This is a genomic window from Paracoccus aurantiacus, from assembly GCF_007993065.1.
In the GTDB taxonomy this organism is placed as follows: Bacteria; Pseudomonadota; Alphaproteobacteria; order Rhodobacterales; family Rhodobacteraceae; genus Paracoccus; species Paracoccus aurantiacus.
Genome location: NZ_VOPL01000001.1, coordinates 284263 through 341933, shown reverse-complemented (window position 1 = coordinate 341933; position 57671 = coordinate 284263). Strand labels below are relative to the sequence as shown.

The 57671-nt window shown below is 62.9% G+C and carries 49 protein-coding genes (2 of these 49 only partly in view); 16 read left to right on the top strand and 33 right to left on the bottom strand.

The features are described from left to right. Positions 1–591, top strand: partial view of a porphobilinogen synthase gene (gene hemB, locus FQV27_RS01645; protein ID WP_147096110.1) — the 3' portion only. 408 nt of this gene lie to the left of the window's left edge; only the last 591 of its 999 coding nucleotides appear in the window; the start codon falls outside the window, past its left edge; it ends in the stop codon at positions 589–591. A gap of 46 nt (positions 592–637) precedes the next feature. Further along, positions 638–1219: a lipid-binding SYLF domain-containing protein gene (locus FQV27_RS01640; protein WP_147096820.1), complete on the top strand. Its 582-nt coding sequence runs from the start codon at positions 638–640 to the stop codon at positions 1217–1219. A gap of 71 nt (positions 1220–1290) precedes the next feature. On the opposite strand, the gene FQV27_RS01635 is transcribed toward FQV27_RS01640, so the two are convergent. Beyond that, positions 1291–1947 (bottom strand): lytic transglycosylase domain-containing protein, encoded by a 657-nt coding sequence (locus FQV27_RS01635; RefSeq protein ID WP_147096109.1) that lies wholly within the window; start codon positions 1945–1947, stop codon positions 1291–1293. A 193-nt stretch (positions 1948–2140) separates the two neighbouring features. Here FQV27_RS01635 and ssb point away from each other — a divergent pair, with 193 nt between their 5' ends. Further along, positions 2141–2644 carry a single-stranded DNA-binding protein gene (ssb, locus tag FQV27_RS01630; RefSeq protein ID WP_147096108.1) on the top strand — a complete coding sequence of 168 codons (504 nt, stop codon included), beginning with the start codon at positions 2141–2143 and terminating at the stop codon, positions 2642–2644. An 87-nt stretch (positions 2645–2731) separates the two neighbouring features. Here ssb and aroB read toward each other — a convergent pair whose 3' ends face one another. Further along, the gene (aroB, locus tag FQV27_RS01625; RefSeq protein WP_147096107.1) at positions 2732–3832 is read right to left on the bottom strand and encodes a 3-dehydroquinate synthase; all 1101 of its coding nucleotides are present in this window, start codon (positions 3830–3832) and stop codon (positions 2732–2734) included. Continuing rightward, positions 3829–4365, bottom strand: a complete 537-nt coding sequence (locus FQV27_RS01620; RefSeq protein ID WP_147096106.1) for a shikimate kinase — start codon at positions 4363–4365, stop codon at positions 3829–3831. Before FQV27_RS01620 ends, aroB begins: the two co-directional genes overlap by 4 nt. A gap of 115 nt (positions 4366–4480) precedes the next feature. Between FQV27_RS01620 and FQV27_RS01615 the strand changes: the two genes are divergently transcribed. The 4 genes from FQV27_RS01615 (at position 4481) to FQV27_RS01600 (ending at position 8669) form a co-directional block, all read left to right on the top strand. Next, positions 4481–4750, top strand: coding sequence for a hypothetical protein (locus FQV27_RS01615; protein WP_186827228.1), 270 nt, complete (start codon positions 4481–4483; stop codon positions 4748–4750). Further along, positions 4737–6344 (top strand): hypothetical protein, encoded by a 1608-nt coding sequence (locus tag FQV27_RS01610; protein ID WP_147096104.1) that lies wholly within the window; start codon positions 4737–4739, stop codon positions 6342–6344. Before FQV27_RS01615 ends, FQV27_RS01610 begins: the two co-directional genes overlap by 14 nt. Continuing rightward, positions 6341–7276, top strand: coding sequence for a tyrosine recombinase (locus FQV27_RS01605; protein ID WP_147096103.1), 936 nt, complete (start codon positions 6341–6343; stop codon positions 7274–7276). Before FQV27_RS01610 ends, FQV27_RS01605 begins: the two co-directional genes overlap by 4 nt. A 97-nt stretch (positions 7277–7373) precedes the next feature. Beyond that, a complete protein-coding gene (locus FQV27_RS01600) occupies positions 7374–8669 on the top strand; it encodes an HlyC/CorC family transporter (RefSeq protein ID WP_147096819.1) in 1296 nt (431 codons plus the stop codon). Between the two features lie 5 nt (positions 8670–8674). On the opposite strand, the gene FQV27_RS01595 is transcribed toward FQV27_RS01600, so the two are convergent. Then, on the bottom strand, positions 8675–10468 hold the full coding sequence (locus FQV27_RS01595) for a methyltransferase domain-containing protein (protein ID WP_186827182.1): 1794 nt from the start codon (positions 10466–10468) through the stop codon (positions 8675–8677). Then, positions 10419–12242, bottom strand: a complete 1824-nt coding sequence (locus tag FQV27_RS01590; protein WP_147096101.1) for an ABC-F family ATP-binding cassette domain-containing protein — start codon at positions 12240–12242, stop codon at positions 10419–10421. The genes FQV27_RS01595 and FQV27_RS01590 overlap by 50 nt, the downstream gene beginning before the upstream one ends. Before the next feature lie 271 nt (positions 12243–12513). Between FQV27_RS01590 and FQV27_RS01585 the strand changes: the two genes are divergently transcribed. Further along, positions 12514–13449 carry a nucleoside hydrolase gene (locus tag FQV27_RS01585; protein WP_147096100.1) on the top strand — a complete coding sequence of 312 codons (936 nt, stop codon included), beginning with the start codon at positions 12514–12516 and terminating at the stop codon, positions 13447–13449. A 4-nt stretch (positions 13450–13453) separates the two neighbouring features. Here FQV27_RS01585 and FQV27_RS01580 read toward each other — a convergent pair whose 3' ends face one another. The 8 genes from FQV27_RS01580 to FQV27_RS01545 form a co-directional block, all read right to left on the bottom strand. Further along, the gene (locus FQV27_RS01580) at positions 13454–14260 is read right to left on the bottom strand and encodes an OmpH/Skp family outer membrane protein (protein ID WP_147096098.1); all 807 of its coding nucleotides are present in this window, start codon (positions 14258–14260) and stop codon (positions 13454–13456) included. Further along, positions 14260–16590 (bottom strand): outer membrane protein assembly factor BamA, encoded by a 2331-nt coding sequence (gene bamA, locus FQV27_RS01575; RefSeq protein WP_147096096.1) that lies wholly within the window; start codon positions 16588–16590, stop codon positions 14260–14262. Before bamA ends, FQV27_RS01580 begins: the two co-directional genes overlap by 1 nt. A 101-nt stretch (positions 16591–16691) precedes the next feature. After that, the gene (gene rseP, locus FQV27_RS01570) at positions 16692–18011 is read right to left on the bottom strand and encodes an RIP metalloprotease RseP (protein WP_147096094.1); all 1320 of its coding nucleotides are present in this window, start codon (positions 18009–18011) and stop codon (positions 16692–16694) included. Further along, a complete protein-coding gene (dxr, locus tag FQV27_RS01565; RefSeq protein ID WP_147096092.1) occupies positions 18012–19193 on the bottom strand; it encodes a 1-deoxy-D-xylulose-5-phosphate reductoisomerase in 1182 nt (393 codons plus the stop codon). Continuing rightward, the gene (locus FQV27_RS01560; RefSeq protein WP_147096090.1) at positions 19193–20011 is read right to left on the bottom strand and encodes a phosphatidate cytidylyltransferase; all 819 of its coding nucleotides are present in this window, start codon (positions 20009–20011) and stop codon (positions 19193–19195) included. The genes dxr and FQV27_RS01560 overlap by 1 nt, the downstream gene beginning before the upstream one ends. Positions 20012–20017: 6 nt before the next feature. Further along, the gene (gene uppS, locus FQV27_RS01555; RefSeq protein WP_147096088.1) at positions 20018–20743 is read right to left on the bottom strand and encodes a polyprenyl diphosphate synthase; all 726 of its coding nucleotides are present in this window, start codon (positions 20741–20743) and stop codon (positions 20018–20020) included. 1 nt (position 20744) lies between these two features. Then, positions 20745–21308 carry a ribosome recycling factor gene (frr, locus tag FQV27_RS01550; RefSeq protein ID WP_147096086.1) on the bottom strand — a complete coding sequence of 188 codons (564 nt, stop codon included), beginning with the start codon at positions 21306–21308 and terminating at the stop codon, positions 20745–20747. A gap of 91 nt (positions 21309–21399) precedes the next feature. After that, positions 21400–23316 carry a potassium transporter Kup gene (locus tag FQV27_RS01545; protein ID WP_147096085.1) on the bottom strand — a complete coding sequence of 639 codons (1917 nt, stop codon included), beginning with the start codon at positions 23314–23316 and terminating at the stop codon, positions 21400–21402. A gap of 191 nt (positions 23317–23507) precedes the next feature. Between FQV27_RS01545 and aptA the strand changes: the two genes are divergently transcribed. The 3 genes from aptA (at position 23508) to typA (ending at position 27680) form a co-directional block, all read left to right on the top strand. Beyond that, entirely contained in the window at positions 23508–24833 is a 1326-nt protein-coding gene (gene aptA / locus FQV27_RS01540) for an omega-aminotransferase AptA (protein WP_147096083.1), read from the top strand. 118 nt (positions 24834–24951) lie between these two features. Further along, positions 24952–25575 carry a YitT family protein gene (locus tag FQV27_RS01535; protein WP_147096081.1) on the top strand — a complete coding sequence of 208 codons (624 nt, stop codon included), beginning with the start codon at positions 24952–24954 and terminating at the stop codon, positions 25573–25575. 287 nt (positions 25576–25862) lie between these two features. Beyond that, the gene (gene typA, locus FQV27_RS01530; RefSeq protein WP_147096079.1) at positions 25863–27680 is read left to right on the top strand and encodes a translational GTPase TypA; all 1818 of its coding nucleotides are present in this window, start codon (positions 25863–25865) and stop codon (positions 27678–27680) included. Between the two features lie 81 nt (positions 27681–27761). On the opposite strand, the gene FQV27_RS01525 is transcribed toward typA, so the two are convergent. The 5 genes from FQV27_RS01525 to FQV27_RS01505 all read right to left on the bottom strand — a co-directional run bounded on the left by FQV27_RS01525 (position 27762) and on the right by FQV27_RS01505 (position 33121). Further along, a complete protein-coding gene (locus tag FQV27_RS01525; RefSeq protein WP_222611650.1) occupies positions 27762–28856 on the bottom strand; it encodes an alpha/beta hydrolase in 1095 nt (364 codons plus the stop codon). Further along, positions 28849–29592, bottom strand: a complete 744-nt coding sequence (locus FQV27_RS01520; RefSeq protein ID WP_147096077.1) for an alpha/beta fold hydrolase — start codon at positions 29590–29592, stop codon at positions 28849–28851. Before FQV27_RS01520 ends, FQV27_RS01525 begins: the two co-directional genes overlap by 8 nt. After that, positions 29592–31049: a peptidoglycan -binding protein gene (locus FQV27_RS01515; RefSeq protein ID WP_147096075.1), complete on the bottom strand. Its 1458-nt coding sequence runs from the start codon at positions 31047–31049 to the stop codon at positions 29592–29594. Before FQV27_RS01515 ends, FQV27_RS01520 begins: the two co-directional genes overlap by 1 nt. Further along, the gene (locus FQV27_RS01510; protein ID WP_246132958.1) at positions 31049–32509 is read right to left on the bottom strand and encodes a hypothetical protein; all 1461 of its coding nucleotides are present in this window, start codon (positions 32507–32509) and stop codon (positions 31049–31051) included. The genes FQV27_RS01515 and FQV27_RS01510 overlap by 1 nt, the downstream gene beginning before the upstream one ends. A 75-nt stretch (positions 32510–32584) precedes the next feature. Next, positions 32585–33121: a gamma-glutamylcyclotransferase gene (locus tag FQV27_RS01505; RefSeq protein WP_147096073.1), complete on the bottom strand. Its 537-nt coding sequence runs from the start codon at positions 33119–33121 to the stop codon at positions 32585–32587. A gap of 78 nt (positions 33122–33199) precedes the next feature. Between FQV27_RS01505 and FQV27_RS01500 the strand changes: the two genes are divergently transcribed. Beyond that, the gene (locus FQV27_RS01500) at positions 33200–34309 is read left to right on the top strand and encodes a DUF2125 domain-containing protein (protein WP_147096071.1); all 1110 of its coding nucleotides are present in this window, start codon (positions 33200–33202) and stop codon (positions 34307–34309) included. A gap of 11 nt (positions 34310–34320) precedes the next feature. Here FQV27_RS01500 and polA read toward each other — a convergent pair whose 3' ends face one another. Together polA and FQV27_RS01490 are read right to left on the bottom strand one after the other, a co-directional pair. Continuing rightward, entirely contained in the window at positions 34321–37128 is a 2808-nt protein-coding gene (gene polA / locus FQV27_RS01495) for a DNA polymerase I (protein ID WP_147096069.1), read from the bottom strand. 69 nt (positions 37129–37197) lie between these two features. Beyond that, on the bottom strand, positions 37198–37446 hold the full coding sequence (locus FQV27_RS01490) for a zinc-finger domain-containing protein (protein WP_147096068.1): 249 nt from the start codon (positions 37444–37446) through the stop codon (positions 37198–37200). A gap of 103 nt (positions 37447–37549) precedes the next feature. Between FQV27_RS01490 and FQV27_RS01485 the strand changes: the two genes are divergently transcribed. Continuing rightward, on the top strand, positions 37550–38479 hold the full coding sequence (locus FQV27_RS01485; RefSeq protein WP_147096066.1) for an ABC transporter ATP-binding protein: 930 nt from the start codon (positions 37550–37552) through the stop codon (positions 38477–38479). 81 nt (positions 38480–38560) lie between these two features. On the opposite strand, the gene FQV27_RS01480 is transcribed toward FQV27_RS01485, so the two are convergent. Together FQV27_RS01480 and FQV27_RS01475 are read right to left on the bottom strand one after the other, a co-directional pair. Continuing rightward, positions 38561–38944: an HIT domain-containing protein gene (locus FQV27_RS01480; RefSeq protein WP_147096064.1), complete on the bottom strand. Its 384-nt coding sequence runs from the start codon at positions 38942–38944 to the stop codon at positions 38561–38563. Positions 38945–38965: 21 nt separating this feature from the next. After that, the gene (locus tag FQV27_RS01475; RefSeq protein ID WP_147096062.1) at positions 38966–40543 is read right to left on the bottom strand and encodes a DUF5928 domain-containing protein; all 1578 of its coding nucleotides are present in this window, start codon (positions 40541–40543) and stop codon (positions 38966–38968) included. A 137-nt stretch (positions 40544–40680) separates the two neighbouring features. Here FQV27_RS01475 and FQV27_RS01470 point away from each other — a divergent pair, with 137 nt between their 5' ends. Continuing rightward, a complete protein-coding gene (locus FQV27_RS01470) occupies positions 40681–41499 on the top strand; it encodes a sulfotransferase family protein (protein ID WP_147096816.1) in 819 nt (272 codons plus the stop codon). 9 nt (positions 41500–41508) lie between these two features. Here FQV27_RS01470 and FQV27_RS01465 read toward each other — a convergent pair whose 3' ends face one another. The 7 genes from FQV27_RS01465 to acs all read right to left on the bottom strand — a co-directional run bounded on the left by FQV27_RS01465 (position 41509) and on the right by acs (position 50610). Beyond that, positions 41509–43488, bottom strand: a complete 1980-nt coding sequence (locus FQV27_RS01465; protein ID WP_147096059.1) for an exonuclease domain-containing protein — start codon at positions 43486–43488, stop codon at positions 41509–41511. Further along, positions 43485–43859 carry a response regulator transcription factor gene (locus tag FQV27_RS01460; protein ID WP_147096058.1) on the bottom strand — a complete coding sequence of 125 codons (375 nt, stop codon included), beginning with the start codon at positions 43857–43859 and terminating at the stop codon, positions 43485–43487. Before FQV27_RS01460 ends, FQV27_RS01465 begins: the two co-directional genes overlap by 4 nt. A gap of 2 nt (positions 43860–43861) precedes the next feature. Then, the gene (locus FQV27_RS01455) at positions 43862–44365 is read right to left on the bottom strand and encodes a hypothetical protein (RefSeq protein ID WP_147096055.1); all 504 of its coding nucleotides are present in this window, start codon (positions 44363–44365) and stop codon (positions 43862–43864) included. Continuing rightward, positions 44362–46194, bottom strand: a complete 1833-nt coding sequence (locus FQV27_RS01450) for a DUF294 nucleotidyltransferase-like domain-containing protein (RefSeq protein WP_147096053.1) — start codon at positions 46192–46194, stop codon at positions 44362–44364. The genes FQV27_RS01455 and FQV27_RS01450 overlap by 4 nt, the downstream gene beginning before the upstream one ends. A 56-nt stretch (positions 46195–46250) precedes the next feature. Then, complete coding sequence (locus tag FQV27_RS01445; RefSeq protein ID WP_147096051.1) at positions 46251–48062, bottom strand: sodium:solute symporter family protein; 1812 nt, start codon at positions 48060–48062, stop codon at positions 46251–46253. A 1-nt stretch (position 48063) separates the two neighbouring features. Next, the gene (locus FQV27_RS01440; protein WP_147096050.1) at positions 48064–48321 is read right to left on the bottom strand and encodes a DUF4212 domain-containing protein; all 258 of its coding nucleotides are present in this window, start codon (positions 48319–48321) and stop codon (positions 48064–48066) included. A 333-nt stretch (positions 48322–48654) separates the two neighbouring features. Further along, positions 48655–50610, bottom strand: coding sequence for an acetate--CoA ligase (gene acs, locus FQV27_RS01435; protein ID WP_147096048.1), 1956 nt, complete (start codon positions 50608–50610; stop codon positions 48655–48657). Positions 50611–50841: 231 nt separating this feature from the next. Between acs and FQV27_RS01430 the strand changes: the two genes are divergently transcribed. After that, entirely contained in the window at positions 50842–51315 is a 474-nt protein-coding gene (locus tag FQV27_RS01430; RefSeq protein WP_147096046.1) for a pyridoxamine 5'-phosphate oxidase family protein, read from the top strand. 54 nt (positions 51316–51369) lie between these two features. Here the strand turns inward: FQV27_RS01430 and FQV27_RS01425 are convergent, their stop codons facing one another. After that, complete coding sequence (locus FQV27_RS01425; protein WP_147096044.1) at positions 51370–53664, bottom strand: glycosyl hydrolase family 28-related protein; 2295 nt, start codon at positions 53662–53664, stop codon at positions 51370–51372. Positions 53665–53799: 135 nt separating this feature from the next. Further along, positions 53800–55380 carry a lysine--tRNA ligase gene (locus FQV27_RS01420; RefSeq protein ID WP_147096042.1) on the bottom strand — a complete coding sequence of 527 codons (1581 nt, stop codon included), beginning with the start codon at positions 55378–55380 and terminating at the stop codon, positions 53800–53802. A gap of 86 nt (positions 55381–55466) precedes the next feature. Here FQV27_RS01420 and FQV27_RS01415 point away from each other — a divergent pair, with 86 nt between their 5' ends. Next, positions 55467–55895 carry a tellurite resistance TerB family protein gene (locus FQV27_RS01415; protein WP_147096040.1) on the top strand — a complete coding sequence of 143 codons (429 nt, stop codon included), beginning with the start codon at positions 55467–55469 and terminating at the stop codon, positions 55893–55895. On the opposite strand, the gene dacB is transcribed toward FQV27_RS01415, so the two are convergent. Further along, the gene (gene dacB / locus FQV27_RS01410; protein ID WP_246132957.1) at positions 55886–57319 is read right to left on the bottom strand and encodes a D-alanyl-D-alanine carboxypeptidase/D-alanyl-D-alanine endopeptidase; all 1434 of its coding nucleotides are present in this window, start codon (positions 57317–57319) and stop codon (positions 55886–55888) included. The genes FQV27_RS01415 and dacB overlap by 10 nt on opposite strands. Then, positions 57316–57671: the 3' portion of an NUDIX hydrolase gene (locus FQV27_RS01405; RefSeq protein WP_147096035.1), read on the bottom strand. The gene runs 340 nt beyond the window's last position; 356 of the gene's 696 nt are visible here — the last part of the coding sequence; the start codon falls outside the window, past its right edge; the stop codon is at positions 57316–57318. Before FQV27_RS01405 ends, dacB begins: the two co-directional genes overlap by 4 nt.

The window sequence follows — 57671 nt, the reverse complement described above, 5'->3', positions numbered from 1 at the left end:
GGCCATGACGGAATCGTTCGCAACGGCGAGATCGTCAATGACGAAACGGTCGAATGCCTGGTGCGCATGGCGCTTGTTCAGGCGGAAGCCGGGGCCGATATCCTCGGGCCGTCGGACATGATGGACGGTCGCATCGGTGCGATCCGCGCCGCACTCGAACAGCATGGGCATCAGGGCGTCGCGATCATGTCCTATGCCGCGAAATTCGCCTCGGGCTTCTACGGCCCGTTCCGTGATGCGGTCGGGGCATCGGGGCGGCTGATCGGGGACAAGAAGACCTATCAGGTCAATCCTGCCAACCGCGAGGAGGCGCTGCGCTGCGTCGCCCGCGATCTGTCGGAAGGCGCGGATATGGTGATGGTCAAGCCGGGCATGCCTTACCTCGACATCTGCCGTGAAGTTCGTGACCGCTTCGGCGCACCGACCTTCGCCTATCAGGTCAGCGGCGAATACGCGATGATCGAAGGCGCGGTGCGCAACGGCTGGCTGTCGCGCGATGTGGTGATGGAAAGCCTTCTGGCGTTCCGGCGCGCGGGATGCGACGGAATCCTGACCTATTTCGCGCCGGAGGTCGCGCAAGCCCTAGCCTGAGAACGCAAATCCGGCTAAAATAACGCAAAATGATGGGGGTATGGGCATGGGACACCACAAGGTTTTGACGCGCAGAGGGTTTGTTGCTGGCGCAGCGGTATTGACGCTTGCGGCGTGCAATAACGGCTTGGCGACGAATGCGACGGCGACACTGGAAGGGCGCGTTAACGCGACACTGAACGAGCTTTTTGCGAAATATCCGAATGCGCGGGCGCTTGTCGATAATGCGAAGGGCGTTCTGGTCATGCCGGTCATGACGCAAGCCGGGCTTGGCGTCGGTGGTTCCTATGGTGAAGGCGCGCTGCGGGTCGGCGGCAAGACAGTGGATTATTACTCTGCCGCGCAGGCCTCGATCGGGTTTCAGGCCGGGGCGCGCCAGTTCGCGCATGTGCTTGTGTTCCAGACCGATCAGGCCCTTGCGGGCTTTCGCGCCGCACCAGGCTGGGTCGCGGGTGCAGGTGCCTTCTATGCACTTCCCGAAGAAGGCATGACCTTCGGCACCGATACCGTGACCCGCGGGCACCCGGTCGTCGCCATGATCTTCGGCCAGACCGGCATCATGGCCGGCGCCGCGATCGAAGGCACGAAATATACCCGCATCATCCCCTCGGCGATTGCGGCACGCTGAAGCCATCCTGCAGCGGAAATGCAAAAGGGGCCGCGAGGCCCCTTCTTGATTCCGTTCCGGGTTGTGGCGCGTCAGCCGCCTGCGATGATGCGCACATAGTTGCGGGTTTCGCGATAGGGCGGGATGCCGCCATATTTCTGCACCGCACCGGGACCGGCATTATAGGCAGCAAGCGCAAGCCGCCAGTCGCCAAACTGGTTGTACATCATGCGCAGATAACGCGCGCCGCCTTCAAGGTTCTGGACCGGATCACGCGGGTTCACGCCCAGCTTGGCAGCGGTCCCCGGCATCAACTGCGCCAGACCCATCGCGCCCTTGTGCGACCGCGCGTTCGGATTCCAGCGCGATTCCTGATTGACCAGACGCAGGAACAACGACTCGGGGATGCCGTATTTCTTCGCCATCGCCTGCGCATGCGGGATATAGGCTGAATTGCGGCCCGAATAGGCCTTGGTGGACACGGTAGGCGACAGTTCGATCGTCGTCACGTTCACAACCTGACGGCCCGTCGGGCGCAGACGCTTCGATTGCTGGTACTGGCTTGCCAGACGCGAATCCATAAGCTGCTTCTGGCGGCTGAACTGCGCGGCGCGGTTACGCTCTGTCACGCGCTTGAGGTTCAGCCCTTCGGCAGCAACGGGAGTTGCGGAGTAAGCGCTGCCGACAAAGGCCAGGACCACCCCGACTTTCATGGCAAAGCCAAGCTTTTTCAAAGTGCTGCCGATCATGTCCCTAACCTGTGCCTTGTTATTTTGCATTGACTATACGCGAAATCGTTAACATCGCCAGTCGCTTTGCAATCCGGTTCCCTCGCCGGACTTCATCGGCGATATTTCGCCGACGGGCCCTGTACTGTCAATTCGCTTGAGTGGCCTGACGCGTCACGATAGACCGGCGCAAACCAGAAGCGAAAGGGACGATATGGCAGGCTCTGTGAACAAGGTGATCCTGATTGGAAATCTCGGTCAGGACCCAGAAATCCGGTCCTTCCAGAATGGCGGCAAGGTTGCCAACCTTCGCATCGCGACGTCAGAGCAGTGGAAAGACCGCAATTCCGGCGAGCGGCGCGAGCGCACCGAATGGCATCGCGTCGCGATCATGTCCGAAGGTCTGGTCAACGTGGTCGAGCGCTATCTGAAAAAAGGCAGCAAGGTCTATATCGAGGGCCAGCTTGAAACCCGCAAGTGGCAGGACCAGTCCGGGCAGGACCGCTATACAACCGAAATCGTGCTGCGCGGCTTCAACAGTTCGCTTCAGATGCTGGACGGGCGCGGCGATGGCGGCGGTCAGGGCGGCGGCGGCGGCAGCCGCGGCGGCTATGATGGCGGATATGGCGACGATTACGGCAGCTCCTCGCAAGGCGGCGGCAACAATCAGGGCGGCGGCAGCAGCCGCTCGGATTTCGACGACGAAATTCCGTTCTGAACCCCCGCAGCGTGACGCAAAAGGCCCGCTTCATGCGGGCCTTTTTCATGCGCTGTTGCCGTGCTGGCGTCGATTTTGTCGCTGCGGCTATCGCGAGGCCGCAAGCACCGCGCGCAGGTCACCGGCAGGAACATCCTCGGTCACGAAGGCATCGCCGATGCCACGCGCGAGGATAAAGCGAAGCTTGCCGTCGACGACCTTCTTGTCCTGCCCCATCAGACCGATCAGGGCCTCGTCATCGGGCAGATCGCCCGGTATATCGGAAAGCCGTGACGGCATCCCCATCGCCGTCAGATGAGCACCAACGCGGGACGGATCTTCCTGACTGCACAGGCCCATACGGGCCGAAAGCTCGAAAGCCAGCGCACATCCGATGGCCACACCCTCGCCATGCAGAAGCCTGTCAGAGTAACCTGTCGCGGCCTCAAGCGCATGGCCGAAGGTATGGCCAAGATTCAGCAGCGCACGTTCGCCCTGTTCTGTCTCGTCACGCTCGACAATGCCTGCTTTCATCGCCACGGAATGGGCGACGGCGTGGACCCGCGCATCCATGTCGATGCGAAGCTGCGTCGCGTTCAGCTCCAGCCAGCCGAAGAAGTCGGCATCGCCAAGCAGCCCGTATTTCATCACCTCGCCATAGCCGGCAAGAAAGTCGCGCGGTGTCAGCGTATCGAGAACCTGTGTGTCAGCCAGAACCAGCGCGGGCTGATGAAACGCACCGATCAGGTTTTTCCCATGCGCGGAATTGATCCCCGTCTTGCCCCCGACAGAGCTGTCGACCTGCGCCAGAAGCGAAGTCGGCATCTGCACGAAACGCACCCCGCGCCGAAGAATCGCGGCGGCAAAGCCAACCAGATCGCCGATCACCCCACCGCCAAGCGCAATGACGATGTCGCGCCGCTCGACTTTCTGCTCCAGCAGCCATTCGACGCAGCGGGTCAGGTTCGGCCATGATTTCGTCGCTTCGCCGGCGGGCAGGATCAGCGCTTCGGATGTGATCCCCTTCTGGCGCAGCGCGTCCTGCAGCGGCGCGAGGTGCAACTTCGCGACATTTTCATCGGTCACGATGGCGACACGCGGGCGACGCAGAAGCGGTGCGATCTGCGTGCCTGCTGTGCCGATCAGGCCGGGGCCGATCAGCACGTCATAGGCACGATCACCCAGCGGAACATGAACGGTGCGGGTCATTTCCCCTCCAGCATTTCGGGCCGGTCGCGCCGGATCGCGGCGATGACGCGGCGGGCGGTGGTTTCAATATCGGAATGCGAATCCGTGGTGACGCAGATGTCAGCGCTGGAATAGACCGGCCGACGAGAGGCGATCAGCGTCTGCAGCGTTTCCTTCGGATTGGCTGTCAGCAGCAGCGGGCGTGTCGGGCGCTGGCGCACGCGCGCCCAAAGCGTCTCGATATCGGCATCCAGCCAGATCGCGATGCCCGACGCGCGGATCAGCGTTCGGTTCTGGGACTGAATCCATGCCCCGCCGCCGGTCGAAACGACACCGCGCGGCCCTTCCAGAATGCGCTGCAACACAACCGATTCGCGGTTGCGGAAGAAGGCCTCTCCGTCGCGGGCGAAGATTTCGGGGATCGACATGGCGGCCGCGCGCTCGATCTCGGTGTCTATGTCGGTGAACACAACGCCAAGTTGGCGGGCAATTTCCTGCCCTACAGCGGTCTTTCCGACCCCCATCATGCCAACCAAAGCGATCTGCCCCTGCATTCCCAGTTCCTTCCGATTCCTGCCGTGAATGGCGTGATCTTTCCCGAAATGCCAGTTATAAAGCAGAAAATCCGGCCGAAAGACCGGCGAGAGGCAGCGGGCGAAAGGACTTGTGATGCGGTTGCTGAAGATTCTGGTGGTGTTGCTGGTGCTGGGCTTCCTGGCCTTGGCCGGTTACGCCTATCTCGGCGATATGGCGCCGCGCCAGACCGAAATGCGCCAGCCTGTGGCGCTTGATACAGGCGCCGATGGCGCGGGCGCTGCCGCGCCAGTAGCCGCACCCGCTGCCACCCCAGAAGCTGTCGGCGGCACGGATGAGGATGGCGCCAGCACAGCCGCCGAAACTGGCACCGCAGAGCAGACGGACGCGAATGGACTGGACTGATCGCCGCCTCTGGCATGTCGCGCTGTTCCTTGGCGCGGCGCTTATGGCCCTGCCGGCGACGGCACAGGGACCGCTTTCGGCCAATGACTGGCTGCGCGGCAAAGGCACGGCTCCGTCCAGTTCCAGCGCATGGCGGCCCGGCGATCCGGTGCCGCCCGATGCGGTTGTGCTGCGCCCCACCCGACCCCCGGTACCGGGCAGGGCCCGTCCCGGCGAGGTCGCCGACAGCGCGTCGGCGGTGCCGGTCGGCGTCAGCAGGCTGGGTGCTGCGAATTCCGACGGCGCGGGCGTGATCTCGGCCCGGCAGGCCGGTCTGCGGGAAAATTTCTGGAGCGGGACGACCCTCGACACCGCGATCCGCATGATCCGTGCAAACCCGACACTTCCGGCTGCCAAGCAGGTCGCACGCCGTGTGATCGAGGCGCAGATCGCGCCCCCTTCCAACCCCGATCAGGCGCGTATCGGCGAGTTCTTCACCGCGCGGGTCGATCAGCTGATCGCGGACGGGGCACTGCCCTCGGCGCGGGTGATGTTGCAGGGGGCCGGGCCGGATAATGCACAGACATTCCGCCGCCTGTTCGATCTGTCGCTGCTGCTTGGCGGTGAAGATCAGACCTGCGCACGCATGAACGACGCACCGGGCATCGCGCCCGATCCCGCAGCGCGCATCTTCTGCATGGCGCAATCCGGCGACTGGCCGGCGGCGGCAACCGTGTTCATGGGCGCGCAGAGATTGGGCATGCTCGACCCGCAGATGACCGAATTGCTGCGCCACTATCTCGATGATTCCAGCGCCGACGGGGCCGAGCCGCTGACCCCGCCGCAACCGATGACTCCGCTTGCATTTCGGCTTCACGAAGGGATCGGGCAGCCGCTGCCCACCGGCGATCTTGACCTGAAATATGCCTGGGCCGATCTGGATGAGCGCGCGGGCTGGAAGGCCCAGCTTGAAGCGGCAGAGCGTCTGGCACGCGCCGGTGTTCTGCCGTCCGACACGCTGCAGCAGCTTTATGGCGCGCAAAGCCCTGCCGCATCAGGCGGCGTCTGGGAACGTGCGGCGGCGATGCAGGCGCTTGACGGTGCGATTGCGACCGATGATCCCGCGCGCATCGGTCCCGCGCTGACCCATGCCTTTCGCCTGTTGGAGGCGACGGGCCTTCGCGACAGTTTTGCCAGCATGGTCGCCGGTCGTGTCGCCCCGGAAACCCTGACGGGAGAGCCTCAGCGCCTCGCCCTCTGGCTGCAATTATGGAGCGGGAATGTCGAGGTCATGCAATCCCCGCAGGAGCCTCTGGACCAGGCGCTGCTGGCGCTGGCAAGCGGTGGCCAGCCAGAGCCGCTGTCGCCTGCGCTTGGCGCTTTGGCGCCGGTCTTCGCGTCTGACCTGCCCCCCCTTCCCGATCCTGATGATGGTATCGCGATAGCGCCAGCGCTGTATGGCGCACTTGCCGATGCCGATGCCGGAACCCAGGGCGATGTGACGCGCGCGGCCCGCGGTGTGCAGATGCTGCGCCAGCTTGGGCTGATCGCGGATGCCCGCCGGATTGCAACGCAGGTGGCCCTTGATCCGTTGCTGAAAGGTGCCGCGCAGTGAACACGCTCGCCCGCATTTCTGCCTTCCTCGACGCGCAGGCGGCAGAGGCAGGTGCGGCGCGCAATACCATCCTCGCCTATGGTCGCGACCTTCGCGACTTTGCAGAATGGCTGACTGGGCGCGGCCTGACGCTCGAAACCGTTTCGCGCGACGACATCACCGCCTATCTGGCCGCCTGCGATGCCGACGGGCTGTCGCGCGCCACCCGCGCCCGCCGCCTGTCGGCAATCCGTCAACTGACCCGCTTCGCGCTGGAAGAAGGCTGGCGCGAGGATGATCCCGCCATTCGGATAGCCGGTCCAGGCAAGGCCCAACGCCTGCCCAAGGTGCTGAGCCAGACAGAGGTGACATCGCTTCTGGACGCAGTTCCGCAAACCGGGCGCACCGATGCCGACCGCGCCCGCAACCGCTGCCTGATCGAGCTGCTTTACGCCACCGGCATGCGGGTCAGCGAGCTTGTGTCGCTTCCCGTCGCAGCCACCCGCGGCGATCCGCAGTTGCTGCTGATCCGCGGCAAGGGCGGCAAGGAACGCATGGTGCCCCTCTCCCTGCCCGCCCAGTCGGCGCTGCGCGACTGGCTCGCGATCCGCGATCATGCCCTGAAAGACAGCCCGCTTGGCCGTCTGGTCGCCGGCAAGGGCGCGCGCTTTCTGTTTCCCGCCGCCTCGAAGGCCGGGCATATGGTGCGCAAGTCGATGAACGATCTGATCCGCGAGCTGGCGCTTGCTGCCGGAATAGACCCCGCGCGTGTCACACCACATGTCATCCGCCACGCTTTTGCGACGCATCTGCTTGAAGGCGGCGCGGATTTGCGTGCCATTCAGACATTGCTCGGACATGCTGACCTTTCCACGACCGAGATCTATACTCATGTCCTGGACGCGCGAATGCGCGATCTGGTGTTGAACCATCATCCCCTTGCACGCGTTTGAGCGCATCATGTTGACTGCTTTTGTTCCCATTTCCGCCGCCGCTGCCGCTCAGGCCGTCGAAACCAGCCCCGCCCCGGCCTCTGCCGGTCAATCGGCGATGATCTGGGGCTTCGCCCTCGCGATTCTGTGCCTGCTGGTCGGATCGGCCTTCTTTTCCGCCTCGGAAACCGCATTGACGGCTGCCAGCCGCGCCAAGCTGCGCAATCGCGCCGACAAGGGCGATCAGGGGGCCGAGGCGGCGCTCAACGTCACGCGCGACAGTGACCGCCTGATCGGGGCGATCCTGCTTGGCAACAACGTGATGAATATCCTGTCGGCCTCGCTGGCGACGGCGCTGTTCACCGCGCTTTTCGGGTCAAGCGGCGTTGCGGTGGCCACGATGGTGATGACCGTTCTCGTGCTGATCTTCGCCGAGGTCATGCCGAAATCTTACGCCATCGCGAATTCGGAATCCCTTGCCTCGCTTGTGGCGCGGCCCATGGCGATCGTGATGCGGCTTCTGTCGCCCATCGTCATGATCGTGCGCGCCATCGTGCGTGTGATCCTGCGCATCTTCGGCCTGCACAGCGAGCCGGGTGCCAATATGTTCTCGGTCCACGAGGAGATCGCCGGCGCGCTTTCCATCGGCGCGGAATCCGGCACGGTCGAGAAAGAGGACCGCGACCGCCTGCTCGGCGCACTCGATCTGGGCAATCGGACGGTGGACGAAATCATGAAGCACCGCTCGGAAATTCAGATGATCGACGCCGAACTGCCACCCGCAACGATCCTCGATACGGTTCTGTCCAGCCCGCATACCCGGCTGCCCGTTTACAAGGGAGAGCGCGAAAACGTCGTGGGCGTCGTACATGCCAAGGATGTGCTGCGCGCGATCCACAAATCCGCCTATGACAACAAGGGCGATCCGGCCGATGCGGTGCGCGATTTCGACGTGATGTCGGTTGCGATGAAGCCCTATTTCGTCCCGGACACGACAGCGCTTGACGAACAGATGCGCGAATTCCTGAAACGGCGCACGCATTTTGCGCTCGTGGTGGACGAGTATGGGGCGCTGCGCGGTCTTATTACGCTGGAAGATATTATCGAGGAAATCGTCGGCGAAATCGCCGATGAACATGACACCGAAGCCGATCACGACCTGAAGCCGGGACCGAATGGCGATTACCTGATCGATGGCTCCATGACGATCCGCGATTTGAACCGCGCGCTTGACTGGCACCTGCCCGATGACGAGGCCAATACCGTCGCCGGTCTGGTCATCCATATGGCTCAGTCGATCCCCGCACAAGGTCAGGTCTTTTCGTTCCACGGCTATCGGTTCGAGGTCGTGACCCGCAAGGACAACCGGATCACCAAGCTTCGTATCCGGCCGCTGGTCAGTCCCGCAGGTTGAACGGCTCAGCCAGCGCGAAGCCGTTCGGCAAGGGCGGGACTGCGCCCTATCGCCGCTTCGAACAATTCGGCCCGGCGCGCAAAAAGCTCCAGATACCAGTCGCGCCGCTTGCCGACCTGATCGGCCATCATCCGCCCCTGCGCGACCTCGGCCCGTGCGGCGGCGGCGATGCGGCTGCGCAGTTCAGGATCAGCGGCAAGGCTTATCAGCAGGTCCGGCCAGTCCTGAGGCGTTTGCGCAAGAAATCCGTTTTCGCCGTGGCGGATCGTCTCGCCATAGACTGCGGGCGACGCGATGGCGACGGCCCCGCGGCTTGCGGCCTCGACCCATTTCACGTCGGATTTGCCAAGTTCCTCCGGCAATCCTTCCAGCGGCATCAGCGAGACATCTGCCTGCCCGACCAGATCCAGATAGTCGGCATAGTCCATCAGCGGATGAAATTGCTTTCGCTCGGTCGGAAGCGCATCGAAGAACTGCCGGTCATGGATCACGTCGAACGAAAGCGCGTCGCCAAGGGCATCGATGGCCGGCGCAAGAAGGCCCGCCATATCCGCGGTGCGGGTGCGGTTCAGCGCGGCGAACAGGACCCGCATCGGGCCGGCGCTGTGCGTCCGCGCAGGTGCCAGCGTCTCGGCGCAGTTCGGCATGACCATGACCTCGGGGTTCGCGCGCGCGAACTGCCGGGCCAGAACCTCGGTCGAGGTTTGCACGGCATGCGCAAGCGCCATGTTTCGCGCATAGATCTCTGGCACATCCTCGCGCGGCAGGACACGTGCAACCAGCGACGGGTCATCGTCATATTCGATGATCAGAACGATCCCGCGCCGCTGACAATCCGCGACAACATTCAGGATCCGTTCCGGGTCGGATATCCGGGGGCGCTGCACTACCATCAGACCGCCGCGTGGCCCGAAATCGGGCAGATCTATCCGCTTTGCAGACGTGGTGACGTGCAGCGCAGGTTCCGCGTCAAGCGCGCGCGCCGGGATATGGGTGCGCACATCCATCTTCTGCGCCAGTTCTACCATATGCACCGGCAGGGGTGGCGCGACCAAGGCGCCCTTTTCCGGCCTTGTCGCCACCGCGAGATAATGCAGGGTGCGCGCACGAGAGCGCTGCTTTGCGCTGTCGAGGCCCGCGTTCTGGGCCAGCCCTTCCAGCGCCGGCAGCCAGAAATCCGCCCCTTCGGAGCGGTCTTTGTCGCGCAGCGCCCGCGCGCGCATCATGGTGAAGCCGGCACGCGTCAGAAGCTGTTCAAGCTCGTCATGCGAGACGCCGTCATGCCCGACCGCGCGCCCCTCGATAAGCCGGGCGAGATCGCGCCAGTGGCCGGAATTCCGGTTTGCGACGACCAGCGAGCCGCCGGGACGGATCAGCCCGAATAAGCGCCGCAGAAGGGCGGCAGGTTCGGCCATGCGGCCAAGCGTTCCAGACAGAACGGCCAGATCATAACCCGGCGCGTCCGCTGCCAGCCGGGCCTTGGACAGCTTGGCCGGATCGCCGGCAATAAACCTGTCGAATGCCGGCACATCCGCGTCCGTCGCGGCCTTGCCGGTCAGCCCGAACCCCGTCAGGCGCGCCGCAGGGTTGCGCGCGCGATAGTCCTGTGCAAGCGCTGCTTCGCCGCAAATCAGAATCTCACGCGCGGAAAGCGGCATCAGGGCAACCAGTGCCGCCAGATAGTCCTGATCCGGGGCAGTCGTCTGCCCGCTCGCAGCTGGTCCCGCTATTTCAGTCCCTTTCAGCCAATCAGCCTGCCTTTTCAGCAAGTAGAAGCCATTCTTCCTCGGCAGCGTCAAGGGCATCCTGCCGCTCGCTCAGGGCATCGCTTGCCTTCTGGGCCTTGGCGGGCGCGTCGGTATAGATCGCCGCGTCGGACAGGAATTCGGACAGTTTCGCGATCTCTGCTTCCAGCCGCGCGATGATTGCGGGCAGCGCGTCCAGCCGATGCTTTTCGGTGAAACTCAGGCCGGGCTTTGCGGTCTTCTGGCGCGCGGCAGGGTCCGCTTTTGAATCGCCGGCCGTCGCAGCCGGTCGTGCAGTCGCCGCATCCTGCCGCGCAGGCTCGACCCGCTGTGCGCGATAATCCGACCAACCGCCCGGATAGATGACTCCGCGCCCATCCCCCTCCATCGCCACGGTCGAGGTGGCGACGCGGTCAATAAAGTCGCGGTCGTGACTGACCAGCAGGACGGTGCCGTCATAATCACCCAGAATATCCTGCAAGAGGTCCAGAGTCTCGACATCCAGGTCGTTCGTCGGTTCGTCCAAGACCAACAGGTTCGACGGTCGCGCCATGATCCGCGCCAGCAGAAGCCGCGCCTTCTCGCCACCCGACAGGCTTCCGACGGGTGCACGCATCTGCGCGTCGTCGAACAGAAAATCTTTCAGATAGCCGACAACGTGACGCGGTGTTCCGCGCACCATGACCTGATCGGCGCGCCCGGAAACGGCCATGCCGGGATCCGTCGTCATCGCGTCCCACAGGCTTAGTTCGGGATTGATCGCGCTGCGGTTCTGATCGAAGACTGCCACATCCAGATTCGTGCCAAGCGTGACTTCACCGGTATCGGGCGCGATCTGTCCCGTCAGCATCTTGATAAGCGTGGTCTTGCCGACACCGTTCGGCCCGACGAAGGCGACCCGGTCGCCGCGCAGGACACGCAGATCGAACGGCTTCAGGATCACGCGGTCGCCGAATGACTTGCTGATGCCCTGCGCCTCGATCACGCGTTTGCCCGATTGCGGCCCGGAATCCAGCGCCATTGCTGCCGCGCCCTGACGGCGGATCTGGGCAGCGCGTTCGGCCCGCAATTCCTGCAGCGCGCGCACCCGGCCCATATTGCGCTTTCGCCGGGCGCTGATGCCCTCGACAGCCCAACGCGCCTCTGCCTTGATCTTGCGATCCAGCTTGTGGCGGGCCTCGTCCTCGGCTGCCCACGTGGTTTCGCGCCAGTCCTCAAATGCCTCGAAGCCGCGTTCCTGCCGCCGAACCTCGCCGCGGTCGATCCACAGCGTGGCGCGCGTCAATGCCCGCAGGAAGGCGCGGTCGTGACTGATCAGCACGAAGGCGGCGCGCGTCTGGGAAAGCTGTTCTTCCAGCCAGCCAATCGCTTCGATATCCAGATGGTTGGTTGGTTCGTCCAGCAACATCAGATCCGGGGCTTCCGCCAGCAGACGCGCAAGCGCCGCCCGACGCCGCTCGCCGCCGGATGCGGTTTCGACGGGACGCGCGGCATCGAATTTCAGCCCCTCGGCCGCCATTTCCACCCGATAGGCCTCACCCGGCGGCAGGCTGGCGGCGGCAAACTCGCCAAGCGTGGCAAAGCCGGACAGGTCCGGGTCCTGCTCCATATAGCCGACGCTGATGCCGGCGGGCGTCACGATCTCGCCCCGGTCCGGCTCGACAAGGCCAGCCATGACTTTCATCAGCGTCGATTTGCCGGACCCGTTGCGCCCGACAAGCGCAACCCGGTCGCCCGGCTGAATGGTCATGTTCAGACCATCGAATACAGGATTGCCGCCGAAGGTCAGCGAGATGTCGGTCAGTTGAAGGATCGGTGCGCGTGCCATGCGGGCCAGTTACCGCCGCGCCCCGCCGCCGTCAATCTCGCGCCCTGATCGCGGGCTGTTTACCTGAATTGAGCGTCAGGCGATTGATCTTCGTCAGTCCGGTGGCGACATTCCTGCCAGCATTTCGCGGCGCGGCGAACCCGCCTCATCCGGATCGCCGGTGCCGTGCGGTGTCGCCTGCCTTGTCCCCTCTTGCAGGCTCTCGAAACGCCCGGCCGCTTGCGCGGTCGGGCGAATTCGGTTGTTCTTCATCCAGAGAAAAGAGGGTTACATGACGCGCAAGATTATCATCGATACCGATCCCGGACAGGACGACGCCGTTGCCATTCTGCTGGCACTTGCCTCGCCCGAGCTTGAGGTGCTGGGCCTGACCACGGTCGCGGGAAATGTTCCGCTCGACCTGACGACCCGCAATGCGCGTCTTATCGCGGGGCTATCGGGTCGCGATGTGCCGGTCCATGCCGGAAGCGCCGCGCCGCTGTCGCGCAAGCTTGTCACCGCCGAATATGTGCATGGCAAGACGGGGCTCGATGGGATCGAACTGGGCGAGCCGGTCCACCCGCTCAGCAGCGAGGACGGCGTCGGCTTCATCATCGAAACGCTGCGCCGCGAACCGCCCGGAACCGTGACGCTCGTCCCCATCGGCCCGCTGACCAATATCGCGGCCGCATTCGCGCGCGCCCCCGATATCGTCCCGCGCGTTCAGCAGATCGTCCTGATGGGCGGGGCCTATTTCGAAGTCGGCAATGTCACCCCCGCCGCAGAGTTCAATATCTACGTCGATCCAGAAGCGGCGGCGCAGGTATTTGCCGCAGGCGTCGATCTGGTGGTGATGCCGCTTGACGTGACGCACAAGGCGCTGACCTCCGCGGATTGGGTGGCAGGGATGCGTGCGCTCGGCACGAAAGCGGGCGACGCCGTGGCAAGCTGGACCGATTTCTTCGAGCGCTATGACCGCGAAAAATACGGCTCTGCCGGCGCGCCGCTGCATGATCCCTGTACGGTCGCCTGGCTGATCCGGCCCGACCTGTTTTCGGGCCGCCGCATCAATGTCGAGATCGAAACCGAGGGCCGCTATACGACCGGCATGACGGTCGCCGACTGGTGGGGCGTGACGGGGCGTCCGGCGAATGCATTGTTCATCGGCGATGTCGACCGTGACGGCTTCTTCGCCTTGCTGAGCGAGCGTATCGCCACCCTGCCCTGAGCAGTTACTGTGCCGGGGCTTGCGGCGCGTCCGTGGCGCGATCCCCGTCATCACCGGCGGATGCATCATCTGCGGGCGCGACCGGGCTTTCGCCGGCATCCGCGCTGCCGCCATTTGTACCAGATACGGCATCTTCGGGCGCGGTTGTCCCCGATCCCGGTTCCTCTGGCAGCGGCCCGCCTGCACCGACAGTTTCGTCCATGCGTTCGGCCAGACGGTCGGTGATGTCTATCGAATTGATCGCGAGCAGCGCCTGTCCGCGATACAGCACCACTGCCGCGCGGTTTTCCTGCATGAGCTGCGCCACCAGCGGCAATGCAGCCTGAAGAAAGGCGTTCCGGTCCGCATCGGCGCGGGCGGAAAGCTCGCGAACGGTTTCGGCACGGTCGCGCCGGATCTGCTGGGCCCGGGCGTCGAACGCCTCGGCCTTTTTGCGAAAGGCGTCCGGTGCCAATGTGCCGCGCTCGGCCGTCAGCGCCTGTTCTTCGGCGGTAAGCTGGCTTTCAAGGCGCTTGTTCTCAGCCTCGATCTCTCTCGCGGCGGCCTGCAGATCGTCCTGCGCACGCTGGCCCCAGGCCGAAATGTCATAGGCGTGGTCCACGTCCAGCACCAGAACGCCCGACGGCAGCGCCTGATCGGTCGTGGGCCCCGTGGTTTCTGATGCCTGATTTTCCGGCGGCGCAGGGGTTGGCTGATCCTGCTCCGCCGGTTGCGCGCCGTCCGCTACGGTGTCTTGCGCAAACGCCCCCGCCGCAAGACAGGCCCAGGCAACCAGCGCCAGTGCCGGGCGGAAGCGGGACGCGCGCTGCATCAGAACTTGGTCGAAAGCGTCAGATCGAAAGCCTGCGTCTCGTCGTAATCCTCTTTGGCGACGGCTTTGGCAAAGTTCATCCGAAGTGGCCCGATGGGCGTTGTCCAGAAGATGGACAGGCCCACTGCGGCACGGACATTCATGGAATCGTCCACTTCGACGCCATTCGCGCCCGCCGTATCCTGAAGCCCCCAGATGGACCCGACATCGGCGAAGATACCGCCGCTGACGCCATATTCCTCGGGCAGACCGACCGGGAACTGCGCCTCGGCGCGGGCGACCCAGAAATAGTTGCCGCCAAGTGCGTCTTCGTTCGGCGCCTCAAGATCGCGCGGGCCAATGCCGTTCGTCTCGAACCCGCGGACGCGCTGACCGTTGAAGCGGTCGATCACCCGGCTGGACTGATCGTCGAGCATATGGATCGCGCCGGCCTCGAATTCGCCCCGCAGCGTGATGTTCGGTCGCCACGCAGTCGATTCGACACCTGCGGAAAGCAGCGATGTCACGGATTTCACGTCGCCGCCAAGGCCCGCGAAATCCTGCGTGAAGCTGAGCTTCGTTGCCGTGCGCGGGTTCAGCCCGACGCGGCGGCTGTCATAGCTGTAGCGATAGCCGACAGCAGATGTCCACTCGCTGCCCTCTTCGCGCACGAGGATCGGGGACGAGCCATCATATTCGCCGTCCTCCTCGTCATAGGTGATCGGGTCAACGTCGAACAGCGTGTCCTTCGACAGCTTGTAATGCAGATCCAGCCGCGAGGATTTCGAGATCGGGAATTCCACCCCGGTCTGCAGGCCAGCCGAGCGGGTGTTGTACTTGGCGTTGTCCTGATCGGTTTCGCGATACCAGCCCGAGAAGCTGAAGCGAAGGTCGCGGCCCAGAAAGAACGGCTCGGCAAAGGTGAACGAACCAGAGCGAGAGCCTTTCGTCGTCGATATGCTGGCCGCAAGTTCCTGACCCCTGCCAAGGAAGTTGCGCTGGCTCAGGCCGATATTCAGACCGACGCCGGAGCTGGCGCCGTAGCTTGCGCCGAATTCCAGCGAGCCGGTCGGCTGCTCCTCGACGTTCACATCGACAATAACCTGTTCAGGGCTGGAGCCTTGGCGCGTTTCAACCTGCGCGTCGGCGAAATAGCCAAGGGCCCGAATGCGCTCGGCAGAGTTGCGGATCTCACGCGGGTTGAAGGGATCGCCTTCGACGGTCTGGAACTGACGGCGGATCACCTCGTCCAGCGTGGTCGTGTTCCCTTCGATGTCGATGCGCTCGACAAAGACGCGCGCGCCACGGGTCAGGGCAAAGGTCAGATCCAGCGTCTGGTTGCGTGGGTTGCGGGTAACGCGCGGCTCGATGCTGACGAAATCGAGCCCCTGCTCCAGCGCGATCGTCTCCATCCTGCGAATGGTCACGTCGATCATTTCCGGCGTGTAATAGCTGCCGCTGCGAACGCGGTTCTGCGCCTGGAACGGCGCGGCATCAACGCCCGGAATCTCTGACACCGTGTCGATGCGCCCGAAGCGATAGCGCGGGCCTTCCTCGATTGCGTAAGTGACGAAATAAGCGTCGCGTTCGCGCGCCAGTTCTGGCGCCACGCCCTGCACCTTGAAATCGGCGAAGCCCTGCGAGCGGTAGAACTCGGTCAGCAGGTTCTCGTCAAGTGCCAGTCGTTCGGGGCTGTATGTATCGGACTGGATGAAGCGGCGCAGGATGCCCGCCTGCTTGGTTTCCAGCACGTTGCGCAGCCGCCGGTCGGAAAAGGCGCGGTTGCCGGTGAAGCCGATGCGCTCGATTTCGGTGACGTCGCCTTCGCGGATTTCGAAGACCAGATCGACGCGGTTGCCGGCGCGCGGAATGATGCGCGGCGTGACCCGCGCCGCCAGACGGCCCTGAGAGGAATAGGCCTGCGCCATGTTCGAGGCATCGCGTTCCGCCTGAGCGGGCGAATAGACGCGACGCGGCTCGGACTGCGCGATTTCATCAAGCTGTTCGTCCTTGATGCGATTATTGCCTTCGAAGCTGACCTGATTGATGGTCGGCCATTCCTTGACGCGGATGACCAGCGTATTGCCCTGCGGCGTGACCGAGACCGTTTCGAACAGGCCGGAATTCTGGATGCGCTGCAGGGCGTCATTCACCTCGCCTGCCGAAACCTCTGTGCCGCGCATGATATTCGCGAAAGACAGGATCGTTTCAGGCTCGATCCGCTCGTTCCCTTCGATCCTGACCTGCGTAAAGACATATGCCCAAGCCGGGGCGGGAACGGTCAGCGCCGGGATTGCCCCGGCAAGACCGGCGATCAGCGCCACGGCGCATGTGCTGCGTTTCAGTTTCATCCTGCCTGCCCCTTTGTTTCGGCGGTGGCGCGTGTTCGCGCCGATTTTGCCTTGGAAACTACAATCTGACGGGGGGCGGTGTCAAAACCCGATTTACCTTTTTAGCAACGCAAGTCGTTGCTGAGACCGAAAATCATCAGTCCGACGACAAGTGCAAGCCCGACCGAAGTCAGCGCCCCGCGCACACGATCCGAGGGCGCGCGCCCTGTCACAGCCTCCCACGCGCAAAACGCGAGATGCCCGCCATCCAGCACAGGTATCGGAAGCAGGTTCAGAAACCCGATCGCGACCGACAGGATCGCGATCCACCAGACAAAGTTTCCAAGCCCCGCATTCGCCGCCTGTCCGGTGCTTTCCGCAATCGAGATTGCGCCGCCAAGATTACATGACCCGATCTGGCCGGTGATCATCGCCCAAAGCCCGGTCAGGCTGGATGCGATGATCTCCCACACCTGGGTGACACCCATCGCAAGGGCGCTCAGCGGCCCGACAGACTGCGTGGCCGGGGCGAACCAGCTTCCGGCAGTGACACCGATCAGCCAGCGCTTTTCGAAGCCGCCATTCGCAGCCGGGATGTCCTGTTCCTTGGGGGACAGCGAAATGTCGATTTCCTGCCCGTCGCGCATCACGCCCAGATTCAGCGGCGCACCCTGCACCGCTTCGACCTTCGCGCGAATATCCTCGAAGCGCAGCACCCGGTCGCCGTCGATGCGCCAGATGACATCACCCGGCAGCAAACCGGCTGCGGCAGCAGCACTGCCGGGCGCGACACCGCCAATGACCGGCGGCAGCGGGTCCGGGCCCTGCACCGTCATCTCTCGCCCATCGCGCTCGATCCGCCAGTCATAGCTGTCAGCGCGTGGCAGATCACGGGCGGTGTCGTAGATGTCGGCCCATTCCGTGACGGGCTTCCCGCCCAGACCGACGATCCTGTCGCCCGGCTGCAACTCCATCACCATACCGGGCGGTGTTGCCGACAGCTCGCCCACCGTCGGGGTTTCGACCGCGACGCCACGGATCAGTACGAATGCGGCAAAGATCAGTGTCGAGAGGATGAAATTGAAGAACGGTCCCGCCGCAAGCGTCGCCGCGCGCGCCCAAAGCGGCGCGCCGTCAATCGTATGGCGGCGCTGATCCGCCGGAACCTGCTTCGAGGGGCCGGCGCTCGCCGGGTCGGAATCGCCCAGAAACAGCACATATCCGCCAAGTGGTATTGCCGCGATCTGCCAGCGCGTTCCGCGCTTGTCGCGCCGAGAGATCAGGCGCGGCCCAAACCCGATCGAAAAGACTTCGGCGCGGATTCCCGACCAACGTGCGACGATATAATGCCCGTATTCATGAACGGCCACGATGATCGAAAGAGCAACAAGAAACGCAGCCAGCGTCCAGATGCCGCCGCCCAGGCCTGCCATGAAACCCATCTATCGCCCCTTGCTTCCTGTCGCCCACCGCGCCGCGAACTGCCGGGCTTCTTTATCCCAGTCCAGCACCGTCGCCAGGTCGGAAGGAGATTTGGTGAAACCGTCGCGCCCGTTCAAGCTTTCCAGCGTGGCTTCGACCGCCTGAGACATTTCGGGAAAGCGCAGGCGGCCGGCTATGAAATCATCCAGCGCCTGTTCTTTCGCGGCATTCAGAACTGCCCCTGCCGCCCCGCCTGCGTCCATCGCCTCGCGCGCAAGGCGCAGGGCAGGCCAACGGATTTCGTCCGGCGCGCGGAAGGTCAGACCGCCAAGCGCTGCCAGATCCAGACGGGCGACCGGAAGATCGGCGCGTGCGGGCCAGTGCAGTGCATAGCCGATGGCATGGCGCATATCGGGCGCGCCAAGATGCGCCAGGCTGCCGCCGTCGATATGGCTGACCATGGCATGAATGATCGATTCAGGGTGAACCAGAACCTTGATTTTCGTCGGATCAATCCCGAAAAATTCACGCGTTTCAATAATTTCCAGCGCCTTATTGAACATGGATGCGCTGTCTATGGTAATGCGCTGCCCCATATCCCAGTTCGGATGGGTCGAGGCCTCGGCAACGGTTGCCGTCGCAAGCCGTTCCATCGGCCAGTCGCGGAATGCGCCACCGGATGCAGTGATGGTTACGCTTTCCACGGTTTCGAGGTTTTCCGACCCAAGCGCCTGAAAAATGGCGGAATGTTCTGAATCGACTGGCAGGATGCGCGCACCTGACCGGGCGGCAGTACCCATAATCAGACGGCCTGCGGCAACCAGCGTTTCCTTATTGGCAAGCGCCAGCGTGCCGCCACGCTCCAGCACGCGCAACCCCGGAGGCAGGCCAGCTGCACCGACAATCGCGGACAGTGTCCAATCGGCCGGGCGGTCCGCAGCTTCGACAATCGCGGCGGGACCGGCCGCGCTCTCGATCCCGGTGCCGGCAAGCGCGTCACGAAGCTCCGCCAGCCGATCAGGATAAGCGGTGACGGCAATTTCGGCGCGCAAGCTGCGGGCCATTTCGGCGAGGCGGCGGATATTCGCGCCCCCGGTCAGCGCCACAACCCGCCAGCGATCCGCACCCCTCGAGCGCTTCAGAAGGTCATAGGCGCTTTCCCCGATCGAGCCGGTCGCACCAAGAATAGAGACAGAACGCATTACAGACCGACCTGCGGCAATCTCAGCAGCCAGCTCAGCAGCATGACGGCAAGAACCGCACCAGACACAGCGTCGAACCGGTCCATGAAGCCGCCATGTCCCGGGATCAGGTTTGAGCTGTCCTTGACCCCGGCCCGACGTTTCAGCCAGCTTTCCGCAATGTCGCCCAGCTGGCCCGCAAAGGCGACAATCGGCGATAGCAGGATCACCGGCGCCTCGGCTGCGCCGGTCAGCCACAGCAGCACGCCGAAGAAGAATGCCCCGATCCAGCCTGCAACCGTCCCGGACCAGGTTTTCTTGGGGCTGACAGCCGGCCAGAATTTCGGACCGCCAATCATTCGTCCTGCGAAATAGCCAAGAATATCAGATAGAAAGACGACACCCATCAACCACAGAATGAACGGCAGACCGTATTCCTGCCGCAGATGGACCAATTCATATCCGACCGCCATAATGGCCAGGCCGAAAATGGCATAGGTCACACGATCTTTCGGCACCGCGCCCGGCAGGCCCGCAGCAATCGGGATCAGCAGGACCGGTATCGCGAATTGCGGCATCCCGAGTGCCGCGAAAAGCGAAAAGCCAGCGATGAGGGCAAGCGCGATGGGACGGCTGCGCCCGAACGGCGTTTGGACATGCGGGCGGCCTTTCCAGCCCGTCATCCGTGCCAGTTCCCAGAAGGTCAGCGCCATGAACAGCGCGACCCCCGACCACAAGGCGATGCCGCTGGACACCGCGAGCGCAGCCCCGATGGCGATCAGAATGACCGCCGAAACCACCCGTCGCGTCAGGTCAGACCACTTGCCCGGCTCTGCCATGCGCGCTCAGACGCCGCCGAAGCGCCGGTCGCGCAGGCCGAAACTGTCAAGGATTTCGGCCAGACGCTCTGGCGTGAAATCGGGCCAGAGCGTGTCCGTAAACTCGTATTCCGCATATGCCGCCTGCCAGGGCAGGAAGTTCGAAGTCCGCGTCTCGCCGGATGTCCGGATCACCAAGTCGGGATCGGGCGATCCTGCAGTATCCAGACAGGCCGCCAGATCGGCCTCGGTCGGGTCGGAAATCTGACCGGCGGCGATCTTTTCTGCCAGCCGCGTCGTGGCGCGCAGCAATTCGTCGCGACCACCATAATTGATCGCGACCGTCAGGTTCAGGCGGGTATTGCTGGCGGTGCGGGCCTCGATCCCGGCCATCAGCGCCCGCAGCTTCGGGTCCAGCCGCTCTCGCCCGCCGATAAAGCGCATCCGCACGCCCTCCGCTGCCAGCCCGTCGGCCTCGCGCTGAATATAGCGGCGGAAAATCTTCATCAGGCCGAGCACTTCTTCGGTCGAACGCTTCCAGTTCTCGGTCGAGAAGGCATAGACTGTCAGCCAGTTCACACCCAGATCCGGACAGGCGCGCACGATCTGTTTCACGCGTTCAGCGCCCCGGCGATGCCCGACCAGACGTGGCCACCCGCGCTTCTGCGCCCAACGGCCATTTCCATCCATGATGATCGCGACATGGCGGGGGGGTGAGGTATCGCCCGCCTTCGGGGCCGCTGTCAGCGCCATGTCAGACCTGCATGATTTCGGCCTGCTTGGCCTCAAGCGCTTCGTCAACCTTGCCGATCATCCGGTTGGTCAGGGACTGGACTTCGTCTTCCCAGAACTTCTGGTCATCCTCGGACATGCCCGAGCCCTTCGCCTTCTTGACCTGATCCATGCCGTCGCGGCGGACGTTGCGGATCGCGACACGCGCGTTTTCGGCATATTGGGCGGCGACCTTGGTCAGTTCGCGGCGGCGCTCCTCGTTCAGTTCGGGGATCGGCAGCATGATGATGGTCCCGTTCAGCTGCGGATTGATGCCCAGACCCGATTCGCGGATCGCCTTTTCCACCTTGCCGACAAGCGCCTTGTCCCAGACGTTGATCGTGACCATGCGCGGCTCTGGCACGTTGACCGTTCCCACCTGGTTGATCGGGGTGGGTGAGCCATAGGCATCGACCATCACCGGCTCCACCATCGCGGCAGAGGCGCGCCCGGTCCGCAGGCTGCCGAATTCATGGCGCAGCGAATCCATGGCGCCGTTCATCCGCCGTTCCAGGTCGTCGGTATCAATCTCGATCTCGTCGGACATGCACGTCCCTCTCATGCGTTCTTTCGCGCCGTTCTAACGCGTAGGACGCCTTATGGCAAAGCCCTATCGCTGGCCTGACAGAGGCGTGAGATCAAACGTTCATCTGCTGACCCAGTTCCACCACGCGGTTCGACGGCAGGCGGTAGAAATCCGTCGGTTCCGCAGACGACCGGTAAAGACCGGCGAATATCCGCCCCTGCCAGCGCGGCATCATGACGCCCTTGCCGGTCCGCAGCGATCTGCGGTTGAGGAAATAGGACGTGGACATGATGTCGAACTTGTGCCCGAAGCGCTTTGCCTCGGCCAGGGCGCGCGGCACGTTGGGCTGTTCCATATATCCGAAACGCAGCGAGGCCTTCCAGAAACCGGGCGCAACATCCTCGATCCGCACACGATCCGCATCCTCGACGCGCGGGGTATTTGCGCTTTCGACGCGGACGATGAAGTTCCGCTCGTGCAGGACGCGGTTATGCTTGAGGTTGTGGATCAGCGCCGGCGGCACGACGGACGGATCGGCGGTCAGGAACACGGCCGTGCCCTCGACACGCGTCGGCGGCTTTTCGGCCAGCTTTTGGGCCAGCATGTCCGTCTGCACGCTTTCGGAATGTATCCGGCCCTGAAGCTTGCGCATCCCGTCCGTCCAGACCAGCATCATCGCGATCGCGACAACCGCAAAGGCGATCGGAATATAACCGCCATCCGCGAATTTCAGGATATTGGCCGAGAAGAAGATCAGTTCGACCGCCAGCACCGGCAGCATGATGCCCAGCACAAGCGGCCAACGCCATCCCCAGGCCCATCTGAACACGACAATCGCGAGGATCGACGTGATGACCATGTCGCCCGTGACCGCAATTCCATAGGCATTCGCCAGCCCCTCGGATGATCCGAAGGTCAGGATCAGGGCCACAACGCCGACCAGCAGGACGAAGTTCACGCGCGGCATATAGATCTGCCCGCGCTGCGTGTCAGAGGTGTGCTGAATCTCCAGCCGGGGCAGCAGACCAAGCTGCACGGCCTGCGCCGCCACCGAAAACGCGCCTGAAATCACGGCCTGCGACGCAATCACCGTCGCAACCGTCGCGAGCAGCACGAGCGGCAGGCGGAACCAGTCGGGCGCCATCAAAAAGAACGGGTTCGCGACCGTCTCGGGGTGCGCCAGAACCATTGCCCCCTGCCCCAGATAGCTGAGTGCGAGCGCTGGAAAGACCAGCACCGTCCAGGCGATACGAATGGCCGACCGGCCGAAATGCCCCATATCCGCGTAAAGCGCCTCGGCCCCGGTCACGGCCAGAAAGACCGAACCGAGCACTGGTAGCGCCGCAAAGCCGTAATGTTCGATGAACCATGCGGCGCGAAACGGATTGAGCGCGTGAAGGATGCGCGCATCATCGGCGATATGCCCTATCCCGAGGATCGCCATGACCGAGAACCAGACCAGCATGACGGGGCCGAACAGCTTGGCGATCCGGTCAGTGCCGCCGCGCTGAACCCAGAACAGGGCAAAGACGATAAGCAGCGTCAGAGGCACCACATATTGCTGAAAACTCGGATGGATCAGCGTCAGACCCTCGACCGCCGAAAGAACCGAGATCGCGGGCGTAATCATCGAGTCGCCGAAAAACAGCGACACGCCGACGATCCCCAGCAGCATCAGAAGCAGGCGGCGGCGCGGGAAGCGCCGCGCATCCAGTGCACCCTGCGCCTTGGCGACCAGCGAAAGGGTGCCGCCCTCGCCATTATTGTCTGCGCGCAGAATCAGGATCACGTATTTCACCGTGACGATCAGCACGACCGTCCAGAACAGCAGCGACACGATGCCGATCACCGCCGTCTCGGGCAGGCCCTGCTCGTGCGCATGCACCAGCGATTCGCGCAGCGCATAAAGCGGCGAGGTGCCGATGTCGCCGTACACCACCCCAAGGCAGGCGAGGACAAGCGCTGCGCTGATTTTCTGGGAAGAATGCGCGTGATCTTCGATCACGCTGTCATCAATCGGGTCGGCCATGGGCAACCTCGGGAATTATGCTGGCGCGGCATATGCGCTTGCTGCACCGCAAAATCAAGACTTCGTCAACGGCATTTTCGGCGGCGCTTCCCGAACGCAACACCGCGCACGGGCGCGCAGCCCGACCGAGTTTGCTTGACGCTTGCGGGACGCGTGCTAGCGTTTGGCCCGACCAAGCAAGGATCACCGTCATGGCTCTCGACCGCAAACCTGCCCCGAACGATCTCTCCGCCTTCTGGATGCCTTTCACGTCGAACCGCCAGTTCAAATCGAACCCGCGCATGTTCGTTGGTGCCAAGGACATGCACTATACCACAGCCGACGGGCGGCAGGTGCTGGACGGAACCGCGGGGCTCTGGTGCTGCAACGCCGGCCATTGCCGGCCCAAGATCAACGAGGCCATCGCCCGGCAGGCCGCCGAAATGGACTATGCGCCCGCTTTCCAGATGGGCCATCCCGCCGCGTTCGAACTCGCCAATCGGGTCATCGACATCGCGCCCGAGAACATGGCGCATATGTTCTTTACCAATTCCGGCTCTGAATCGGTCGATACCGCGCTGAAGATCGCGCTCGCCTATCACCGCGTCCGGGGCGAGGGCACGCGCACCCGCTTCATCGGGCGCGAGCGTGGATATCACGGCGTAGGCTTTGGCGGCATCTCGGTCGGCGGGATCGTCAACAACCGCCGCTTCTTCGGCACAGCACTTGGCGGCGTGGATCACCTGCCCCACACGCATCTGCCGGAAAACGCTTTCACGAAAGGCATGCCCGAACACGGCGCGAACCTCGCCGATGAATTGGAGCGGCTGGTGACGCTGCACGGTGCGGAAAATATTGCCGCCGTGATCGTTGAACCCATGGCCGGTTCCACCGGCGTGCTGATGCCACCGAAGGGCTATCTGGAAAAGCTGCGCGCGATCACTGCGAAACACGGCATCCTGCTGATCTTCGACGAAGTCATCACCGGGTTCGGCCGCCTTGGCGCGCCCTTCGCGGCACAGAAGCTGGGCGTGCTGCCGGACATGATTACCTGCGCCAAGGGTTTGACCAATGGCGTCATCCCGATGGGCGGTGTGCTGACGACCGCTGAAATCCACGACGCTTTCATGACCGGCCCCGAACACGCGATCGAACTTTTCCACGGCTATACCTATTCCGGCAATCCCGTTGCCTGCGCGGCAGGCCTTGCGACGCTGGACACCTATATTGAAGAAGGGTTGCTGACCCGCGCCGAGGAACTTGCGGGCAAATGGGAGGAGGCGCTGCATTCGCTGAAGGGCCTTCCCCATGTGATCGACATCCGCAACATGGGCCTGGTCGGCGCGGTAGAGCTTCAGCCCATAGACGGCCAGCCCGGCAAACGCGCATTCGACGCCTTCCTGAAAGCCTATGACGCCGGCATCCTGATTCGCGTCACCGGCGATATTATCGCGCTGTCGCCGCCCCTGATCGTCAGCGAGGCACAGATCGACGAACTGGTCGGCAAGCTGGCCGAGGTGCTGAAGACACTCGATTGAAACCTTGCCTGAATTGATGACCTGCGCGGTCACCCCATGCCGACAGACTGGCCGGGGGTGACGCAAAACCATTGCCTGTCCGCGCGATCCGCCGCCGACGCAGAGCCATACCGGAACGATGCCTGAAATCTCTCCTCCAGCCGCGCCACCGCGGACCGATCATACGCTGATTGATGACACACAGGGCCTTGCCTATGGCAGCTTCATGGCGGCCCTGTCTGTCGTCGTGCTGACGCATCTGGGGTTCGTCACCGGGCAGACGGCGGGGATCGCGCTGCTGATTTCCTATGCGACCGGCTGGGACTGGGCCTGGGTTTTCTTTGTCGTCAACATCCCCTTCTACTGGGTCGGCTGGAAACGCTTCGGCCCTACTTTCGTCGCGAAAAGCCTGTTTGCGGTCACGCTGACCTCGGTTCTGGCGGCACTTCTGCCGCGCTATCTGAGCTTTTCGGACCTGAACCCGCTGCTGGGGGCAATCATGATCGGTGCCTTTACCGGATCGGGACTGATCGCCCTGTTCCGCCACGGGGCGAGCCTTGGCGGCATCGGGATTGTCGGCCTTTACATCCAGGACGCGACGGGCTTTCGCGCCGGTTGGGTGCAGTTGATCGTCGACGCCGCGATTTTCGCCGTTGCGCTGTTTCTGCTGGACCCGGTAGCGGTCGGGTGGTCGTTCCTTGGCGCAGTCGTGGCGAACCTGACCATCGCGATAAATCACCGTCGGGACAGATATATCGTTTGATAATTCTGGAACTCTTTGGAATGCCACGAGTTTGCCCAATGAAATCCAGAACAAGGGGACACCCATGAATTCGATCATCTATATTGTCGGCCTCGTCGTCGTGGTGCTTTTCATCCTGTCGATGCTCGGCATGCGCTAAGCGACACTTCAGGCTGCGAACAAGGCGCGGAGGGGAAACCTTCCGCGCCTTTTCCGTTGCGCCATTCCGTCGCCGCAGGGACATTCCCGCTGGCCTTTCAGCCGCCCCTGCGTTACGGGGGCGCAACTTTTTCATACAGGCCGCGTCCATGGATATCCGCAATATCGCCATCATCGCCCACGTCGACCACGGCAAGACAACGCTCGTCGACCAGCTTCTGAAGCAGTCCGGCTCGTTCCGCGAGAACCAGGCCGTGGCAGAGCGCGCCATGGACAGCAACGATATCGAGCGCGAGCGCGGCATCACCATTCTTGCCAAAGCGACCTCGGTCGAATGGAAGGGCACGCGGATCAACATCGTGGACACGCCCGGTCACGCCGATTTCGGCGGCGAAGTGGAACGTATCCTCAGCATGGTCGATGGCGTCTGCCTGCTTGTCGATGCCGCCGAAGGCCCGATGCCGCAGACGAAGTTCGTGACCTCGAAGGCGCTGGCGCTTGGGCTGAAGCCCATCGTCGTTCTTAACAAGGTCGACAAGCCAGCCGCCGAACCCGAACACGCGCTGAACGAGGTGTTCGATCTGTTCGCCAATCTCGGCGCGAATGACGAACAGCTTGATTTCCCGCATCTCTACGCCTCGGGCATCGGGGGCTGGGCGGTTGCCGATCTGGACGACGAGCGCAAGGATATGTCGGCCCTGTTCGATCTTGTGCTGAAGCATGTCGAGCCGCCGAAGCAGGTCGCAAAGGCAGATGAGCCGTTCCGCATGCTCGCCACCACGCTCGGCGCAGACCCGTTCCTTGGCCGCATCCTGACCGGTCGCGTGGAAAGCGGCCGCGCCAAGGCGGGCGATACGGTGAAGGTGCTGAACCGCCAGAACGAGCGCGTGGAACAGTTCCGCATTTCCAAGGTGCTGGCCTTCCGTGGCCTGACCCAGCAGCCGATTGATGAGGCCGTGGCCGGCGATATCGTCAGCCTTGCCGGCATGGCGAAAGGCACCGTTGCCGACACGATCTGCGCCCCCGAGGTCGAGGAAGCGATCCCCGCACAGCCCATCGACCCGCCGACGATCAGCGTAACTTTCGGCATCAACGATTCGCCGCTGGCCGGTCAGGACGGCAAGAAAGTGCAGTCGCGCGTCATCCGCGAGCGGTTGATGAAAGAAGCCGAATCCAACGTCGCGATCAAGGTCGAGGACACCCCCGGCGGCGAGGCGTTCATCGTTTCGGGACGCGGCGAATTGCAGATGGGCGTGCTGATTGAAAACATGCGCCGCGAAGGGTTCGAGCTGTCGATCAGCCGCCCGCGCGTCATTTTCGGCGAAGAAGACGGCCAGCGGATCGAACCGGTCGAGGAAGTCATTATCGACGTCGATGACGACTATACCGGCGCTGTGATCGAAAAGCTGACCGGCGACCGCAAGGGCGAGATGGTCGATATGCGCCCCGCCGGTCACGGAAAGACCCGGATCGTGGCCCATGTGCCCTCGCGCGGGCTGATCGGCTATCACGGCGAATTCATGACCGATACCCGCGGCAACGGCGTGCTGAACCGTATTTTCCACGGCTGGACGCCCTATAAAGGCGCCATTCAGGGGCGGCGCCAGGGTGTCCTGATCTCGATGGAAAACGGCGTGTCGGTCGCCTACGCGCTGTGGAACCTGGAAGAACGCGGCAAGCTTTTCATCGGCGCGCAGGAACAGGTCTATACCGGAATGGTCATCGGCGAGCACAGCCGCGACAACGATCTTGAGGTTAACCCGCTGAAGGGCAAGAAGCTGACCAACGTGCGGGCCTCGGGCACCGACGAGGCCGTGCGTCTGACCCCGCCCGTGCGCATGTCGCTGGAAGAAGCCATCGCCTATATCGACGATGACGAACTGGTCGAGGTCACGCCCAAGAACATCCGCCTGCGCAAGCGCCATCTGGACCCGCATGAGCGCAAACGGGCGGCCCGCGCCGAATAAGCATCACAAGCAGACGCCCGCCGCCGCGCGGGCGTCATGCATCATGGACTGACCGTTGCTGAATGGCTTCGGGCGCGGTCCTTACTCTCCGAATGTCTGGGTGATCCAGCCATTGATCCGCGTCGCAACCGGGGCAGTCTGTCCGGGCGACAGGATATCGCCCGCGATGACATGGCCCGACGGATCGTCACCCGGCCCGAGCGTCACCTCTGCTTCCGTCACCTTGCCACCCCAGCTTTGCAGGACCGCACGCGTCGCATCGGCATCTACGACCTGATCATCCTTTGAAAACAGGGCAAGAAGCGGCTGGTGGGCGTCGGCGAAGCTGCCCTTCTTCGCCTCGTCCAGAAGTGCTGCCATCGGCAGGAGCGCAACAGTCGGGTAGCAGCTTGTCCAATATTCGCGATGCCGGTCGTTTCGCGGTTCGAAACAGCGGGTGCCTGCGCCGATCAGTGGCAGCCAGTGACGTGCCAATGGCAGGCGCAGCGCGAATGCGCCACGTGCCTTAAGCCCGAAATTGGGCGAAATCAGGACCACCCCACTGATGTCCGGCCCAAGCACCGGGTCGCGCGCCGCCAATGCCGCGAGCGTGCCTCCGGTCGAGGTGCCGATTACGACGACCTTCTCGCCGATGCGCTTGCCGATCGCGATTGCTTCGGCGACGTCACGGCTCCAGTCGCTGACGCGCGCGGTTGCCATGGATTCGCTGTCGAGCCCGTGCCCGCTGAGCCGCGCGAAATAAAGATTCGATCCGCGCCAGGCAGCGATCAGGTCCGGCACCGGACGGATTTCCTGCGACGTCGCGGAAAATCCGTGCAGATAGACAAGCGCTACCGGCGTTTTGACATTCGGCCTGCCCGCCCAGACGATCCGCTTGGAAACCTCGGGCCGGACGCCGCTTTCTTCCTGGTAGAGCCACGCGTCGAGATCCTCTGGCAGCTCGGCGATGGCGGGCGGCCGGAACGTCCCCGGCTCTCGCGGGCCGAATAGCAGGATCAGCACGATCACGCCCAAAATGACGGCGAGAACCAGCGCAGCCACGCCGATCACCCGGCGTCCGCGCCGCGGCGAGGGTGCTGCCTTTGGTACCTTGCCGGCAGGCAGTGGCCGGCCCTTTCGGGGCGGGGCCTTCTTGGCGGCAGGGCGGCGTTTGGCAGGTTCATTCTTCTTAGCCACGAAGAACCTCGGCGATCGCCCCGGTAATCAGCGAAAGGCATTCCGGGGTCGAAAAGCGGTGGTCTGCACCCTTGACCAGAACCAGTCGCAGATCAGGGCTGTCGGCATGGTCCATCAGCCGCAACGCCCAGTCACGCGGGACATCCTCATCCGCGGTGCCTTGCAGCAGGCGCACCGGGAATGGCAGCGCCAGCGGCTTATCAAGGACAAGCTGATCGCGTCCCTCTTCGATCAGGCGGCGGGTGATCACATATGGCTCGTCGGAATATTCCGAAGGAAGCTCCCACCGGCCATCGCGCAGCAAGGAGGCGCGCTGCGCCTCGTCAGCGCTGTCCCAGTAACCGATTTCGGTGAAATCCGGCGCCGCAGCGATGCCCACCAGTCCGGCCACTTTTTCGGGCATCGCGCGCGCGACAAGAAGCGAAATCCAGCCCCCCATCGACGACCCGACCAGCACCTGAGGCCCGTCAGTCAGCGCCGAGATCGCGGCGATCGCATCTGCAGCCCACGCCCCGATTTCGCCATCCTCGAATGCACCACCCGATTCGCCGTGGCCGGAATAGTCGAAGCGCAGATAGGCGCGCCCGTCTCGCGCCGCCCAATCCGCCAGATATTCGGCCTTCGTTCCGCGCATGTCCGACCTGAAGCCGCCAAGGAATACCACACCCGGCCCCTTGCCCGGCTGACGCTCAAAAGCGATACGGCGGCCCGCAGGCCCGTCGAGAAATTCAGTCATCAGCGTTCCGTCAGTTTCAGCTCGATCCGGCGGTTCCTGGCGCGGTTTTCAGCCGAATCATCTGGCGCCACGGGTCGCGTATCGGCGAATCCTGTTGGCGCCAGCCGGTCGGCCGGGAAACCCAACTCGTCCACCATATAGCGAACGACCGCAAGAGCCCGCGCCTGACTCAACTCCCAATTGTCACGATACCGCCCAACGCCCGAAAGCGGCGTCGAATCCGTATGCCCGTCAACGCGGATCACCCAGTCAATCTCTGGCGGGATGGTCTTTGCGATCTCGTCCAGCATGGTCGTGACTCGCGCGACGCTGGTGCGCCCGGCGTCGGAAAGCGTCGCCTCGCCAGTGCCGAACAAAACCTCGGACTGGAACACGAAGCGGTCGCCCACCACCTCCACGCCGGCGCGGCCCTGCAAGATCTCGCTCAGCCGACCGAAGAATTCCGAACGATAGCGCGCCAGATCGGCAGCCTCTTCCTCCAGCCGCTTGCGCTCTGCTTCCTCAAGCGTCAGGCGGCGCTGCTGTTCCTGCGACGCCTGTAAAAGCGCTGCGTTCAGTTGCTGGCCCAGATCTTCCAGCTTCACCTCGGCGGCCTGATTGTCGCTTTCGCTCAGGTTCAGGGCCTGCTGAATCGAGGCAAGCTGCTGGTTCAGCGTGGAAACCTGCTGGTTCAGCAGCGCGACGCGGCGCTGCGCCTCGGTCGAGGCCTGCTCCTGACCGGCAAGCTTGTCCTGCGCCAGCGCCAGCAATGCTGCCTGCCGCTCGGCCTCTGTTGCGGACTGGCCCGCTTCGGCGGTCAGGTCGCGCTTTGCGGCCTCTGCCGCGGCAAGCAGGGTCAGCGTTTCCTCGGCCTTCTTGCGGCTTTCCTCCAGCGAGAGGGTCATCGCGGTCAGTTCCGCTTCGGATGCCTTCAGCTTCTCGCGCAGCGCCTCTGCGGCGGCGGCTTCGGCAAGGCGTCCCTGCTCTGCCTCGCTCAATTGCGCGCCGGTCGCGCTGTTTTTCGCCTCCAGATCAGCCACCAGCGCCTGAAGCGCCTCGCGACGCGCGGCGGCAAGGCGGGCCTGTTCCGTCTGCGCGTCGATTTCGTCACGGGCCGAGGCAAGTGCGGCCTCTGCGGTGCTGGCGCGCTGATCTTGTGTATCACGCGCCGCTGCCAGCCGCGCGACCTGTGCCTCGAAGTCCAGAAGCTGCTGTTGCGCCTCGGTCAGCCCGGCCTGGGCGCGGGCGCGTTCGTCCTGCGTGACCGACAGCGTGCTGGACAGCCCCGCAACCTGATCGCTCAACTGCCCGAGCTGGCTTTCCTGACGATCGACCGTATCGCGCAAGGCAGATTGCACCACCATGAAGATGGTGATGACGAACATCAGCACCATCAGCAGGGCCGTCATCGCATCGACAAATCCCGGCCAGATCGTGGCCGAGAAGCGGTTGCCGCCCCTGCCGCGCGACAGCGCCATCAGGACCGCCCGAGCGCGCGCAGCGCCTCGGTCAGCTCAACAATCTCTCGCTTCAGATCCGCCGTCGAAAGCTGTCGCGCTGCGGCGGTTTCCTGCACCAGCCGCCCCAGCGATTCGTCGATGGACCGCAGATGTGTTCCCATTTCATCGCTGATCCCGCGCTGATTTTCGCCGCCAGGCCCCGCCAGACGTTCCTGCCCTTCGGCCATGCGGCTAAGGGCGCGCCCGATCTCGATCATGCTGTCGGGGCGCGATTCCGTGGCGCGGACAAGACGGTCCTGACCGTCGGCAAGCCGGCTCATCGCGCTCGACATTTCGCCGAGACGGCTGACATTCGCTTCGGAATCGTCAAGCATGAACTGGCCAAGGCGTTCGACGTTGCGCGCCATCAGAAGCACCCGCTCATCCGCCTCGATCGCTTCCTGCTCGCGGATTTCGTCGCGTTCGGCATAAAACGACTGCAGCTCTCCCATCTGCCCTGCGATCTGATCGAGAAAGCCCAGAATGCTCGCCTGATCCAGCTTGTCGCTGTCGTCCCCCGCGATCCCAAGTCGGGTGAAGCCCGACAGCCATTCCTCAAGCTCTCGGTAGAACCGGTTCTGGCCGTGGGTCGCGAACAGTTCCAGCAGACCGACAACCAGCGACCCTGCCAGACCAAGCAGGGATGAGGAAAAGGCAACGGCCATGCCGCCAAGCTGCGCCTCGAGCCCCGTCATCAGCTTGTCGAAGACCTGCATCCCCGTCTCTCCCTCTTGCGGGGCAAGGGCGCGGATCGTGTCGACAACCGCGGGCACGGTGGTGGCAAGCCCGTAGAATGTGCCGAGAAGTCCAAGAAATATCAGAAGGTTGGACAGATAACGTGTGATGTCGCGCGCCTCGTCGATGCGGGTCGCGACAGATTCGAGGATGGAGCGTGCCGACCCGGTCGAGATGACCCCGCCGACCGGTCCGCGCGCACCAAGAAGTGCCGCCAAAGGCGCCAGCAGCCGCGGCGCGCGATCCTCGCCCTCGCCGACGGTGGCGACGCCCCGTTCGGCGGCATTTCGGCGGCGTTCGGCAAAACGTTCGATCCAGCTGACCGACTGGATCAGTTGTGCGACTTGCCAGAAACAGGCCAGCACACCAATCACAAAAACGCATAAAATCAGACCGTTAAGCCATGGATTTGCAGCAAAGATCGGCAGGATGCGGCTATAGGCGAACCAGCCCCCTGCGCCGACCAGCACAGAAACGAAAAGCATCAGCACGATCTGGCGCACCGGCTGGCTGAAATGCGGCTGAATGACCTTGCGTTCCTGCGCGCGTCGCGCCGTCAGGCGACGCGTCGGGCGCACAGGTTCGTCGCCGCCGACCCTGCGCGTCCCGGCTGCGGTGCCCTTGCCGCTGTCTGGCATGGCCGACCCCGTCTGATCCTTCGCATGGGCGGCGGGGTCTGAACCGGGCGGCGTCTCATCACTCATCACAGGTCTCCGGTCGGGCTTCTGAACAGAGAGTTTATCAGCCCCTTCGCATCTGCCAACCGCGGAATTCTTCTTTTATCCGCACAGTTTGCGAACTTCGTCGGCAAGCGCATCAAGTTCCGGGTCCGACAGACCGAGTTCCGCAAGATGTGCTGCCGTATTATACAAATAATCCCGGTTCGGGCCTCGCCCGCCGCTGGCTGTCGCGATGATCCTCGCCTGTTCGCCGGAACAAAGCCCCCCGGCATATTGTTCATGCCCGGGCTGCATCACATAGGTAATTGCGTCAACGCGCCGGCCATCGGCAAGCTGGACCGGCAGCAGCGCCTCGCGATAGGCGTAGGTCGTCAATTCGCGTTCGCGCACCGCCGCGATGACCTCGGGCCAGTCCTGTTCGGCGACGCGCAGCGCCACGCCCCGGCAGCTTGCGCCTTCTGCCTCGTCCAGCCCGAGCACAAGGCCGGGGTTTTCAGGCGTCCCGCGATAGCGGATCGAGCGCAGGCAGAAGCTGCGGTGAAACCCTTCCAGCGTGCCGACGACGCGCTCTGCCACCGCGAAGCCGGGGTCCCACATCAGCGAGCCATAGGCGAACAGCCAGTAATCAACCTTCATCACAGCCTCTTTCGTCCACGCCCATTCTAGGCTTACATTCGCCCGGTTCCAAGATCGGCAATCACAAGAGGCCTTTGCGTGCGAATTCTGCTTATCTGTCTGGCATTGCTTGCGCTTTTTCTGGGCGCGGCATGGTATGGCGGCGAAACCTGGCTAAGCCGGGTGGCGCGCGACATGGCCGCGTCAGGGTCTGGTTTTACGGCGGCAGAGGTTGCACCGCTGCGCAACCCGACACGGATCGGGCTGCGGCTCGACGGGGTTGAGATCGGCGATTCCGTCACCGGCCTGTCTGCGCCCGATCTTGACGTCTATGCCCCGATCAGCGCGCCGAACACGATGGTGCTTTCGCTGCCGCAGACGCTTGGCCTGCGCATCGGCTCGGTTCCCGTCCAGCTTGGTCTTGACGCGGCAGAGGCGCGGGCCTCGGTCGCGCCGACGCATGAAATGGCGGTGCGCCGCGCCGGGGTCGAGGCGCGGGGCGTGACGCTGGACGGTTCGCCCTTGCTGGACGATCTGTCGGTTCAGGCGAAACTGGCGCATATGGGGACGGCGGCGCCTCGGCTGTCTCGCGCGGCTTATGCGCTGATGCTTGCGGTTGACGGGCTTTCGCTGGCCGGTCTGACCCAAAAGGCGACGCTTGGCGGCCCGGTTCAGCTTTGGCTGAGCGAGGTGCCGGGTCAGGCCATGCTGGAAGGCCGCGTGCCGCCCCCTGCATTGACAGGCATACAGACAACCGGATTGCGCCTGTCGCTTGGCCCGGAGATCGAGGCGCGCCTGATCGGACGCATCGAGGCCGATCAGGCTGGTTTCGCCGCCGGAGAGATGGCGCTTTATACCACAGACGCAGATGCGTTCATTCAGGCTGCTGTGCAGGCCGGCCTTCTTCCACAAGATGCCGCGATGATGGCAGGCACGCTTCTGAACAATCTGTCGGAAACCCCTGTCGGCGCGGATGACAGCGCGGCACCTGTCACCCCAATGAACGCCGAGGAACAGGCGCTCGATACCGCGACAGCAGCGCCGGATGCCGATCTTGTCGTATCGCTTCCGCCTGCCGCAGACGGCGAAATTCGCCTGCCGCTTATCCTGCGCGACGGTCAGGCGCGGCTGGGAAACATTCCCATCGGCCCTGCCCCGCGGCTATCGCTTGACCCGGCCACAACCCGCACCCGGTCCGGGTCCATGTAGCGCTTCGCCGGTCAGTGCGCCTCGGCCCAGCTGTTGCCGATCCCCGCATCGACCACAAGCGGCACAGAAAGCTGCACCGCCGGTTCAGCCGCCGATTCCATGACCGTGCGCGCCTTGTCGATAAGGCGGTCAGTCGCGCCGTCCTCAACTTCAAAGACCAGCTCGTCGTGAACCTGCAACAACATCTTCGCCGGCAGCCCCGCGATTGCATCGGGCATGCGGATCATGGCGCGACGGATGATATCGGCAGCCGCTCCCTGAATGGGCGCGTTGATCGCCGCACGCCGCGCACCGCCCGCCTGCGGTCCGCTGGAATTGATACCGGGCGTCGGGATGCGCCGGCCGAAGATTGTACGCACGAAGCCGTCGCGTTTCGCGTTGGCGATGGTCTGGTCCATATAGGCGCGTATTTCAGGGAATCGTTCGAAATAGGTGTCGATGAAGGCCTGCGCTTCGGCGCGCGGGATGCGCAGATTGCGCGACAGACCGAAGCCCGAAATTCCGTATATAACGCCGAAATTGATCGCCTTCGCCTGCCGGCGGATCATCGGGTCCATCCCTTCCACGGGCACGCCGAACATCTGGCTGGCAGTCATGGCGTGAATGTCGATGCCTTCGCGGAATGCCTCTTTCAGCGCCGGAATATCGGCGACATGGGCGAGAACACGCAGCTCGATCTGGCTGTAATCGAGGCTGACGAGCTTGTGGCCCGGCGTGGCAATAAACGCCTCGCGGATGCGGCGGCCTTCCTCGGTTCGGATCGGGATATTCTGCAGGTTCGGTTCGGTCGAGGCGAGACGCCCGGTCTGCGCCCCCGCGATCGCGTAGCTGGTATGAACACGGCCGGAATCGGCATTCACATGCGTCTGAAGGGCATCCGTGTAAGTCGATTTCAGCTTCGAGATCTGGCGCCAGTCCAGCACCCGCGCGGGCAGGTCGTGACCTTCCGCCGCCAGATCCTCCAGCACGTCTGCGCTTGTCGAATAAGCGCCTGTCTTGCCCTGCTTGCCGCCCTGAAGCCCCATCTGATCGAACAGGATTTCGCCCAACTGCTTGGGGCTGCCGACGTTGAATTTCGCGCCCGCAAGCCCGTGAATCTCGTCCTCCAGCGCGGCCATGCGTTGCGCAAATACATTGGACATGCGCGAAAGATGTTCCTGATCAACCTTGATGCCAGCCATTTCCATATCGGCCAGCACAGGCACCATCGGTCGTTCAAGCGTCTCATAGGCGGTCGTCACGGCCGTCGGCGAAAGCTGCGGACGCAGCGTCTGCCACAACCGCCACGTGACTTCGGCATCCTCGCCGGCATAGGGCGTCGCCTTGTCGAGCGGCACCTGATCGAAGGTGATCTGCGACCTGCCCGACCCGATCAGGTCCTTGATCGGCATCGGCTTGTGGCCCAGCACACGTTCTGACAGCCCGTCCATGCCGTGGCTGAACAGATCGCTGCCCATCGCATAGGACATCAGCATCGTATCCTCGATGGGGGCCATTCGGATGCCGTGGCGGGCCAGCATCTTCCAGTCATATTTGATATTGTGGCCGACCTTCAGGATCGCGGTGTCTTCCAGGATCGGTTTCAGCTTCGCGAGCACTAGATCAAGCGCCAGTTGACCATCCAGCCGCGCGCCTGAATCGAACAGATCGCCGCCACCCGAAACATGGGCAAGCGGGATGTAGCAGGCCATGCCCGCGCCGGTGCACAACGAAATGCCGACCAGATCGGCGGTCATTTCGTTCAGCCCGGTCGTTTCGGTGTCGATGGCGACCGCGCCAAACCCGGCGATGGATGCGATCCATGTGTCAAGCTCTGCCTCGGTCGTGACGGTCTGATAATTCGCCGTATCGACTGGCGGCCAGTCCGGCCCTGCTGCGATGTCGGTAGATGACGCAGCGGGCTTGTCGGGGATAGCCGGCGCTTCGGCACCGAATTTCTCGGCCACGCGGTTGCTGAGGGTCCGAAACTCCATCTCTGTCAGAAAACCCAGCAGGGCTTCCGGGTCGGGGTCGGCGATTTCCAGACTGTCCAAGCTGAAATCAAGCGGCGTGTCGCAATCAAGCTGCACGAGCCGCTTCGAGACGCGGATCTGATCAGCGAAGTCGATCAGTGTCTGGCGGCGCTTGGGCTGCTTGATCTGATCCGCATTGGCCAGAAGGTTTTCAAGATCGCCATATTCGTTAATAAGCAGGGCCGCAGTCTTGATGCCGATGCCCGGCGCGCCCGGCACGTTGTCAACGCTGTCGCCTGCCAGCGCCTGAATGTCGACGACCCGGTCGGGTCCGACGCCGAACTTCTCCTCGACCTCCTCGGGGCCGATTTCCTTGTTCTTGATCGGGTCGAGCATTGTGACACCGTCGCCGACAAGCTGCATCAGATCCTTGTCCGAACTGATGATCGTTGCCCGTCCCCCGGCCTCGCGCGCCTGACAGGCAAGCGTGGCGATGATGTCATCGGCCTCGTAACTTTCGATCTCGATACAGGCGATATTGAAGGCGCGCGTCGCGTCGCGGGTCAGCGGGAATTGCGGCTTCAGCTCTTCCGGCAGGGGCGGACGGTTGGCCTTGTAATCGGCGAAAATGTCGTTGCGGAACGTCTTGGCGCTGTGGTCGAAGATCACCGCAACATGTGTCGGCGCATCCGCACCCTTCGCATCCTGAACATATTTCCACAGCATATTGCTGAACCCGGCCACGGCGCCGATGGGCAGACCATCGGATTTGCGTGTCAGTGGCGGCAGCGCGTGGAATGCACGGAAGATGAAGGCAGAGCCGTCAATCAGGTGAAGGTGATGGCCCTTGCCGAATGCGTTGGACATGCGAGGCTCCTTTCGTCCCGCATGTTCTGCCACAGCCGGCGCGCGGGGCAAAGCCCGGCCGTGCCGTGGTCAGTGATCGTCGTGAACGTGCTCGCGATCAACCACGAAACGCTTGTCGCAATAGGCGCAATCGACATAGCCGGTGAAGGGCGAGATCTGCATCCAGACACGCGGATGACCAAGCCCCCGCGATTCGTCGCCCTGACAGGCCACTTTCCAGCTTGTGACGGTTTCGGTTTCTAGCGGCGGAAATGCGTCGGGCGCGTCCTGTCCGGTGGACAGCGGCGATTCTGGAAGGACGAATTCGTTCTCGGTCATGGAGGGCCTTCTTGTCGGCAAAGGCAGGATAGGGTCTAACCCCACATAGCCGACCGCGCGCGCGCTCGCAAGAACGCCAGCCGCCAGACTGCCAGGGACGACAATGACCAAGACACCGAATGCAATCGAGATCACAGGTCTGCGCAAGACCTACCGCGCGGCAGGCAATGCACCGCCGAAAGAGGCATTGAAGGGCATTGACCTGACCATACCGGCCGGGTCGATCTTCGGTTTGCTGGGGCCGAATGGCGCAGGAAAATCGACCACAATCAATATTCTTGCCGGGTTGGTGAACAAAACGGCGGGCAATGTCGTGATCTGGGGTTTCGATCAGGACGTGAACCCGCGCAACTCTCGCGCCGCAATCGGCGTCATGCCGCAAGAGCTGAATATCGACCCGTTCCTGTCGCCCCGCGCCAGTCTGGAGGTGCAGGCAGGGCTTTACGGGGTGCCGAAATCCGAACGCTGGACGGATGATCTGCTGGCGCTTGTCGGGCTGTCCGATCAGGCCGAAAGCTATTCGCGCAATCTTTCGGGCGGGATGAAGCGGCGGCTTCTTCTGGCCAAGGCGCTTGTCCATCGCCCGCAGGTGCTGGTGCTGGATGAACCAACAGCAGGTGTCGATATCGGGCTGCGAGAGATGCTTTGGCAGAATGTCCGCCGCCTGAACGAACAGGGCATGACGATCATTCTGACAACCCATTACCTTGAGGAGGCCGAGCAGATGTGCGACCGCATCGCCATCATCGACCGGGGTGAGGTTCTGGTCGAGGACACGACCGCCGCGCTCGTCTCTCGTGCGGATGGCAAGACGCTGGTGATCGAGACAGATGACACCACGCTCCCCGCCCTGCCTGACGGCGTGACGCCGGAACGGCGCAACGACGGGCGGCTTGCGCTCAGCTATCAACCCTCGCGCATTCAGCCCGATGCGATCATCGACGCGCTGCGTGGCGGCGGCGTGCCAATCCGCGATATCGCGATCGAACAGCCGCGGCTGGAAGACGTCTTTGTGGAACTGACCCGGCACTAGCCTGCGACGCTTGACTGACCTTATGCAGGCGCGTCACCGCAAAAGGCGCGCGCCTGACGCTGCAGATTCGGCGTCAGCTGTTCAGGCGGGCACCAGCACCATCGGACCCATTACGCGCCCACCGAGGATGTGCAGGTGAAAATGCGGCACTTCCTGCACGCCGTCGCTTCCGGCATTTGTGATGGCGCGAAAGCCGTGACCGCCCTCGGCCGTCGATAACCCCTCGGCCTTGGCGATCTGCGCGCAGGCCCGCAAGAAATCGGTGATTTCCTCGGGTGAGGCATTCTCGGCAAAGTCGTCAAACGTGACGTATTTGCCCTTCGGGATCACGAGAACATGGCTTGGCGCCTTGGGCTGGATATCCCGAAAAGCCAGCGTATGTTCGGTTTCCAGCACGGTATCATTAGGAATCTCGCCACGCAGAATGCGCGCGAAAATATTGCTGTCGTCATAATCATGGGGCATCGGCATCTCCTTCACGGGCAGTCAGTCTTCAAACAGATGCGGCGTCGAGACGATACGCAGCGCCAGATCTTCATCCACATCCAGAAACGCCGCAAGGACCGAAGCGTTGCGCTTTGCGCCCCGTTTCTCGCTGATCTCGAAGTAATGTGCAAAGCCCATGTCGCGCAAGCGATCCGCCTCATGGGTCAGGTCGCTTCGCACCACCGGCAAAAGCCGTTCGACCACATCGGGCGGTGTCGATTCATTCGCCAGCCCGACGCGGCGGACATGGCCCCGCAGATAGTCATTGTTGAACTCGGTATCGAGATACAGCACCCGCGTGTCGCTTTTGTCGCTGGCGAAATCCAGAACGAAATCCAGCGCCGAAGGATCGGCACAGATGGCCAGTCGCGCATCGCCGAATTCATCCATCAGCAGCCGGATCAGCGCGCGCCGGTGACGCAGGCGTTTGGAAACGCTCGTCTCCACCCCGCCAAGATCCGGCAGGTTCGCTTCGCGTTCGTTGAACAGATAGTCGACGGCAGGAATATCGGTGTGACGCCGGATCGCTTCGGTCAGGCGCTTGGCCACATGCCATTTCTTCGCCACGATGATAAGCAGTCTGCTTTCGCGCCCCATCGAGGCCTCGGTTTCCCAGAACCGAGGCGCGAAGCGCCGTCCCACGCGACCGCGACCGGTCAGGAAGCGGAACAGCGACTTGCCTTCGCCTGAAATCGCGAAATGCAGCCCCGTCTCCTGCCAGAGCGCACCGAGACGTTCCTTCAGTTCGGCGGCTTCGGGGCTGATCTTTCGCGCGAACAGGTAATCCTGCCCCAGCAGCATGTCATAGTGGTCGTTGCAGAACACCACCGGCATGCCGTAATCGGTGAAGATCAGATAGGTGAGCGTTCGCGACCTGATCTCGGCGCGGGGCACGACATGGCGCACGAGCGTCTGGAAGAATGTCTCGTCAGGTATCCAGGTGGTCGAGAAGAAGCGCATGACGTCGCGGTTCGCCGCGCAGAAATCCAGCAGCTTTTCGATCGTCTCGCGCCTGAGGCACCACCATTGGCTGCCGATCATCATCTCAAGCTGTTCGGGCACCTTCCGCGTCAGTCCGAAGCGCTTCTGAAACTCATAGCTGAGATAAAATCGCCGGGGCTGGCTGCGCTCGTTGAACCAGTGCCGATAGATCAGCCGGTCCTCCTGCATGCCGGTCTTGATCCAGTCCGAGGCGAAAAAATCCACGCTTTCGATATAATCGACATCTTCGGCATCCAGAAACGCCCGTGCGTATTCCGCCGATTTGATGGGCATGCAATCGCCTGAAAGCATGTAGAAATGCGTCGCAGACGGAAAGGCCGCGACCGCTGCGCGCACGGTATCCAGCGTGGCTGCGACCAGCGACCACTCACCCCATCCGCATTTGTGCCGCCGGGTTGCAAAGGTGATGTTCGGGTTCGGTGACAGCGCGGTGCGGATACGGTCGAAATCGGCACCGGAAGATCGCGCATCAAAATGGATCGCCACGAAATCGCCGGTCGCGCTTAGCCGTTCGGCCTGCGCGATGATGCCGGCAGGGTCCTTGTGGGCAAGCAGGATGAACGCGATCTTGGGCATGACGCTCCGCTGATAAGAATATGATTTTAGGCGTTTGGGGACCGTGCCGCACGTTGAAAACGCTGTCGTAATCTGCTTTGTGTCTCTAACGATTTTGACAGATGCCGCAAGGCGGCGGTGATTGGTGGGGTTTGGGCATGGGTTTTCCGGGAACATGGATGACCGAAAGCGAAAGCTTGGTCTATCGCGTCGTGCCGAAATGCGCCTGTTCGACCATCGGTCAGATCATGTATTATTCCGATCATGGCCAGTATTTCGACGGCGACATCCATGACAGCACGGCCGGGCTGCACAAATGGGCGCAAGAGGAAAGCCAGAAGCCCATCGAAGACGCCGTCCATGCGCGAAAGGGTGTGACCTTTACCTGCGTGCGCAATCCCTATGCCCGTATCCTGTCCTCGTTCTTCGACAAGATCGCCGGCATCCAGCGCAACGGCAAGCGCTATCGCGGCAATCTGGTGCCGCAGCTTATCCAGAAATACGGAATCGAGGTCGGCAGCCCCGAAAATGATTTCGACTTCGACCAGATCCGCAGCTTCCGCCGCTTTCTGCTGTTCGCGCGCGACACCATCCGCTGGCGCCGCCCGATGGAGCCGGACATCCACTGGTCGGCAATGTCGGGCCATATCTCGACCTTCATCGTCAATGGCGGTCGCTACGATCAGATCTTCTTTACCGAGAAATTCAACGAAGGCATTCAGAAGGTTCTGGATGCAGCCGAAACGCCGGTAGATCTGGATGTGCAAAGCGTCCCGCGTTTCAACGAATCCGAAGGCCACGGCCCGAAACGCGCACATAAGGTCAGCGAATATTTCGACGACCTGTCGCGCCATCTGATCTGGGAAATCTACAAGAAGGATTTCCAGCTTTTCCGCTACGATTTCGACGATCCCGACAACAAGCTTCCAAAGGGCGAGGTCGATCTTGACGAGGTTCACGCCAAGCTTGGCCGCTAGCGCGATCCCTCAGTTGCCGTGGGCCGAGGCAAGGTTCGCATCGCTCAGCAGGCGTCGGTAGTTCCGCGACTGCGCCAGCACATGTTCGAACCGGGTGATGCCCTTCGCCTCCAGTGCGGGGATCATGCGCAGATAGGCCTGCGCCGTGGCTGTCGCATCGCCCATCGCGGTATGGCGCTGATCGGCGGGCAGGTCGATGCCGAGCCTTTCGCATATCGCATCAAGGCTGTGGACGACCCCCTGCCCCCATATCATCGCCGACAGCAGAACCGTATCCATGACGCGGTTCGGAAAATGCTGCCCGGTTTCACCCTCGGCGCGGCGAAGCAGGCCCATATCGAACGGCGCGTTATGTGCGATCAGCACCGCGCCTTCCGAGAAATGGTGAAATCCGCGCAGGGCCGTGCGCAGGTCGGGCGCGCCCGCAACCATCGCATCGGTGATGCCGTGAATCTCGGTCGAGGCCGGGGGGACCGGGCGGCCCGGATCGACCAGCGTATCGAACTGCTCTCCGGTCAGTTTGCCGCCGGCAATCCGCAGGCCCGCAATCTGCACAATACGGTCCGACAGCGCGAGGCCCGTGGTTTCGGTATCGAAGACGACGCAGGTCAATTGCGAGAGCGGTCGCATATCCGGCGCGCCATGCCCGGCAATCGCGAAGTCGTATGTCACGGCCGGTCGCGCTGCCTGCGCGGCGTCGGAAATCACCAGCGGCAGGACCAGGCGCGCACGTTCGGTATTCTCGGGGTCCGGTTCGGACCACATCGTGGTGCCATGCGCGGCAAGAATATCCTCGCCCGTTAGCGACGGCATGCCGCTGTCCGGGGAGGCTTTCAGCCAGTCCTCCAGCAGGTCCATCGGCAGGACTGGCCCCGGCCAGCTCAGGCTCAGCAGCGCTTCAGACCCATCCGTCGATATCGCTGCCGTGGGCGTGCGCCCGGCCTCCGCAAGCCGCTGGCCGAGCGCGACCAGCAGCCCGCCCACCTGCCACCCATCCGCAGCGAGCGTGACCGGCGCGACGGCACCAAGCGGCAGGCCAATACCGCGGGCGAGTTCCTCTGCCGCAACGCGTCTTTGGCGCGGCGCACCGGGGTAAAGCGACGTCTCCAAATCGCGCAGTGCAGATGTCAGCCGCTGCGCGGAGGCGCTTAGCGCCTGCGCGATGCGCGGGGGCATCTCGCACGAGACTTCCGCAAGCAGCGGTGTCAGCGCCGCGGCGCTGGCGCGCAGTTCTTCGATCGCCGCGCGGGGTGGCACCGGCTCTCGTCTGGCGGGGCGCAGGATCAGGACGGTTCCCCCCTCCTGCTCGGCCAGGGGCCGCATCCGCCCGCTCAGCCTTTTGCCGTCAGCCCCGGTCAGCGCAACATCGGTTGCGTTCGCACCGGCTTCGATGCGGTCCTGCGCAGCCGCCAGTCCGCCACCAGCGAAATAGCGCGACAGCGGGTGATCGAGCCCCAGTCCGGGAAGAAGTTGCGCAGCCGCAGCGTTATAGAACAGCACCCTGCCCTGCGCATCCGCAAGCACCGCACCCGCGCCGATATCGGACAATATCCCTTCAAGAATCGAGGTTTCATGCGCCATCGCACCGGCATGGGCATCCAGCGCGGCGGCAAGATCGGCGCGGGCAGCGGCCTGGCTGGCGGCCGCCGCGCGCGCAGCAGGCGCGAGATCGGCCAGATAGCGCCCCTCGCCCTTTTCCGGCGGCGTCCCGGTCAGAATCCGCCCTGCCAGCATTTCGATGGGGCGCGCAACATGCGTATCGAAGAAATACCAGATCAGCGTGACAAGGCCCGCGACGCCAAGGCATGCGATCAGCGCCATCAGCGCCAGCGCATCGCCCAGCCCCGGCATAGACGCCCCTGCATCCTCGGCAGCAGCGATCAGCACCCGTCGGCCCACAAATTCGGCGAGCGCAACAACCGCGATCAGCCCGCCGGCGAGACCTGCGAAAAGAAGCAGAACCCGCAGCCGCAGCGAGCGGGCGTTCATCGGGCCGCGCCTTCCAGCACCCGCGCCATTTCCGCGCGCAGTTCTGCCAGCTCGAACGGCTTGGCGATGAAACCGTCGGCACCAAGAGCCAGCCCCTTGCGCCGTTCCATCGCCGATCCGCGCGCCGTCATCATCAGCACGCGGACGCCCTTCAGCATCGGGTCGGCACGAAGATCCTGCACGATCTGATAGCCAGAGACTTCGGGCAGCATCACATCAAGCAGCACGAGGTCGGGCTGCGCCACACGCACCGCTTCGATCGCGCCTGCGCCGGTTGCAAGACGGCTGTGATCGTGGCCGTCGCGCGTCAGCAGGAAATCGAGCGCGATGGCGATATTTTCCTCATCCTCGATCACCATGACGCGGGCCATGTCTAGCCTCCCTTGCAGACTGCCGCGATTGTCGGGTCGCCCTCGGGCGCGGGCTGCCAATCGCCGTCCGGCGGTCTTATGCGCCGGTCGGTGCAATCGACGCCCTGTTCGACGGTCATGCTTCGCTTCCATCGTTGCACCAGCATCACCGGCGCAACACGAATGCCGTCCGCATCGTCGCGCACAGCTTCGGGATCTATCAGCGCCAGGCGAGATGTCGGGGCTGAGAGATAAGTCCAGGGGCGCAGCGCGGATGTCGTGCTGCCCTCGGCCACGACCGCCACCCGTTCGGGAAGCTGTGCCCTGACCCTGCCGGCCCAGCTGTATTCGTTCCATGTGGCAAAGGCGATCATCGAGATGCCGATGCCGGCGGGCAGCAGCCAGCGCGGCAGCGGACGCCCCGCCGCGCGCGCCGCGTGCAGGGCCGCAAACAACAGCGCCGCAGCGCCGACACCGACCGCCAGCGTCCCCAGCAGATCCCAGCCGATACCGCTCATCGAATTCATCCGAGCGCTCCTTTTCCCTGCCCAAGTGCAGATTGCATCGTCCTGACAACCACGAATGCGTCCCGCAAATGGCTGCGTTCGAAATCGGGCAGATCCGAGGGCGACAGATAGTTGTCGGGTCTGCGCCCTGCCTTCGCCAGATGCGCCTGATTTTCAAGTCGCAGCGTCTGGATCAGGTCATAGGCCGCGATCAGGTCACGCGCCCCCCGGCCAGAAATCACGCCCGCATCCTCGGCAGCCAGAAGGCGTGCGCGTGTATTGACGGGCGCAAGCTGCCCCTTCAGCGCATAGACCCGTGCCAGATCGGCCACCGGGACAACGCCGTTCATCTTCATGTCGATATGCCCCTGATGCTCGCCCGAACGTATCGTCGCAAAACCGCGCAACAGGCCAAGCGGCGGCTGATGTTTCATCGAATTCGAAACCATATGCGCCACGAAGATGGAATTCTTCGACGCCATCGCCAGCGTCTCGGCCTGCAACCCGTCCAGCAGCGCTGCATCCCCGCCGATGGCGCGCAGGTCGAACATGACAGAGGCCAGCATCTGCGCCTCGGGCGAGGGGTTCGCGATCCAGTCGGCGAAATAGCTGCGCCAGACCTTGCGCGGCTGTCGCCAGCGTGGGTTCGTCGCCATCATGTCGCCCGGACAATAGACATAGCCGCATTCGTTCAGCCCGTCGCTGACGAACCGCGCCAGATCTGCGAACCACGGGTCGTGGGCATCGGCGTCATCTGCCAGGATCAGGACATTGTCCTGATCGCTCAGCCCTGTCTGATCCTGCCTTCCCTGGCTTCCGCATGCCGCCCACAGCCAGCCGGCCGGCGCAGGGCCCAGCCTTTCCACGGCCATTGCCAGAAGACGACGCGTCACCGCATCGGCGATGTCGGTGATAAGGCGCGTCACCACCTCGTGCCGCTGATGCGCGGCGACAAGGCTGACCAGCAGGTCGGGAATGCGCGCGGTGACATCGGCCATATCCGCCACGCTCGGCGCACTCGCCAGGTCGCGGATCAGGATCGAACTTGAAACGGACTGAACCCTTGTCAGATCGGTCTGGGTTATCATCCCCACAAGCCGCCCGCCTGCAACGATGGGCAGATGACCGATCCGACGTTCCATCATCGCGTGCAGCACGTCCGATCCCAGATCGCCGGGCGAAAGGGTGATCGGCTCGCGTGTCATGATCTCGGACACGGGATGCGCGCTGTTCATCCCTTCGGCCACCACGCGGTTCGACATGTCGCGGATCGTGACCAGTCCCAGCAGCCCGCCCGCGTCATCCGTGATGCCAAGCGAGGATACGCCTGCCTCGCGCATCATGCGCGCGGCTTCGGCAATCGGCGTGTCCGGCCCGGTCGCAACCGGCTTGCGCGTCAGGATATCCGACACCTTGAGCAACGCGAAATCGGCACCGCCGCTTTCGGCGCGCAGATCGCGCCCCCGCCCGCGACGCCCCCTGTCGAAGAAGCGCGCGAAAGCCGGGCTTTCAGCGATCAGACGATGATACTCGGCCGCGGGCAGCAGCAGAATCGTGCCGTCCCGTTCCATCCGCGCGTTTGTCGCGGCGCGCCCGTCGGAAACCAGCCCGCGCTCTCCGAAGCTGTTGCCGCGTTCCAGTATAGAAACCGGCGCGCCGTTCTGGTCGGTGATCCTGACCGCGCCACTTTCGACGACGTAAAGCCCGTCCAGCGGCTGGCCGTGGCGATAGATCGTATCGCCTGCCTTGTGCGCGCTGCGGGCGAAGGAACTGGCCACACGGGCCAGCTCGTCCTCCGGCAGCGTATCATAGGGATGCAGCGCGGAAATGAATGTGGTGATGTCGTCCATACCGGCCCTGTTCGGAAAATGCCGCGCCCCCGGACATTGGGGGCGCGGCGTTGTTGTCAATGGTCGAGAGCGGCACCCGACCCGCGCGGAACACGGATCGATTCGACCAACTCGACGATTTCGACCGGCGGTTCCTCGGTGGCGTTCGAGACTAGATAAGCAACACCGAAGTTGATGAGCGCACCGATCACCCCGAAGCTTGCCGGCGAGATGCCGAACAGCCAGTTCGCCGCCGTATCTTCAAGCATGTTGGTTCCGGAAATGAAGAACCAGCCCTTGTAGGTGAAGATATACAGCAAGGTCGAGATGATGCCCGCCAGCATACCCCAGATCGCACCCTGCTTGTTGATGCGGGTCGAGAAGATCCCCATCATCAGCACCGGGAAGATCGAGGATGCCGCAAGCCCGAAGGCAAGCGCCACGGTCTGCGCCGCAAAGCCCGGCGGGTTCAGCCCGAGGATCGTCGCCACAAGGATCGACACCGCCATCGAGACGCGGGCGGCCATCAGCTCGCCCTTCTCGCTGATCTCTGGTGCCAGCCAGCCTTTGACAAGGTCGTGCGACACAGCGCCCGAAATCGCCAGCAGCAGACCTGCCGCCGTCGACAATGCAGCCGCCAGACCGCCTGCCGCGACAATGGCGATGACCCAGCCCGGAAGGTTGGCGATTTCCGGGTTGGCCAGAACCATGATGTCGTTGTTCACGGTTGGCAGTTCGTTGCCCTGCAGATTCTGTTCGGCAATCGTTGCCGCCAGCGCCTCGCCGGGTTCGGCCTTGTCGTTATAGTACTGGATCAGGCCATCGCCGTTTTTGTCCTCCCATCCCAGAAGGCCGGTCACCTGCCAGTTGCGCATCCATTCCAGTTCCGGCGCATTCTCGATCGCATCGAGCGATACGGCCGGCTGGCTGTAGGTTTCGCCGGTCTTGGCACCGGGCCACATGGTGGCGGTCAGGTTAAAGCGCGACATCGCACCAACGGCCGGCGCGACCGTGTAAAGCAGTGCGATGAACACCAGCGCCCAGCCTGCCGAAGACCGCGCATCAGACACTTTCGGCACAGTGAAGAAGCGGATGATGACATGCGGCAGGCCCGCCGTGCCGATCATCAGCGCCAGCGTGAACAGAACCATGTCCAGCGTGGATTTGTGATGCCCGGTATAGTTGGCAAAGCCCAGATCCGTGACCACCTGGTCAAGCTTGGCCAGGAACTTCGTGTCACCGCCGGACAGCGAGCCGAACAGACCCGTCTGTGGCAGCACATGCCCGGTCAGTTGCAGCGCGATGAAGATCGCCGGGATGGTGTAGGCGATAATCAGCACGACATATTGCGCCACCTGCGTATAGGTGATGCCCTTCATACCGCCCAGCACGGCGTAACAGAACACAAGCGCCGCACCGATCCACAGCCCGGTCGAATTTGACACCTCCAGATAACGAGAGAAGGTGACGCCGACGCCGGTCATCTGCCCGATCACATAGGTGATCGAGATGATGAGCAGACAGACCACCCCGATGATCCGCGCGGTGCGCGAATAGAAGCGGTCGCCGATGAATTCCGGCACGGTGAACTTGCCGAACTTGCGCAGATATGGCGCCAGCAGCAGCGCCAGCAGAACATAGCCGCCGGTCCAGCCCATCAGATAGGTAGAGTTGTCATAGCCGGTGAAAGCGATCAGGCCAGCCATCGAAATGAACGACGCCGCCGACATCCAGTCTGCCGCCGTCGCCATCCCGTTCATCACCGGGCTGACGCCCCGGTTCGCGGCGTAGAATTCGCTGGTCGAACCCGCCCGCGCCCAGATCGCGATGAAGATATAGATCGCGAAGCTGATGCCGATAAAGATGAGGTTGAGGGTATACTGGCTCATCTCACTCCTCCACACCGTATTCGCGGTCGAGGCGGTTCATCCGCCATGCATACCAGAAGATCAGCACGATGAAGACCAGGATGGACCCCTGCTGGGCGAACCAGAAGCCAAGATCGGACCCGCCGATCTTTATGCCGCTGATCAGCGGACGGAAGATAATCCCGAACCCGTAAGAGACGAGCGCCCATATCGCGATGCATATCCAGATGATCCTGATATTGGCGCGCCAATAGGCGTTGGATGAAGTTCTGTCACTCATGTCACTGAGACCTCCCTCGTGAGTGTCAATTCTGCTGCCTTGTCATCACACGCCCCTCTACGGCAGCGGCAGCGGGGCGCGAGGTTTTCGGATCGCTGCGGTCCCGCAGCGCGCCATCCTTGGGCAGGGCAGCGGCATGTTCGGCGAATTGTTACGAACAAGCCTTCCCTGATCCGCCGGAACAATCGGCGGGGCCTGGCCTTTCAGCCTTGCTTCGATCTGGCGGCGGACCGATGGGCCGGTCGGTCCGTCTGCCGCCTGGCAGGTTTAGCGAAGTCCCGCCGCAAGCTGATACGGGGCGCGCACGCGCGGCCTGGGGCGCCCCGCATGGCGTCAATCGCGGTTCATCCGGTTCTCGACCAGTTCGTCCACAACCTCCGGTTCCGCGAGCGTCGATGTATCGCCGAGCGCGCCGTAATCGTTCTCGGCAATCTTGCGCAGAATGCGGCGCATGATCTTGCCCGAGCGGGTCTTCGGCAGCCCCGGCGCCCATTGGATCAGATCGGGCTTGGCAATCGGGCCGATCTCGTTGCGGACCCATGCCTCAAGCTCCTTGCGAAGCTCCTCCGTTGGCTCGATATCGTTCATCAGGGTCACATAGGCATAGATCCCCTGCCCCTTGACCGAATGCGGGTATCCGACGACGGCGGCCTCTGCGACCTTGGGATGCGCGACGAGTGCCGATTCGACCTCTGCGGTGCCCATGCGGTGCCCCGAGACGTTAATGACATCATCAACGCGGCCCGTGATCCAGTAATACCCGTCCTCGTCGCGCGTGCAGCCATCGCCGGTGAAGTAATATCCGGGATACTGCTGAAAATACGTCTCCATGAAGCGCTGGTGATCGCCCCAGACCGTTCGCATCTGGCCCGGCCAGCTGTCGCCGATGCACAGCACGCCCTCGGCCGGATTGCCCTCTTGGATCTTGGCGGATTCGGCGTCGAGGATCACCGGCTTTACCCCAAAGAACGGCAGCGTGGCAGAGCCGGGCTTGGTTTCGATCGCACCGGGCATCGAGGTTATCATGTGACCGCCGGTTTCGGTCTGCCACCATGTGTCCACGATCGGACATTTGCCCTTGCCGACATTGCTGTCATACCAGTTCCAGGCCTCTGGGTTGATCGGCTCGCCGACCGTGCCGAGGACACGAAGATCAGACAGGTCGTATTTCTCGACGAATTCCGCGCCCTTGCCCATCAGCGCACGGATCGCCGTCGGCGCGGTATAGAACTGATTGACCTTGTGCTTTTCACAGACCGCCCAGAACCGCCCCGCATCGGGCCAGGTGGGCACGCCTTCGAACATCACCGTGGTCGCGCCATTCGCAAGCGGACCATAGACGATATAGCTGTGGCCCGTGACCCAGCCGACATCGGCGGTACACCAGAAGATGTCACCTTCCTTGTAATCAAAGACATATTCATGGGTCATCGCCGCATAGACGAGATAGCCGCCGGTCGTATGGACGACGCCCTTCGGCTTGCCGGTCGAGCCCGAGGTGTAAAGGATGAACAGAGGGTCCTCGGCGTTCATCGGACGCGGGGGGCATTCCGGACTGACCTGCTCCATCATGGCCAGCACATCGACATCGCGCCCCTCGACCCAGGTCGTCTGATCGCCTGTATGCTTGACGACAAGGCAGCGCACGCTGTCCGAACAGTGCAACAGCGCCGCGTCGGCATTGGACTTGAGCGCCGTCCGGCGACCGCCGCGCGGCGCGGTGTCGGCGGTGATAACCAACTTGGCGCCGGAATCGTTGATCCGGTTCGCCAGCGCATCGGGCGAGAAGCCGGCAAAGACGATCGAATGTATCGCCCCGATCCGCGCGCAGGCCAGCATCGCATAGGCGGCCTCTGGGATCATCGGCAGATAGATGACGACACGGTCGCCCCGCATCACGCCCTGGCTCAGCAGAACATTCGCCATCCGGTTCACATTTTCGGACAGCTCGCGATAGGTGATGTGCCGGGCCTCAGTCTCGGGGTCGTCAGGCTCGAAGATGATCGCGGTCTGATCGCCACGTGTTTCCAGATGCCGGTCGACGCAGTTCACGCAGGCATTCAGAACCCCGTCCTCGAACCACTTGATCGAGACATCGCCGAAGGTGAAATCGGTGTCCTTCACGCGGCTGTAAGGCGTCATCCAGTCAAGCCGAAGCCCCTCGCGACCCCAGAACCCCTCAGGATCGTCAATCGATTCGGCATAGAGCCGCTGATAATCTTCTGGCCCGGCAATGGCGTTCTCAAAACCTGCCGGGATCGGATGCTTCCCTACATTCTCAACGGACATGGCTCTCCCCCAGTTTGAAATATTCGCGAGCAAAGCGCCCGCACGGCAACATTCACTCAAATAGTTCGCGGCATAGTAAATCACGCATTGGTGATCTTATAAAGCATTTTTTTCAAAGAATAATTTTGTAAATTCATTCACGATCCAGAAGCGATAATTGTAAATCATTCACAGCACCGTCAGTTTCGTTGAACTTGCGGAAGGCGAAAGCGCGCGGCATGTTCAAGCGTCATGACCGGAACGCCTTACAGAATATTTGACGCGAGCGCGCGTGCGACGGTGCAATCGCTCTGCACGTCAATGCGTCATGCGGCGCTGGCAGTTTTCGATCATGATCAAGGGTTTCCGCATATCTCGCGGATCGCGCTGCAGGCAGCAGATGACGGGGGCGCCGTCGCGCTTCTGTCGGCCCTTGCGCGGCACACCGCGCTTCTGCGACGAAACCCGCGCGCAGCCCTGATGATAGAAGCCAAGGATGATACGCCCGGCAACATGATGGCCCGGCCACGCCTTAGCCTGAGCGTGGTCGCGACGCAGTTGCCGACGACTGAGGCACGTCTTGCGTGCTGGATCGAACGTGATCCGAAATCGAGCGCCTACGCCAGATTGCCCGATTTCAGCTTCTGGAGATTCGCGCCGCAGTCGGGCATCCTGATTGCGGGGTTCGGCATGGCCTACCGGTTCGATGCTGCTGAAATTGAATGACCCCCACCGTCGCCGGAAGGGGTCGTCGCTTCACACCACAGTGGGGAGGGTCGATCAGTCGGGCGAATCCATTCGCGCGCGCACGACCACCTTGCCCTTTGCAGCCTTCGACCACTCGATCTGAAGGTTCTTGCGCGCCGCGCCCTGCTCTGTCCGCACCCATGGCATTTCGGTAATGCGGCCATTGTTGGCATCCTGGATCATCGACACCGCCGTCACGGAATCGACGTTTCGCGCCCATGCCTTGAACGGCAGGCAATCGGTCAGCTGGACGACCCAGCTTGATTGAGCGCTTGTCTGTGTATGTGTGATCTGGACAGGGTTCGCGACGTAATTCAGCACGCCGTTGAACGTGTTGCCGTCGAAAAGGATATTTCGCATCCGCGAGTAATCCAGATCGGCAAATGTTGTATCGACCTTGTCGATACGCTGGATTTTCGGCCCGATCACCAGAAACACGTTGTTTGACACCGTCAGCCCGTGGATGTGATGCCCGGTCCCATAGGGGCGGATTGAAATCCACGCAAAATCCGACAGGACTTGTTTCACGGTGAAATGGTTGCCACTGATCGAAAGACCGCCGAACGAATATTCGTCAGGCCCGAAATTCGGCAGCGCGTCGTATTCGTTCGTCCACTCGATGACGTTATTGTCAACATAGTTGCCGGTAATCGCCATCTTGCAGTTCTTCTGCGCGATCACCAGACCCGGAACACGCTTGCCGGCCGCCGTGTCATCGCCCTGAAACCAATGATTGCCGCTGATCAGATGCCCGGTGCCCGTGGCAACCATGAACGTGCCAAAGCGCACAAAGCGGTTTTCACGGATCTTCGCATCATTGGCGTTGATATTGATCGCAATCGACGTGCGGTCCTGCGCATTCACTCCCATCTCGGACGAGAGAAACTGGCAGCGATCAACAAGCAGGTCCTGGCAGGCCCGCCCGACCGAGGTGATGCCGCGGTCGGACGGGCCGCTGATAAAGCAGTCACGGACATGGAACATCTGGCCGCTTTGCGGCAGCATGAGAAAGCTCGCGCGGCCGTCCAGTATGAACTCGATTTCCGAGAAATTGACCCGCGAGCACCCGTCGACGCCGAGGAAATCGAACATGTAGCGGAAGCGCCTGAACTGATAGTTGCGCGTCCCACTGCCACCATAAAGCGGCTGGGACAGAACGATGCTTCGCGCGGCGATGTTCTTCGACTGAACATAAACCTCGCGCCCGACGCCAGGCCCGGTCACAAGGCTTCCGACCTCGATATTCGCGACATTTGCAACGTTGTTCAGTGTCGTCGGCTGGCCAGTCTCATAGGTGGCCTGCGACGACGCCGTGCCGGTATTCCAGCTTGAACCGTCAACGATGCGGATCTGGCCGTTACAGATCAGACGGCGAGAGCCGTAATCGGACAGACCGGGGGCGATCTCGCTCATGATGAGCGGCTCTTTCAGGTCGATCCGGCGGCCGCGCAGGTTCAGTTCCGCGTGATCGGTATAGCCGAAAAGCGCTTGCAGCGCACGCTTCAGTGCCTCGGTCTCATCGCCGAATGCCGCAGCATAGCTTGGATAGTCAAACGATCCCATCAGCGTCAGCCGGGCCGCTCGGGGCATTGTCAGCGTGCCTGTAAACCGAACCGGCGAGGCAATCGTCAGGTCGGACGCAATCCGGTAAACACCGTCCGGCACCACAAGAACACGGCCCTTCGCGGCTTTGTCGGCGGCAGCAAACGCCGCCGCGTCGTCGGTCGTGCCGTTGCCGATCGCGCCGTAATCGCGCACATCGACGATATCCATCATCTGCCGAAGAAAGACCGAGGTCACATCTTCGATCTTCACCGATTCGATGCGCAATGCGCCACCGTTGCCGCCGACAAGGTCGATCCCGAAATGACCGTAGATCGGGCCCGATCCCCACGGCATGTTGACACCGCTTCGCTTGCCCGTGCCGACGATGGCGCTGACCTCGACCACCTCGCCGTAAGTTGGCAGGTTTACGGGCGCGCCTTCCTCGACAAGCCCCGTGACATGGTTGCGCCCGCCATCGCCTGCCCATCCGGCAACCCGCACCGCAGGGCGTGGACCGGCAATCGCTTTTACGCGCGCCGAAATGCGCAGATAGGTACCGGGCAGGATCGGCGTTTCACCCATGAAGCGGATGCGCGTTACGTCGGCGACCTTGTTGATTTCAAGGCAACTGCCGAAATCCGGGTCGGCACTGACGATCGCCGCGTTAAGTTGGTTGGCCCATGTGGCGCTGCCCGGTGTGCCGTATTCGCGCGACCAGGCCGAAAGGCCCGCTGCGAAGGAAGGCGGCATCAGTTGCAGCCCGTCGGTAATGGCGATGTTCATGCGCGATCTCCCCTGATCCGGCCGCGCCATGCGACCCGTATGCGAAGGGGGAATGTCGTCGCCTCGGGTTAACTCTGCCTTAACCTTCCGCGCGTTGCGCGCAGCGCGCGCGCAACGCTTCGCGTGACGATACGATCAGTTCGACAGCTCGCCACGCAACGCACGCGCGATCAGATCGCGTGTTTCCTCGATACCATAAAGCGCGATGAACCCGCCGAAACGGGGCCCCTGATCGGCACCCAGCAGCACCTGGTACAGCGCCTGGAACCAGTCACGAAGCGGCTCAAACCCGTGATCCTTTCCGACGGCAAAGACCATGCTCTGCAATGCCTCCGGATCAGCGGCGTCGTCCCATTCGGCCAGCCTTCCGGCAAGGTCATCAAGTGCTCCAGCCTCTTGTTCGGTGGGTCTGCGGAATGCCCGGCCGGGGGCGACGAAGTCGTTGAAATAGCGCACCGCGTATCCAGCGGCCTCGTCAAGCTGCGGATGCGTTTCAGGCGACGCCTCGGGCGCATAGCGTTTGATGAAGCCCCAAAGCCCGTCCTTGTCCTGCGCCCCCGCCACAGATGCGAGGTTCAAGAGCATGGAGAAGGGCACCACCATATCCGATGCAGGAACCTGCCCGCGGTGGATGTGCCAGACCGGATTGGCAAGCTGCTGCTCCGGTTTCTGGTCAGGAAATGCCCGCAATTGCTGGTGGTATTCATCCACTGCCTTGGGGATCACGTCCCACCACAGCCGCTTGGCCGTCTTGGGCTTCTGATACATGAAATAGGACAGGCTTTCTGTCGCGGCATAAGTCAGCCATTCGTCAATCGACAGCCCATTGCCCTTGGATTTGCTGATTTTCTGGCCCTGATCGTCGAGGAACAGCTCGTAAGTGAAGTGTTCAGGCTTCTTGCCGCCCAGAACCTCGCAAATTCCATCATAGATCGGCGTGTTGGTGCTGTGATCCTTGCCATACATCTCGAAATCGACATCAAGCGCGGCCCAACGCGCCCCGAAATCCGGCTTCCATTGCAGCTTCACCTGTCCGCCGGTGACGGGCAGTGTCCACTCGCGCCCGTCTTCGTCGTCAAAGGTGATCTCGCCCTTCGCAGCGTCGACATGCTTGATCGGCACATAAAGAACGCGGCCCGTTTCGGGATGTATCGGCAGAAAGCAGGAATAGCTTTGCTGGCGTTCCTCGCGCAGGGACGCAAGCATGATCTTCATGATGGCGTCATACCGCTCTGCCGCCTTCACAAGCGTGGCGTCAAACTGGCCGGATTTGTAGAACTCGGTCGCGGACATGAAGTCGTATTCGAAACCGAATGTGTCCAGAAAGCGGCGCAGCATGGCGTTGTTGTGATCGCCAAAGCTGGGGAACTCGCCAAAGGGATCGGGCACAGCCGTCAGCGGCTTTTGCAGGTTCGCTTTGAGAAGGTCCTGCTGCGGCACGTTCTCGGGGACCTTGCGCATCCCGTCCATATCGTCCGAAAAGCAGATCAGCTTCGTCGGAATGTCGGAAATCATCTCGAACGCGCGGCGGATCATCGTCGTGCGCGCGACCTCGCCGAAGGTGCCGATATGTGGAAGGCCCGACGGACCGTAGCCGGTTTCGAACAAGACGAATCCCTTTTCAGGGTCCTTCTTTTCATAGCGTTTCAGCACCCGGCGCGCCTCTTCGAAAGGCCAGGCCTTGGAAGTCATCGCGGCATCGCGCAAGGTGGTCATGTCCGTCTCTCCTTGAAGGGTCGCTGGCGGCTTATTGAAACCACGCTGGATCGTCAATATTTCGGCTGAAAGACAAGGAACCTCACGTGACGAAAGACCTGCCTTCGTTCTCTGCCTGCGATGCGCTTGTGTCGCTCATGGTGGCCGTATCGGCATCGGATTCCAATATGCGAACATCCGAGCTTGTCGCGATCGAACGGATGGTCGATCACATGCCGGTTTTTGCAAGCTATGATGTCGATCGCATCCGCGCGGTATCCCAGACCGTCATGTCCCTTTTCGAAGAGGAGGACGGCATCGAGGCCCTGTTCGGGCTGGTTCGCGACGCGCTGCCGGAACGCCTTTTCGAAACGGCCTATGCTCTGGCCTGCGATGTCGCTGCGGCGGACGGGCGGCTGACCGATAACGAGGCCCAGATGCTGCGCGAGATCCAGCACGAACTGGAAATCGGCCGCCTGCATGCCGCCGCGATCGAGCTTTCGGCGCAGCTGCGCCATCGTACGCTTCAGGCGTAGCGCGCGATCCAGCTTTCCACCAGCCTCTGCTGCAAAAGTTTCGCCCGGTTCGTCCATGTGACGACCCCGGCCGGAAGCTCCTGCCCTTCGGTTGCTTCACGGCGCGCCATATCGCTGATGTAAATCGCGAAGATGACCTTTCCCTCACCTGGAATGTCCCCGTATCCGGCCAGGTTCGACACGAAATTCAGCGTTCCTGTCTTGGCGTCCAACCGCAGCCGCTGATCGGCGCGTTCGCCCTTTCCCGCCTGAAGCGGCACATGCTTCATCAGCGCATGCAGATCGGACTTTTGGCCCAATGTCGCCAGAACCTGCGCCATCGCCCGCGCCGTCACGCGATTGGCGGGGGACATGCCGGAATGATCGTGCAGTTCAAGCCCCTCGATCCCGCTGCCCTCTGCCCAGTCCTGCATCGCCTTTGCCGAGCCCGCAAGATCACGCGCACCGCTGGCATGCAGCCCGACCATTTCGGCGGTGAGGTTCGTGGAATATTCCATCATGTCGCGCAGGATCAGGTCGAGCGTCGGGCTTTCGACGCGCGCCAGTTCCTGCGCATCGCCGGGAAGCGCGTCGATGGGCTGTGGTGCAGGCAGCGGCAGTCCATTGGCGCGGCACAAGGTCTGGAACACGTCCGCAGCGTACAGCTCTGGCCGGCGAACGGGCAGCCAACGGCTTCCGGCGCGGCGGATCGCATTGCCGTTCACCTGCCAGACCTCGCGCGCGCCTTCTTCTCGCCAGACGAAAAGCGGACCGCCGGCAACTTTCACAACTTGTATTGTATAGGCGACGGGACTGTTTTTCAGCGCCCTCGCCTGAAGGGACAGGTTTCCGCCGCCAGCCTGCCAGCCCAGATGAACGCGGTTGAAGTTCAGCGCTATCCCTGAAACCGAGGGATTATAGGCAAGATAGTCGGCCTGCTCCGGCGAAATCTCGTGTATCGCGGGCAGCGCGCCACCCCAGACTGCAAAGCGCGAAGGCGGCGTTGCGCCAGACGCGACCAACCTTTTCGCCAGTTCCGCCAGCGCATCCGTATCCAGCACCGGATCGCCGCCACCGGCGAGGATCAGCGTATCGCCCGAACGCATCACCCGCGTCGCAAAGCGCTTCGACGCGCCCAGTCGGTCGAGCGCATAGAGCGAGGTCAGAACCTTCAGCGTGCTGGCAGGTGCAACCATCCGGTCCGCGCCACGACCTTCCAGCAAAGCGCCGTCCGTCGAAAAAACCGCGTAATCCACCTCTGCCTGCAACCGTGCATCCGCAATCAGGCGACTTGCGCGTGGTGTGGGCTTATGCGGTGGCGGCTCTGCCAGGCCGGACGGCTCCAGCGCATTCGCGGCAGGCACTGCCAGTGCCGAGACAAGCAGTCCGCGCAGTACATCGCGGCGATCCGGCATCAACCTGCAGCCCGACACCCTGACGCTCACGCGGCATCCCCGATCTGCAGGAACCGAGAGCGCGCTTCGCGATTGTCAAAGAAAGGCACCGATGCGGGTGCGCCAAGCGGCCCATCGCCCGCCGCCGCGATCAGGCCCGCGCATTCGGCCAGCACCACCTCGGTGATGAACGGCAAATGCAGGGCGCGGGCTTCGGACACAGGCACCCAATGCAGATGCGAAAGTTCGTCACAGGCGCGGGAAAAATCGTCAGGATCGACGACAAGATGTGCCGCGTCGGCAAGGAAGAAGCGCGCATCGAAACGGCGCGGACGGCCCGGCGGCGTGATCGCGCGAAAGACGTAATGCAGCGCCGACGCATCGGGCACCAGTCCGGCTTCGG

Excerpts from the sequence above, each read along its gene's own strand:
- typA (WP_147096079.1), top strand. The coding sequence starts at position 25,863 with ATGGATATCCGCAATATCGCCATCATCGCCCACGTCGACCACGGCAAG.
- FQV27_RS01465 (WP_147096059.1), bottom strand. The coding sequence starts at position 43,488 with ATGAACGCCCGCTCGCTGCGGCTGCGGGTTCTGCTTCTTTTCGCAGGT.
- FQV27_RS01535 (WP_147096081.1), top strand. The coding sequence starts at position 24,952 with ATGCCTGAAATCTCTCCTCCAGCCGCGCCACCGCGGACCGATCATACG.
- FQV27_RS01425 (WP_147096044.1), bottom strand. The coding sequence starts at position 53,664 with ATGAACATCGCCATTACCGACGGGCTGCAACTGATGCCGCCTTCCTTC.
- FQV27_RS01430 (WP_147096046.1), top strand. The coding sequence starts at position 50,842 with ATGACCGGAACGCCTTACAGAATATTTGACGCGAGCGCGCGTGCGACG.
- FQV27_RS01615 (WP_186827228.1), top strand. The coding sequence starts at position 4,481 with ATGCGGTTGCTGAAGATTCTGGTGGTGTTGCTGGTGCTGGGCTTCCTG.
- aroB (WP_147096107.1), bottom strand. The coding sequence starts at position 3,832 with ATGACCCGCACCGTTCATGTTCCGCTGGGTGATCGTGCCTATGACGTG.
- ssb (WP_147096108.1), top strand. The coding sequence starts at position 2,141 with ATGGCAGGCTCTGTGAACAAGGTGATCCTGATTGGAAATCTCGGTCAG.
- FQV27_RS01420 (WP_147096042.1), bottom strand. The coding sequence starts at position 55,380 with ATGACCACCTTGCGCGATGCCGCGATGACTTCCAAGGCCTGGCCTTTC.
- FQV27_RS01600 (WP_147096819.1), top strand. The coding sequence starts at position 7,374 with ATGATCTGGGGCTTCGCCCTCGCGATTCTGTGCCTGCTGGTCGGATCG.
- FQV27_RS01480 (WP_147096064.1), bottom strand. The coding sequence starts at position 38,944 with ATGCCCCATGATTATGACGACAGCAATATTTTCGCGCGCATTCTGCGT.
- FQV27_RS01510 (WP_246132958.1), bottom strand. The coding sequence starts at position 32,509 with ATGAGTGATGAGACGCCGCCCGGTTCAGACCCCGCCGCCCATGCGAAG.
- FQV27_RS01620 (WP_147096106.1), bottom strand. The coding sequence starts at position 4,365 with ATGCAGGGGCAGATCGCTTTGGTTGGCATGATGGGGGTCGGAAAGACC.
- polA (WP_147096069.1), bottom strand. The coding sequence starts at position 37,128 with ATGTCCAACGCATTCGGCAAGGGCCATCACCTTCACCTGATTGACGGC.
- FQV27_RS01490 (WP_147096068.1), bottom strand. The coding sequence starts at position 37,446 with ATGACCGAGAACGAATTCGTCCTTCCAGAATCGCCGCTGTCCACCGGA.
- dxr (WP_147096092.1), bottom strand. The coding sequence starts at position 19,193 with ATGCGTTCTGTCTCTATTCTTGGTGCGACCGGCTCGATCGGGGAAAGC.
- acs (WP_147096048.1), bottom strand. The coding sequence starts at position 50,610 with ATGTCCGTTGAGAATGTAGGGAAGCATCCGATCCCGGCAGGTTTTGAG.
- frr (WP_147096086.1), bottom strand. The coding sequence starts at position 21,308 with ATGTCCGACGAGATCGAGATTGATACCGACGACCTGGAACGGCGGATG.
- FQV27_RS01580 (WP_147096098.1), bottom strand. The coding sequence starts at position 14,260 with ATGCAGCGCGCGTCCCGCTTCCGCCCGGCACTGGCGCTGGTTGCCTGG.
- FQV27_RS01560 (WP_147096090.1), bottom strand. The coding sequence starts at position 20,011 with ATGGCAGAGCCGGGCAAGTGGTCTGACCTGACGCGACGGGTGGTTTCG.
- aptA (WP_147096083.1), top strand. The coding sequence starts at position 23,508 with ATGGCTCTCGACCGCAAACCTGCCCCGAACGATCTCTCCGCCTTCTGG.
- FQV27_RS01610 (WP_147096104.1), top strand. The coding sequence starts at position 4,737 with ATGGACTGGACTGATCGCCGCCTCTGGCATGTCGCGCTGTTCCTTGGC.
- FQV27_RS01585 (WP_147096100.1), top strand. The coding sequence starts at position 12,514 with ATGACGCGCAAGATTATCATCGATACCGATCCCGGACAGGACGACGCC.
- FQV27_RS01545 (WP_147096085.1), bottom strand. The coding sequence starts at position 23,316 with ATGGCCGACCCGATTGATGACAGCGTGATCGAAGATCACGCGCATTCT.
- FQV27_RS01440 (WP_147096050.1), bottom strand. The coding sequence starts at position 48,321 with ATGAGTGACAGAACTTCATCCAACGCCTATTGGCGCGCCAATATCAGG.
- FQV27_RS01635 (WP_147096109.1), bottom strand. The coding sequence starts at position 1,947 with ATGATCGGCAGCACTTTGAAAAAGCTTGGCTTTGCCATGAAAGTCGGG.
- FQV27_RS01640 (WP_147096820.1), top strand. The coding sequence starts at position 638 with ATGGGACACCACAAGGTTTTGACGCGCAGAGGGTTTGTTGCTGGCGCA.
- FQV27_RS01460 (WP_147096058.1), bottom strand. The coding sequence starts at position 43,859 with ATGGCCCGCGTCATGGTGATCGAGGATGAGGAAAATATCGCCATCGCG.
- FQV27_RS01485 (WP_147096066.1), top strand. The coding sequence starts at position 37,550 with ATGACCAAGACACCGAATGCAATCGAGATCACAGGTCTGCGCAAGACC.
- FQV27_RS01445 (WP_147096051.1), bottom strand. The coding sequence starts at position 48,062 with ATGAGCCAGTATACCCTCAACCTCATCTTTATCGGCATCAGCTTCGCG.
- rseP (WP_147096094.1), bottom strand. The coding sequence starts at position 18,011 with ATGGGTTTCATGGCAGGCCTGGGCGGCGGCATCTGGACGCTGGCTGCG.
- FQV27_RS01520 (WP_147096077.1), bottom strand. The coding sequence starts at position 29,592 with ATGACTGAATTTCTCGACGGGCCTGCGGGCCGCCGTATCGCTTTTGAG.
- bamA (WP_147096096.1), bottom strand. The coding sequence starts at position 16,590 with ATGAAACTGAAACGCAGCACATGCGCCGTGGCGCTGATCGCCGGTCTT.
- uppS (WP_147096088.1), bottom strand. The coding sequence starts at position 20,743 with ATGGCGCTGACAGCGGCCCCGAAGGCGGGCGATACCTCACCCCCCCGC.
- FQV27_RS01470 (WP_147096816.1), top strand. The coding sequence starts at position 40,681 with ATGGGTTTTCCGGGAACATGGATGACCGAAAGCGAAAGCTTGGTCTAT.
- FQV27_RS01455 (WP_147096055.1), bottom strand. The coding sequence starts at position 44,365 with ATGAATTCGATGAGCGGTATCGGCTGGGATCTGCTGGGGACGCTGGCG.
- FQV27_RS01590 (WP_147096101.1), bottom strand. The coding sequence starts at position 12,242 with ATGGCACGCGCACCGATCCTTCAACTGACCGACATCTCGCTGACCTTC.
- FQV27_RS01505 (WP_147096073.1), bottom strand. The coding sequence starts at position 33,121 with ATGAAGGTTGATTACTGGCTGTTCGCCTATGGCTCGCTGATGTGGGAC.
- FQV27_RS01450 (WP_147096053.1), bottom strand. The coding sequence starts at position 46,194 with ATGGACGACATCACCACATTCATTTCCGCGCTGCATCCCTATGATACG.
- FQV27_RS01475 (WP_147096062.1), bottom strand. The coding sequence starts at position 40,543 with ATGCCCAAGATCGCGTTCATCCTGCTTGCCCACAAGGACCCTGCCGGC.
- FQV27_RS01515 (WP_147096075.1), bottom strand. The coding sequence starts at position 31,049 with ATGGCGCTGTCGCGCGGCAGGGGCGGCAACCGCTTCTCGGCCACGATC.